Origin of the sequence: Sphaerisporangium sp. NPDC088356, assembly GCF_040685555.1 — a bacterium.
Classification (GTDB): domain Bacteria; phylum Actinomycetota; class Actinomycetes; order Streptosporangiales; family Streptosporangiaceae; genus Sphaerisporangium.
Genome location: NZ_JBFBIK010000022.1, coordinates 1 through 54,530 on the forward strand (window position 1 = coordinate 1; position 54,530 = coordinate 54,530).

58 protein-coding genes and 1 tRNA gene (1 of these 59 running past the window's edge) are annotated in these 54,530 nt (G+C 70.2%); 35 read left to right on the top strand and 24 right to left on the bottom strand.

What is annotated here, in order from left to right:
• Window positions 1-72 precede the first annotated feature (72 nt).
• The 3 genes from AB0O34_RS11205 to AB0O34_RS11215 are packed head-to-tail and all read left to right on the top strand — an operon-like array spanning window position 73 to window position 4,562.
• On the top strand, window positions 73-1,314 hold the full coding sequence (locus AB0O34_RS11205; protein ID WP_363915120.1) for a hypothetical protein: 1,242 nt from the start codon (window positions 73-75) through the stop codon (window positions 1,312-1,314).
• Between the two features lie 11 nt (window positions 1,315-1,325).
• Window positions 1,326-3,419: a tetratricopeptide repeat protein gene (locus AB0O34_RS11210; protein WP_363915122.1), complete on the top strand. Its 2,094-nt coding sequence runs from the start codon at window positions 1,326-1,328 to the stop codon at window positions 3,417-3,419.
• Window positions 3,420-3,476: 57 nt separating this feature from the next.
• Window positions 3,477-4,562, top strand: coding sequence for an alkene reductase (locus AB0O34_RS11215; protein WP_363915124.1), 1,086 nt, complete (start codon window positions 3,477-3,479; stop codon window positions 4,560-4,562).
• Between the two features lie 478 nt (window positions 4,563-5,040).
• On the opposite strand, the gene AB0O34_RS11220 is transcribed toward AB0O34_RS11215, so the two are convergent.
• From AB0O34_RS11220 to AB0O34_RS11230, 3 genes are all read right to left on the bottom strand, one after another.
• On the bottom strand, window positions 5,041-5,286 hold the full coding sequence (locus tag AB0O34_RS11220; RefSeq protein WP_363915126.1) for a hypothetical protein: 246 nt from the start codon (window positions 5,284-5,286) through the stop codon (window positions 5,041-5,043).
• Window positions 5,287-5,619, bottom strand: coding sequence for a DUF6247 family protein (locus tag AB0O34_RS11225; RefSeq protein WP_363915128.1), 333 nt, complete (start codon window positions 5,617-5,619; stop codon window positions 5,287-5,289).
• 208 nt (window positions 5,620-5,827) lie between these two features.
• Window positions 5,828-6,103, bottom strand: coding sequence for a hypothetical protein (locus AB0O34_RS11230; protein WP_363915129.1), 276 nt, complete (start codon window positions 6,101-6,103; stop codon window positions 5,828-5,830).
• 218 nt (window positions 6,104-6,321) lie between these two features.
• Between AB0O34_RS11230 and AB0O34_RS11235 the strand changes: the two genes are divergently transcribed.
• Together AB0O34_RS11235 and AB0O34_RS11240 are read left to right on the top strand one after the other, a co-directional pair.
• On the top strand, window positions 6,322-6,693 hold the full coding sequence (locus tag AB0O34_RS11235; protein WP_363915131.1) for a type II toxin-antitoxin system RelE/ParE family toxin: 372 nt from the start codon (window positions 6,322-6,324) through the stop codon (window positions 6,691-6,693).
• Window positions 6,690-7,046, top strand: a complete 357-nt coding sequence (locus tag AB0O34_RS11240; protein ID WP_363915133.1) for a helix-turn-helix transcriptional regulator — start codon at window positions 6,690-6,692, stop codon at window positions 7,044-7,046. Before AB0O34_RS11235 ends, AB0O34_RS11240 begins: the two co-directional genes overlap by 4 nt.
• A gap of 158 nt (window positions 7,047-7,204) precedes the next feature.
• On the opposite strand, the gene AB0O34_RS11245 is transcribed toward AB0O34_RS11240, so the two are convergent.
• Window positions 7,205-7,278: transfer RNA gene (locus tag AB0O34_RS11245), tRNA-Gly, on the bottom strand.
• A 155-nt stretch (window positions 7,279-7,433) separates the two neighbouring features.
• On the opposite strand from AB0O34_RS11245, the gene dcd reads away from it, so the two are divergent.
• From dcd to AB0O34_RS11260, 3 genes are all read left to right on the top strand, one after another.
• The gene (gene dcd, locus AB0O34_RS11250) at window positions 7,434-8,009 is read left to right on the top strand and encodes a dCTP deaminase (RefSeq protein WP_363915135.1); all 576 of its coding nucleotides are present in this window, start codon (window positions 7,434-7,436) and stop codon (window positions 8,007-8,009) included.
• A 617-nt stretch (window positions 8,010-8,626) separates the two neighbouring features.
• A complete protein-coding gene (locus AB0O34_RS11255) occupies window positions 8,627-9,244 on the top strand; it encodes a DUF47 family protein (protein ID WP_363915137.1) in 618 nt (205 codons plus the stop codon).
• Window positions 9,245-10,243, top strand: coding sequence for an inorganic phosphate transporter (locus tag AB0O34_RS11260; protein ID WP_363915139.1), 999 nt, complete (start codon window positions 9,245-9,247; stop codon window positions 10,241-10,243).
• Between the two features lie 62 nt (window positions 10,244-10,305).
• Here the strand turns inward: AB0O34_RS11260 and AB0O34_RS11265 are convergent, their stop codons facing one another.
• Both AB0O34_RS11265 and mshD read right to left on the bottom strand, forming a co-directional pair.
• Window positions 10,306-14,073, bottom strand: a complete 3,768-nt coding sequence (locus tag AB0O34_RS11265) for a tetratricopeptide repeat protein (protein ID WP_363915141.1) — start codon at window positions 14,071-14,073, stop codon at window positions 10,306-10,308.
• Window positions 14,074-14,191: 118 nt separating this feature from the next.
• Window positions 14,192-15,118 carry a mycothiol synthase gene (gene mshD, locus AB0O34_RS11270; protein WP_363915143.1) on the bottom strand — a complete coding sequence of 309 codons (927 nt, stop codon included), beginning with the start codon at window positions 15,116-15,118 and terminating at the stop codon, window positions 14,192-14,194.
• 100 nt (window positions 15,119-15,218) lie between these two features.
• Here mshD and AB0O34_RS11275 point away from each other — a divergent pair, with 100 nt between their 5' ends.
• Window positions 15,219-16,931 (top strand): bifunctional metallophosphatase/5'-nucleotidase, encoded by a 1,713-nt coding sequence (locus AB0O34_RS11275; RefSeq protein WP_363915145.1) that lies wholly within the window; start codon window positions 15,219-15,221, stop codon window positions 16,929-16,931.
• Between the two features lie 66 nt (window positions 16,932-16,997).
• Here the strand turns inward: AB0O34_RS11275 and AB0O34_RS11280 are convergent, their stop codons facing one another.
• A complete protein-coding gene (locus tag AB0O34_RS11280) occupies window positions 16,998-17,717 on the bottom strand; it encodes a response regulator transcription factor (RefSeq protein ID WP_363915147.1) in 720 nt (239 codons plus the stop codon).
• 293 nt (window positions 17,718-18,010) lie between these two features.
• Between AB0O34_RS11280 and AB0O34_RS11285 the strand changes: the two genes are divergently transcribed.
• From AB0O34_RS11285 to AB0O34_RS11330, 10 genes are all read left to right on the top strand, one after another.
• Window positions 18,011-18,268, top strand: coding sequence for a MoaD/ThiS family protein (locus AB0O34_RS11285; protein ID WP_363915149.1), 258 nt, complete (start codon window positions 18,011-18,013; stop codon window positions 18,266-18,268).
• 117 nt (window positions 18,269-18,385) lie between these two features.
• Window positions 18,386-19,063: a DUF2993 domain-containing protein gene (locus AB0O34_RS11290; RefSeq protein ID WP_363915151.1), complete on the top strand. Its 678-nt coding sequence runs from the start codon at window positions 18,386-18,388 to the stop codon at window positions 19,061-19,063.
• 31 nt (window positions 19,064-19,094) lie between these two features.
• Window positions 19,095-19,607: a sigma-70 family RNA polymerase sigma factor gene (locus tag AB0O34_RS11295; protein ID WP_363915268.1), complete on the top strand. Its 513-nt coding sequence runs from the start codon at window positions 19,095-19,097 to the stop codon at window positions 19,605-19,607.
• Entirely contained in the window at window positions 19,604-20,389 is a 786-nt protein-coding gene (locus AB0O34_RS11300; protein ID WP_363915153.1) for a zf-HC2 domain-containing protein, read from the top strand. Before AB0O34_RS11295 ends, AB0O34_RS11300 begins: the two co-directional genes overlap by 4 nt.
• Before the next feature lie 107 nt (window positions 20,390-20,496).
• Entirely contained in the window at window positions 20,497-20,868 is a 372-nt protein-coding gene (locus AB0O34_RS11305; protein WP_363915270.1) for a thioredoxin family protein, read from the top strand.
• Between the two features lie 32 nt (window positions 20,869-20,900).
• Complete coding sequence (locus AB0O34_RS11310) at window positions 20,901-20,984, top strand: putative leader peptide (RefSeq protein WP_363915272.1); 84 nt, start codon at window positions 20,901-20,903, stop codon at window positions 20,982-20,984.
• Window positions 20,985-21,073: 89 nt separating this feature from the next.
• Window positions 21,074-21,484, top strand: a complete 411-nt coding sequence (locus AB0O34_RS11315; RefSeq protein WP_363915155.1) for a DUF4395 domain-containing protein — start codon at window positions 21,074-21,076, stop codon at window positions 21,482-21,484.
• Between the two features lie 14 nt (window positions 21,485-21,498).
• Complete coding sequence (locus AB0O34_RS11320) at window positions 21,499-22,338, top strand: sulfurtransferase (protein WP_363915157.1); 840 nt, start codon at window positions 21,499-21,501, stop codon at window positions 22,336-22,338.
• Window positions 22,338-22,637: a DUF1416 domain-containing protein gene (locus tag AB0O34_RS11325; protein WP_363915159.1), complete on the top strand. Its 300-nt coding sequence runs from the start codon at window positions 22,338-22,340 to the stop codon at window positions 22,635-22,637. Before AB0O34_RS11320 ends, AB0O34_RS11325 begins: the two co-directional genes overlap by 1 nt.
• Before the next feature lie 262 nt (window positions 22,638-22,899).
• The gene (locus AB0O34_RS11330; protein WP_363915161.1) at window positions 22,900-24,279 is read left to right on the top strand and encodes a hypothetical protein; all 1,380 of its coding nucleotides are present in this window, start codon (window positions 22,900-22,902) and stop codon (window positions 24,277-24,279) included.
• Here the strand turns inward: AB0O34_RS11330 and AB0O34_RS11335 are convergent.
• From AB0O34_RS11335 to AB0O34_RS11345, 3 genes are read right to left on the bottom strand one after another with little or no spacing between them, the layout of a single operon-like run.
• The gene (locus AB0O34_RS11335) at window positions 24,164-24,994 is read right to left on the bottom strand and encodes a hypothetical protein (protein ID WP_363915163.1); all 831 of its coding nucleotides are present in this window, start codon (window positions 24,992-24,994) and stop codon (window positions 24,164-24,166) included. The two genes, AB0O34_RS11330 and AB0O34_RS11335, sit on opposite strands and share 116 nt — an antisense overlap.
• Window positions 24,994-25,653, bottom strand: a complete 660-nt coding sequence (locus AB0O34_RS11340) for a hypothetical protein (protein WP_363915165.1) — start codon at window positions 25,651-25,653, stop codon at window positions 24,994-24,996. Before AB0O34_RS11340 ends, AB0O34_RS11335 begins: the two co-directional genes overlap by 1 nt.
• The gene (locus AB0O34_RS11345) at window positions 25,653-26,333 is read right to left on the bottom strand and encodes a hypothetical protein (RefSeq protein WP_363915167.1); all 681 of its coding nucleotides are present in this window, start codon (window positions 26,331-26,333) and stop codon (window positions 25,653-25,655) included. Before AB0O34_RS11345 ends, AB0O34_RS11340 begins: the two co-directional genes overlap by 1 nt.
• A gap of 191 nt (window positions 26,334-26,524) precedes the next feature.
• Here AB0O34_RS11345 and AB0O34_RS11350 point away from each other — a divergent pair, with 191 nt between their 5' ends.
• On the top strand, window positions 26,525-28,102 hold the full coding sequence (locus tag AB0O34_RS11350) for a hypothetical protein (RefSeq protein WP_363915169.1): 1,578 nt from the start codon (window positions 26,525-26,527) through the stop codon (window positions 28,100-28,102).
• Window positions 28,077-28,565, top strand: coding sequence for a hypothetical protein (locus tag AB0O34_RS11355; RefSeq protein ID WP_363915171.1), 489 nt, complete (start codon window positions 28,077-28,079; stop codon window positions 28,563-28,565). Before AB0O34_RS11350 ends, AB0O34_RS11355 begins: the two co-directional genes overlap by 26 nt.
• Here the strand turns inward: AB0O34_RS11355 and AB0O34_RS11360 are convergent.
• A complete protein-coding gene (locus AB0O34_RS11360) occupies window positions 28,539-29,198 on the bottom strand; it encodes a hypothetical protein (protein ID WP_363915173.1) in 660 nt (219 codons plus the stop codon). The genes AB0O34_RS11355 and AB0O34_RS11360 overlap by 27 nt on opposite strands.
• Window positions 29,195-29,869, bottom strand: a complete 675-nt coding sequence (locus tag AB0O34_RS11365) for a hypothetical protein (protein ID WP_363915175.1) — start codon at window positions 29,867-29,869, stop codon at window positions 29,195-29,197. Before AB0O34_RS11365 ends, AB0O34_RS11360 begins: the two co-directional genes overlap by 4 nt.
• Before the next feature lie 207 nt (window positions 29,870-30,076).
• On the opposite strand from AB0O34_RS11365, the gene AB0O34_RS11370 reads away from it, so the two are divergent.
• The 4 genes from AB0O34_RS11370 (at window position 30,077) to AB0O34_RS11385 (ending at window position 37,173) form a co-directional block, all read left to right on the top strand.
• Complete coding sequence (locus AB0O34_RS11370; protein WP_363915177.1) at window positions 30,077-32,020, top strand: hypothetical protein; 1,944 nt, start codon at window positions 30,077-30,079, stop codon at window positions 32,018-32,020.
• A 62-nt stretch (window positions 32,021-32,082) separates the two neighbouring features.
• Window positions 32,083-35,166: an ATP-binding protein gene (locus AB0O34_RS11375; RefSeq protein WP_363915179.1), complete on the top strand. Its 3,084-nt coding sequence runs from the start codon at window positions 32,083-32,085 to the stop codon at window positions 35,164-35,166.
• Window positions 35,167-35,240: 74 nt separating this feature from the next.
• Complete coding sequence (locus tag AB0O34_RS11380; protein WP_363915181.1) at window positions 35,241-36,470, top strand: MurT ligase domain-containing protein; 1,230 nt, start codon at window positions 35,241-35,243, stop codon at window positions 36,468-36,470.
• Complete coding sequence (locus AB0O34_RS11385) at window positions 36,460-37,173, top strand: glutamine amidotransferase (protein WP_363915183.1); 714 nt, start codon at window positions 36,460-36,462, stop codon at window positions 37,171-37,173. Before AB0O34_RS11380 ends, AB0O34_RS11385 begins: the two co-directional genes overlap by 11 nt.
• A gap of 24 nt (window positions 37,174-37,197) precedes the next feature.
• Here AB0O34_RS11385 and AB0O34_RS11390 read toward each other — a convergent pair whose 3' ends face one another.
• Complete coding sequence (locus AB0O34_RS11390; RefSeq protein ID WP_363915185.1) at window positions 37,198-37,560, bottom strand: DsrE family protein; 363 nt, start codon at window positions 37,558-37,560, stop codon at window positions 37,198-37,200.
• A gap of 99 nt (window positions 37,561-37,659) precedes the next feature.
• On the opposite strand from AB0O34_RS11390, the gene AB0O34_RS11395 reads away from it, so the two are divergent.
• From AB0O34_RS11395 to AB0O34_RS11405, 3 genes are all read left to right on the top strand, one after another.
• The gene (locus tag AB0O34_RS11395) at window positions 37,660-38,148 is read left to right on the top strand and encodes an FABP family protein (RefSeq protein ID WP_363915187.1); all 489 of its coding nucleotides are present in this window, start codon (window positions 37,660-37,662) and stop codon (window positions 38,146-38,148) included.
• A 431-nt stretch (window positions 38,149-38,579) separates the two neighbouring features.
• Entirely contained in the window at window positions 38,580-38,993 is a 414-nt protein-coding gene (locus AB0O34_RS11400) for a Fur family transcriptional regulator (RefSeq protein ID WP_363915189.1), read from the top strand.
• A gap of 38 nt (window positions 38,994-39,031) precedes the next feature.
• Window positions 39,032-40,093, top strand: a complete 1,062-nt coding sequence (locus tag AB0O34_RS11405) for a folate-binding protein (RefSeq protein ID WP_363915191.1) — start codon at window positions 39,032-39,034, stop codon at window positions 40,091-40,093.
• A 19-nt stretch (window positions 40,094-40,112) separates the two neighbouring features.
• On the opposite strand, the gene dtd is transcribed toward AB0O34_RS11405, so the two are convergent.
• The gene (gene dtd / locus AB0O34_RS11410) at window positions 40,113-40,538 is read right to left on the bottom strand and encodes a D-aminoacyl-tRNA deacylase (RefSeq protein ID WP_363915193.1); all 426 of its coding nucleotides are present in this window, start codon (window positions 40,536-40,538) and stop codon (window positions 40,113-40,115) included.
• An 83-nt stretch (window positions 40,539-40,621) separates the two neighbouring features.
• Between dtd and AB0O34_RS11415 the strand changes: the two genes are divergently transcribed.
• Window positions 40,622-41,578 (top strand): asparaginase, encoded by a 957-nt coding sequence (locus AB0O34_RS11415; RefSeq protein WP_363915195.1) that lies wholly within the window; start codon window positions 40,622-40,624, stop codon window positions 41,576-41,578.
• Between the two features lie 48 nt (window positions 41,579-41,626).
• Here AB0O34_RS11415 and AB0O34_RS11420 read toward each other — a convergent pair whose 3' ends face one another.
• From AB0O34_RS11420 to AB0O34_RS11445, 6 genes are all read right to left on the bottom strand, one after another.
• Window positions 41,627-43,249 (bottom strand): DUF2207 domain-containing protein, encoded by a 1,623-nt coding sequence (locus AB0O34_RS11420; RefSeq protein WP_363915197.1) that lies wholly within the window; start codon window positions 43,247-43,249, stop codon window positions 41,627-41,629.
• Between the two features lie 113 nt (window positions 43,250-43,362).
• On the bottom strand, window positions 43,363-43,692 hold the full coding sequence (locus tag AB0O34_RS11425; RefSeq protein ID WP_363915199.1) for a DUF2516 family protein: 330 nt from the start codon (window positions 43,690-43,692) through the stop codon (window positions 43,363-43,365).
• A 203-nt stretch (window positions 43,693-43,895) separates the two neighbouring features.
• The gene (locus AB0O34_RS11430; protein ID WP_363915201.1) at window positions 43,896-44,336 is read right to left on the bottom strand and encodes a hypothetical protein; all 441 of its coding nucleotides are present in this window, start codon (window positions 44,334-44,336) and stop codon (window positions 43,896-43,898) included.
• Between the two features lie 3 nt (window positions 44,337-44,339).
• Window positions 44,340-44,822: a helix-turn-helix transcriptional regulator gene (locus tag AB0O34_RS11435; RefSeq protein ID WP_363915203.1), complete on the bottom strand. Its 483-nt coding sequence runs from the start codon at window positions 44,820-44,822 to the stop codon at window positions 44,340-44,342.
• A 69-nt stretch (window positions 44,823-44,891) separates the two neighbouring features.
• Window positions 44,892-45,812, bottom strand: a complete 921-nt coding sequence (locus AB0O34_RS11440; RefSeq protein ID WP_363915205.1) for a M56 family metallopeptidase — start codon at window positions 45,810-45,812, stop codon at window positions 44,892-44,894.
• A gap of 2 nt (window positions 45,813-45,814) precedes the next feature.
• Window positions 45,815-46,171, bottom strand: coding sequence for a BlaI/MecI/CopY family transcriptional regulator (locus tag AB0O34_RS11445; protein WP_363915207.1), 357 nt, complete (start codon window positions 46,169-46,171; stop codon window positions 45,815-45,817).
• Between the two features lie 118 nt (window positions 46,172-46,289).
• On the opposite strand from AB0O34_RS11445, the gene AB0O34_RS11450 reads away from it, so the two are divergent.
• Complete coding sequence (locus tag AB0O34_RS11450) at window positions 46,290-46,808, top strand: O-acetyl-ADP-ribose deacetylase (RefSeq protein ID WP_363915209.1); 519 nt, start codon at window positions 46,290-46,292, stop codon at window positions 46,806-46,808.
• A 10-nt stretch (window positions 46,809-46,818) separates the two neighbouring features.
• On the opposite strand, the gene AB0O34_RS11455 is transcribed toward AB0O34_RS11450, so the two are convergent.
• Window positions 46,819-47,655, bottom strand: coding sequence for a class I SAM-dependent methyltransferase (locus AB0O34_RS11455; RefSeq protein ID WP_363915211.1), 837 nt, complete (start codon window positions 47,653-47,655; stop codon window positions 46,819-46,821).
• Between the two features lie 36 nt (window positions 47,656-47,691).
• Window positions 47,692-48,432 carry an SDR family NAD(P)-dependent oxidoreductase gene (locus AB0O34_RS11460; RefSeq protein ID WP_363915213.1) on the bottom strand — a complete coding sequence of 247 codons (741 nt, stop codon included), beginning with the start codon at window positions 48,430-48,432 and terminating at the stop codon, window positions 47,692-47,694.
• Between the two features lie 168 nt (window positions 48,433-48,600).
• Between AB0O34_RS11460 and mshA the strand changes: the two genes are divergently transcribed.
• Genes mshA through AB0O34_RS11475 form a run of 3 tightly spaced genes read left to right on the top strand, consistent with a single transcriptional unit; the run spans window position 48,601 to window position 51,213 of the window.
• Entirely contained in the window at window positions 48,601-49,881 is a 1,281-nt protein-coding gene (mshA, locus tag AB0O34_RS11465) for a D-inositol-3-phosphate glycosyltransferase (RefSeq protein WP_363915215.1), read from the top strand.
• A 59-nt stretch (window positions 49,882-49,940) separates the two neighbouring features.
• Window positions 49,941-50,438, top strand: a complete 498-nt coding sequence (locus tag AB0O34_RS11470; protein WP_363915217.1) for a YbjN domain-containing protein — start codon at window positions 49,941-49,943, stop codon at window positions 50,436-50,438.
• 31 nt (window positions 50,439-50,469) lie between these two features.
• Window positions 50,470-51,213: a phosphoglyceromutase gene (locus AB0O34_RS11475; RefSeq protein ID WP_363915219.1), complete on the top strand. Its 744-nt coding sequence runs from the start codon at window positions 50,470-50,472 to the stop codon at window positions 51,211-51,213.
• 160 nt (window positions 51,214-51,373) lie between these two features.
• On the opposite strand, the gene phoU is transcribed toward AB0O34_RS11475, so the two are convergent.
• The gene (gene phoU, locus AB0O34_RS11480; RefSeq protein ID WP_363915274.1) at window positions 51,374-52,033 is read right to left on the bottom strand and encodes a phosphate signaling complex protein PhoU; all 660 of its coding nucleotides are present in this window, start codon (window positions 52,031-52,033) and stop codon (window positions 51,374-51,376) included.
• 106 nt (window positions 52,034-52,139) lie between these two features.
• Between phoU and AB0O34_RS11485 the strand changes: the two genes are divergently transcribed.
• Both AB0O34_RS11485 and AB0O34_RS11490 read left to right on the top strand, forming a co-directional pair.
• Window positions 52,140-53,321 (top strand): ATP-binding protein, encoded by a 1,182-nt coding sequence (locus AB0O34_RS11485; RefSeq protein ID WP_363915276.1) that lies wholly within the window; start codon window positions 52,140-52,142, stop codon window positions 53,319-53,321.
• Window positions 53,318-54,007, top strand: coding sequence for a response regulator transcription factor (locus AB0O34_RS11490; protein WP_358545837.1), 690 nt, complete (start codon window positions 53,318-53,320; stop codon window positions 54,005-54,007). The genes AB0O34_RS11485 and AB0O34_RS11490 overlap by 4 nt, the downstream gene beginning before the upstream one ends.
• A gap of 154 nt (window positions 54,008-54,161) precedes the next feature.
• Here AB0O34_RS11490 and AB0O34_RS11495 read toward each other — a convergent pair whose 3' ends face one another.
• Window positions 54,162-54,530, bottom strand: partial view of a copper chaperone PCu(A)C gene (locus tag AB0O34_RS11495; RefSeq protein WP_363915222.1) — the 3' portion only. 255 nt of this gene lie beyond the right edge of the window; 369 of the gene's 624 nt are visible here — the last part of the coding sequence; its start codon lies beyond the right edge, outside the window; it ends in the stop codon at window positions 54,162-54,164.

The window sequence follows — 54,530 nt, forward strand, 5'->3', positions numbered from 1 at the left end:
CGGGTGCGGCGACGCACCCGGCGCTTCCACCCCGCTTCCACCTCGCGTCCGAGCCGCACGGAGGACTGTACGTTGACTGACGCAGAAGCCGTGGACGCCGCCCCGATGATCCGGTACGACCCCGACCGGCCACTCCCGCTGCACCCGCTGGTCTACCTGGCGGACGGCGAGGAGGTGACGGTGGGCAGGCCGGACACCGACTCCTACGGCGGCTTCCCGCCCGACGGCGCCGAACTGGTGCGAAGGCTGGAGCAGGGGGCCACGCCGCGTGAGGTCGCGGCCTGGTACGAGCAGGAGTACCACGAGAGCGTCGACATGGACGACGTGATCGCGGCCCTCCACGAGCTGGACTTCATCCGCTCCTCTGAGGAGCCCGAATCCGCGGCCGCCCCTCTCCGCTGGCGGCGGCTCAGCCGGGCGGTCTTCTCCGTGCCCGCCTGGATCATCTACGGAGCCCTCGTCGCCTGGGCGATGCTCGCGATGGCGTGGCGGCACGACCTGGTGCCCAATTACCGCCACGTCTTCTTCACCGAGTACTACACGATCATCCAGGCCACCCTGTTCGTCGCGGCCATCCCGCAACTGCTGCTGCACGAGAGCTTCCACGCCCTCGCCGGCCGCAGGCTCGGCCTGCGGTCCCGGCTGAGCATCGGGCGAAGGCTCTACTTCATCGTGCTGGAGACCTCCCTGGACGGCCTGGTCGCCGTGCCACGCCGCAAGCGGTACCTGCCGATCGTCGCCGGGATCCTGGCCGACGTGGTCGTCATGGCCGTACTCACCATCGTGGCCGACCTGACCCGCGAGCCCGGAGGCGCGTTCTCCTCCACCGGGAGGTTCTGCCTCGCGTTCGCCTTCGCCATCCTGCTGCGGATCCTGTGGCAGTTCTCGTTCTACCTCCGCACCGACCTGTACGTGCTGATCGTCACCGCGCTCGGTTGCGTCGACCTGCACACCACCGCCAAGCGCATGCTGAGCAACCGGGTGAACCGCCTTCTCGGACGCCGCCACCGGCTGCACGACGAGGCGGACTGGCACCCCGTCGACCGGCGGGTCGCGCGCTGGTACTCCTGGCTGATCGTCGTGGGCTACACGGTGAGCCTGACCACGTTCGTCGCCGCGGTCGTCCCGGTCGTGTACCAGATGTTCACCGGAGTCCTCAGCCGCTTCACCGGCGGCGGCGCCACCTGGGCCGAGTTGCTGGACTCGATCGTCTTCGCCGGCTTCATCCTCGTACAGCTCGCCGTCCTCGGCTGGATGGCGCTCCGGGACCGCTACCGCCGCCGGGAGCAGCGGCTCTACCACGTCATCGCATGAAAGGACGCACCATGGGTGACCACTACTGGATCCGAGCCGCCCGGCGCCACGACCGCGACCTTGTCAGAAGCCGCCTCGACCTGCCGCCCGTCCTCGCCGTGCTCGACGCGCACCGGCGGCTACGCGGCCCGTACACCGCGGTGGGCACTCTGCTGCGCTCGATCGGGCCGGATGTGCTGGAACGCTGCCCGGAGCTCGGGCCCCGGCACAACATCGAGATCCTGACCAGCACCCCCGAGCTGGCCCACGTGGTGCCGGCCGCCTGGACCTCACTGGAGTGGAGCGCGGGCAAGGGGGAACGGACCCGCTTCTACTCGCGACTGCACACGCTGAACATCGCCAACGGCCTGGCCGAGCTGCTGCGCGACTACCTGCGCGCGCTCGGTGACGGGCCTCGGACGCTGGTCGTGGAGAACCTGCACGAGGCGGACCCGACCGACCAGGAGTTCGTCGCCGTCCTGCTCCGCCGAGGCGACCTCGACGGCCTGACCGTGGTGGCCGGCACCGGCCTGGACCCGGTCGCCGACGCGCCGGGCGAGACGACGATCTCACCAGGACGGATACTCGAAACCCACGCCAGGCGGGTCGACGCCCCGGCGACCGAGCCCGCGGGGGAGGTCGCGCCCGGTGGGCACGCGTACGTCGACAGCGACGGGACCAGCGACGACCCTCGGGTACTGGTGGCCTACGAGAGCCTTCCCCGCGAGGAACGCTCCCGGCTGCACGACGAGCGGGCGGCGGAACTGGCCGGTCGGGGAGAGTTCTCCCTCCTGCTGGGCGCGGTCCCCTTCCACGCCGAACGCGGCGGCGACCCCGAGGGCACGGGTCTCGCCGCCCTGCGCAAGGCGCTGGACCACTGCCGGGGGATCGGCCTCTACCAGGCGGCGGCGGACCTCGGGGTGCGCGGGCTGGCGATCGTCGACCGGGCGACCCAGGACGAGCTCTGGTGGTACTTCAACAACGCGACGAGCACCACGCTCGCCTCCCTCGGCCGGGCATCGGAGGCGGAGGCGATCTACAACGAGGCACGGGCGGCCACCTCGGACCCGGTCGCGCACATGGAGCTGGCCTACGGCACCGCGATGCTGTACGCCCGGCACTATCCCGAGGCGCGTCGGGACTACCAGCAGGCCAGGGCGTGGATGAACCTCGCCATCGCCATCGCCTCCCTGCTTGAGGACCCGAAGAAGCGTGCCTTCCACTCGGTGTTCGGCAACAACGGCCTGGCGCTCGTCGAGGTTCGCCAGAACGGTGCCGACGCGGCGCTGCGGCTGCTGGAGAACGGCATGGCCCGGCTCGACCAGGAGCTGGAGCCCGGGGAGCACGTCCTGCACCGGGCGGTGCTGCGCTACAACCGGGCCCAGGTCCTCGGCATGATGGGCCGGCTGGAGGAGTCGCTCGCCGACTACATGGAGGTCGTCGAGCTTGACCCCGACTTCCCCGAGCACCACTTCAACGTGGGCAACATCCTGCGACGGCTCGGGCGCGAGGAGGAGGCCATCGCCGCGTACGAACGGGCGCTGAGCCTGTCGCCGCCGTTCCCCGAGGCGTACTACAACCTGGGCGACGCCCGGCTGGAGCTCGACGACGTGCAGGGAGCGCTCGCCGACTTCGGCTACACCATCGAGCTGGACCCCGCCCACGTGGACGCGCGGGTCAACCGGGCCGGGGTGCTGTGCGAGCTCGGCGACGCCGACGCCGCGTGGCAGGACGTGACGGCGGGGCTGGAACTCGCTCCTGCCAACGCCCACCTGCTGTGCCTGAAGGGCCGGCTGCTCGCCGAGCGTGGCGACGCCGACGCCGCTCGTGAGGCGCTGTCCGCGGCACTCGGTCAGAACCAGAAGCTGTCGGAGGCGTGGGCGCTGCGGGGAGAGCTGGCGTACGAGGCCGGCGACCTGGCAGGGGCCCTCGGCGACCTGGAGCGGGCGGTCGAGCTGAGCGACGCGCCCGCGATCCGGTACAACCGGGCCGTGGTCTACCAGGCGTCCGGCCGCTACGCCGAGGCCATGGAGGACTACGAGAAGGTCCTGGTCGCGACCGGCGACGAGGACGCCAGGGAACGGCTGGACGCCTGCCGCGAGGCCCTCGGTCACGGCTCCGCCTGACGTACGCCGGGCCCCGGAACCCGACGTACGCCGGCCGTGAACCCGTGGAGGGGTGCGATGCCCGACCTGTTCGATCCCGTGCGGCTGGGGCGTCTGTGGCTCCCCAACCGGCTGGTGATGTCGCCGATGACCCGCAGCCGCGCCGACCGGCACGGCGTTCCGGGGCCGGAGGCGGCCGCCTACTACGCGCAGCGGGCGACGGCGGGACTGATCATCACCGAGGGCGTCCAGCCGAGCGTGGCCGGTCAGGGCTATCCCGGCACTCCTGGCCTGCACGCCGACGAGCAGGCCGAGGGGTGGCGTGCGGTGACCAGGGCCGTACACGAGGCGGGCGGAAGGATCTTCGCGCAGCTCATGCACACGGGCCGGATAGGCCACCCGAGCCTGCACGGACTGCGGCCGGTGGCGCCATCACCGGTCAGGGCCGCCGGGCAGGTCTTCACCGCCGACGGCCGGCAGGACCTGCCCACCCCACGCGGGCTCACCGCCACGGAGATCAGGGCGACCATCGCGGACTTCGCCGGTGCCGCCCGGCGAGCGGTCCACGCCGGGTTCGACGGTGTCGAGCTGCATGGAGGGAACGGTTACCTCGTCCACCAGTTCCTCGCACCCGGGACCAACCGCCGTTCCGACGCCTACGGGCGGGACCGTATCCGATTCGCCGTCGAGCTGGCCCGAGCCACGGCCGGGGCGATCGGCGGGGACCGGGTGGGCCTGCGGATCACGCCAGGCAATCCGCTGAACGACATCACCGAGGATGAGGACGACGTCGAGGAGACCTATCCGGCCCTGGTCGACACGCTGGCCCCTGCCGGGCTGGCCTACCTGCACGTGGCAGGGGTGGCGCCTGGCTCGCCGCTCGCCGGGAAGATCCGCGCGAGCTGGCCGGGCACGCTCGTGGTCGTCCCCGGCTCAGGAGGCGACATGCCCGCCGACGGGGGCAGGGCGGAAGGCGAACGGTGGCTGGAGCACGGCGCCGACCTCGTCGCGTTCGGCCGGGCGTTTCTGGCGAACCCCGACCTGGTCGAACGCCTGCGCACCGGCGTCCCGCTGAACCGGCCCGACCCGGCCACCTACTACGGCGGCGGCACCCGGGGCTACACCGACTACACCCCCGCCCCAGTTGCGAGAACCCGGTTCTGACCTGGTACTAGGGCCTCTGGGCGTACTAGAGGGCATCTGGGCCGCGCCGCCGAAGGCGTGAATCTCGCCTTCGGCCACGAGAACGCGCGGCGCGTGATCGAATCAGTGCAGGAACGGGGAGCGAGTGACGTTCCTCCGTTCACGAAGTTGCGCTACCGGAAGGACCTCAACGGCTGACCGACGGGTGCACACGACACCTGCCCGAATGCCCCGGTGAGCCGGGGAGAGGAACGAACCCCGGATCTTCGATCGCCCCCGACCACGATAGACGTCGGCCACCGGTGGTGATCGTCGTGTCTCTGACCTGGGCCTTCGTGTATGGAGCGGGTGGCGGGAAGCGAACCCGTGCTGTCAGCTTGGGATCGGCTAGTGATCTTGCTGGCCTGAGCTGGGAAAATGGGGTGCAGGTCAGGGCTGGTCGAGTGACCGTGAGTGACTGCGGTTCCCCGCCTGTTCTGGCACGCATCTGGCACGTGGGTCATGGCCACTCGACTCGCATGAGATACACCTCGCGTTGTTCCTCCATGACCACGTAGGTCGCGAGACCGCGCTCGCCGAAGGTGTGGGTGAGCATGTTGGCCTTGGGGTTGGCTGGGTTGTACGGTCGGCCACTCCACGGGGCGGTCTCCAGCAGCGTGAACAGTTCGGCGAGCGGACGTAGCGCCTCTTCGGGAACCGCGGCGATCCGGTCCTCGGCGACCGGGTCGAGTATGAGTTGGTACACCTACAGCTCGACTCCGCGAGCGGTGAGGACCTCATGCCATGGCCTTCCCCGGGGGACCGGCTCGCCGGCAAGGATCTGCTCCGCCCTGAGGTGCATCTGGCGGCGTCCTCCGGGGTCTGTCACCGAGTCGCACGCGGAGATCCACCAGCGGTGAACGAAGTCGTTCAGGGCGCCGAGATCCAGACTTACCCGAACCTCATCGAGGACTGCCTTGAGTCCCGCATCGAACGCTTCGCGGTCCTGCGGTACGACCAGGGCGGCGCGGATGGCCCGCAGGTTCTTCTCCGGCATAGACGGGCTGGGTGGTGCGAAGTCCTGTGGCTGCGCTGTCATGCTGGTGTCCCCTCTCCCGTCACAGAGCCTACAGAGCTCAGCTGACAAGGCTGGGGGCTTTGAGAGTGACGGAAGCCAAGAAACCCATGTGGAGCGGGTGACGGGAATCGGACCCGCGCTGTCAGCTTGGGAAGTACATCGATCACAGCACATAGGGCTGCTGACCTGGGCCTGAGGCCGGTCGCGAGTGACCGTGGTCGACCCCTCGTCACCCTGGCTTATGGCCCGCGAATGGCCCGGCGATCACGCGTTCTGCCAGAGTGGCTCCACGGTCGAAGCCTCCCGTCACCATGTCCACCCGTTTCAGGACGGCAGGTTTCCCGCCGAGCTTGGAGCAGTGGTCAACCGCCGGGTCGCAAGTGGCCAGGTCCCGGCCCGCGTGGTGATTCATGACGACGAGGGCGACTGGCTCGTCGGCGATGGCGAGACGGACGGCGATGCCGACAACTCGATCATCCTGCACATCGGCCACCTGGCGGCTCATGACCCGCATGCTAACCGCACGACGATCAACCCTCGGAGCTGGTCTGGGGCGCACCGCGCGGCACGTCGCCCGTCCCTGATCACCCCGTCTGCCGTCGACCCGCCCGAAGGGGAAGCGGGACAGGGGCAGGGGGCAAGGTGGAGCGCCCCCACCGAAGCCTCAGGCCTGGTGCTCACCCTCGCCGCGAGTTACCATCGAATGCATATACTATCGATGGTATGCGCCAGTGGGAGGTCGACCTAGAGCCGGAGGTGGAGTCTTGGCTGGACGGGCTTTCCTTTCCGCTCTACCAGCGGGTTACGCGGAACGTAGACGACTACCTCGTCACTGGCGGCATCCCTGATAGGGATCACGTGAAGAAGCTGAAGGATGCCGAAGGTGTGCACGAACTGCGTGTTGCTCTCGACCGCACGACCTGGCGGTTGACCTTCTGGAAGCCATCCAACAAGGTGATCGTGATACTGACGGTCTTCCGCAAGACCCAGGACGGGACTCAGACAGCCGACATCGACCGAGCGATCGCTGCGAAGAAGCGGTGCGAGACAGAACACGACCTAACCACCACGCACGTGTTCGAGAGGAGCGCATGATGGGTCACAGCCGTTGGGAAACCTACAAGGCGAAGCGTCTGCGCGAGATGGAAGCGGATGCGCAGTCCCACCCCGAATACGAGCAGGCGGGTCGTGACCTGGAGCTCGGAGACCAGTTGCGTGAGATCCGCAAGCGCCGAGGCCTGTCTCAGAAGGTCGTAGCGGAGCGCTCCGGGATGTCCCAACCCGCCCTGTCTCGCATCGAGGGCGGTGGCGGCATCCCGGATATAGCGACACTGCTGCGCCTCGGTATGGCGATGGGGGTTCGGTTCCGCGTCGAGCTCGTCGTCGACGACGACGCTACTGAAATCGAGCCTCTAACGGTGCATCACCGACAGTTCGTGAACGCATAACTTGCGACGGCCGCTTCGAGTCTCAGCCCGCAGGGCTTCCGCTGCTCCTCCGGCAGTGGCGGTCCTCCGCCGCGACAGGCTTGCTCGGGAGTCATCAGCGCTAGGGGCACGAAGGAAGGCCCAGCTCTAGATCGCATTCTTGAGCTGGGCCGTGGTGTTGGAGCGGGTGACGGGAATCGAACCCGCGCTGTCAGCTTGGGAAGCTGATGTTCTGCCATTGAACTACACCCGCGTCGATCAGTGACTGACGACGCACCTACTCTAGCGGAACTTCGGGCGTGTCACCTCCTCCCGGTGAAGATCACGCGTGATCGATGTGGGGGACGGCTGAGGCCTCTTGGAGCGAGAGGTCCTTCGTCGCGCAGGCTGCGTTGGTAGGTTGCTGAGGTGCTGCTATCCGATCGAGACATCTGTGCCGAGATCGAGCTGAGTAGGGTCAAGATCGACCCGTTCGACATGGAGATGATCCAGCCGTCGAGTGTCGATGTGAGGCTCGATCGGTTCTTCCGGGTATTCGAAAATCACCGGTATCCCCACATCGATCCGTCGATCGAGCAGCCCGAGTTGACCAGACTCGTGGAGCCCGACGGAGATGAACCCTTCATCCTGCACCCGGGGGAGTTCGTCCTGGCCTCCACCTATGAGGTGATCGGTCTCCCGGACGACATCGCCGGCAGGCTGGAAGGCAAGTCGAGCCTTGGGCGGCTCGGGCTGCTCACGCACTCGACGGCCGGCTTCATCGATCCGGGCTTCGAGGGGCATGTCACCCTGGAGCTCTCCAACGTGGCCACGCTGCCGATCAAGCTGTGGCCGGGGATGAAGATCGGGCAGCTGTGCATGTTCCGGCTCAGCTCTCCGGCCGAGCATCCCTACGGGAGCCTCAAGTACGGGTCGCGGTACCAAGGGCAGCGCGGGCCGACCCCGAGCCGGTCCTTCCTCAACTTCCACCGCACGCCGATGTGATCGCTGACGGCCCCGGTACTGCTGGGAGCTGACGGCCCTGAGAGGGAGACCCTGTCGAGGATGGGTCCTGGACGAGGGCGTACGGTGAGCGGTGCCCCTTGACGATGTCCGCCAGGGAAGGCGTAGACCAAGAACGTGTAGACCATGGGTAGCGGCGCCGGTGCTGGCCCGGTCCGCCGACCCCTGACTGCTGTGATTGGGGATATGCCGGGACCGGAGGAGTCAGACCACGCGCCCGGCGACATGAGTCGCCCGGTCGGTAACGCGCATAGTCCGCCGGGCGATGCGCAGTCAGGTGACCAAATCTTATGGTTCGGTGGGCGATCAGTGGTCGGGTGACCAACCTTGTAGTGCACTGGGCGACGTAGTCCGGTGGGCCATGGGTGGTCGGGGTTTGTGTGAAACGTGTGGCTCCGGCGTACGGGTTGGGCCACGCGGCCGTCAGACCGGGAACATACGTCGCGGATTTCGCGATGCCTCGGTGTCAACGTACGAACAGAGGGCAGCGCCTAGGGGAAGAGAGGGTTACAAGCAGGAGTGCATGTCACGAACTTCGCATTTCAGCCCGTACCCCTTACTCTTCTCTGCGGACCGTCCCCGCACATCTGGAGAACGACGTGCGCCTGCGTCTCACGCCTCGTGAGGACAGCTATTACGACTTGTTCGCCGACTCGGCGAACAACCTCGTCACCGCATCCCGTCTACTGGTGGAGATCATCAGTGACGGCTCGGACAGGGAAGCCCTGGCCGAGAAGATGCGTGCCTGCGAGCACGCGGGCGACGAGCGTACTCACGCGATCATGAACCGTCTCAACGAGAGCTTCATCACGCCCTTCGACCGCGAGGACATCTATCGTCTCGCGTCGAATCTCGACGACGTGATGGACTACATGGAGGCCGCCGCCGATCTCATCGGCCTCTACCAGATCGACCACCTCCCGAAGGAGGTCGTTCGCCAGGTAGAGGTGCTGGAGCGGGCCGCGGAGCTGACCGCCGACGCCATGCCCCGGCTCCGGTCGATGAGCAACCTCAACGAGTACTGGATCGAGATCAATCGCCTGGAGAACCAGGCCGACCAGGTCTACCGACGCCTGCTCGCCAAGCTCTTCGGTGGTGAGTACGACGCTCTCACCGTCATGAAGATGAAGGAGGTCATCGACCAGCTGGAGATGGCCGCCGACGCCTTCGAGCACGTGGCGAACACGATCGAGTCGATCGCGGTCAAGGAAAGCTAAGTGGAGCTCGCACTTGTCATCGGCGTCATCGCCATAGCCCTGGTCTTCGACTACACCAACGGCTTCCACGACGCCGCGAACGCGATCGCGACCTCGGTCTCGACCCGCGCTCTCACCCCCCGTGCCGCGCTCTTCATGGCGGCCGCGATGAACTTCGTCGGTGCGCACATCAGCACCGAGGTCGCGAGGACGGTCGGCACGGGCATCATCGAGCCGCCGACCGGCTCGCACGGCCTGGTCATCGTGGGTGCCGGCCTGATCGGCGCGATCACGTGGAATCTCATCACGTGGTACTTCGGACTTCCCTCGTCGAGCAGCCACGGGCTGATCGGCGGCCTGGTGGGGTCCGCTCTCGCCGCCTCCAGCACGATCCACTGGAGCGGAGTGGTGGAGAAGGTCGTCATTCCGATGGTCCTCTCCCCGATCGTCGGCTTCCTGCTGGGAGCCATTATCATGATCGCGATCCTCTGGATCTTCCGGCGGGCGAACCCCCACAAGGCGGGTAAGAACTTCCGGTACGCCCAGACGGTGTCCGCCGCGGCCATGGCGCTCGGCCATGGCCTGCAGGACGCCCAGAAGACGATGGGCGTCATCTTCCTGGCGCTCTACACCGGCGGCTACGTGGGGGCCAAGGACCCGATCCCGCAGTGGGTCATCCTCTCCGCGGCGGCCGCGATCTCGCTGGGCACCTACTCGGGTGGCTGGCGCATCATGCGGACGCTGGGACGGCGGATCATCCACCTGACCCCCGCGCAGGGGTTCGCGGCCGAGACGGCGGCCTCCATCGTCCTCTACACGATGGCCATCGCCGCCAAGGCGCCCATCTCCACCACCCACACGATCACCAGCGCGATCATGGGCGTCGGCGCGACCAAGCGACTGTCGGCGGTCCGGTGGGGTGTCGCGGGGAACATCATCACGGCGTGGGTTCTCACGATCCCCGCGGCGGCTCTCGTGGCCGCGCTGTCCTACTTCATCCTCCACTGGATCGTGGAGTAAGCCCCGGCTCCGAGTGGAGCAAGCCCCCGGCTCCGAGTGGAGCAAGCCTCCGGATCAAGGAGTCAGGAGCCGCCCAGCCAGCGCTCGATGTTGTGGATGCGCTGCTCGCATTCCTGCACCTCGCGGACGTTGCCGATGGCCTCGTGCGACAGGCGCAGCGCGCGCAGCGCCTCCATCTGGCCGCTGTGGTTCCCCGTCTCGCGGTGGAGCCGCAGGTTCTCGTCGAGGTCGCGCAGCGCCCCCGCGTGATCACCCCGGTACTGCGAGATCAACCCCAGCGTGTGCCGGCACGCCGCCTGTTCCCGCAGGTCACCCGCCTCCTTGACGATCTCCAGCGCTTCCCTGGCGTACTTCTCGGCCGCGTCGGGGCGGTCCAGGGCGAGGAAGATCCGCGCCAGGTTGTTGATGGCCGACCCCTCGTACTGCCGGTCGCCCGTCTCGCGAATCGCCCGGATGGCCTGCACGGCCTTGTCCAGAGCCTGCTCCGGCCTCCCCATGCGCAGCATGATGCGCGCCATCGTGTCCAGGCCGACCCCCATGCCGTCCCCGTGCCGCTCCCGGATGGACAGCGACGTCTCGGCGGCACGGAGGGCGTCCTGCTGGAGCCCGAGCCGCGCGTACGTCCGTGCGAGGCCGCCGAGGGTGCGCGCCTCGCCCGTCGGGACGTCCAGCTCCCTCCACAGCTTCAGCGCCTGCAGGCCGTGCTGGAGGGCGTCCTCGTAGCGGGCCAGCCGCCGCATGGTCCTGGAGAGGTTCTCCAGGTCCTGCGCCTCCCCCGCCCGGTCGGCGATCTCCCTGCGGATCTCCAGCGCGAGGTTGAGGTGCTCGCGCGACTCGGCGTACCGCCCGAGCTTGAAGTACACGACGCCGATGGCCGCCCGCGCCTCCGCCTCGCCCCGCTTGTGGCCGATCTCGTGCGCGAGCCGTACGGCGCGCCAGAGGCGGGACAGGGCTTCGGCGTGGGCGCCTTCGTCGCGCAGGAGCTTGCCGAGGATGGTGAGGGTCTCGCCCTCGCCGTGCCGGTCGCCGGTGGCCCGGGAGATGCGCATCGCCTGCTCGGCGTCGCGGCGGGCCAGGTCGCGCAGGCCGAGCTGCCGGTGGATGCGCGCCAGCTCGCGGTACGGGTCGGCGGACTGCGGCTCGTCGCCGAGGTCGAGGCGCATGGCCAGGTCGATACGGAGCGACAGGGCTTGCAGCGCCCGGACGACGGCTTCGCGGGGCGCGCCCCAGAAGTAGTGCAGGCGGGCCAGGTTGAGCAGCGTCTCCGCTTCGCCGGCGCCATCCTTGATCGCCCTCCGGATGCTCAGCGCCCGCAGCGCGTGGTCCTCCGCGCTGACGTACTCGCCGAGCCTGCGCAGGTTCTGCGAGATCGTGTCGAGCGCCTCGGCCTCGCCCGCCTTGTTGTCGGCCAGGCGGTGCAGGCGCAGCGACTCCTCGGAGTGCTCGATGGCCAGGCGGTAGCGCCCGAGCACGCCGCGCACGTCGGCCAGGTTGTCCAGGGCGTTGGCCTCCCCGAGGCTGTCCCCGAGCCGCCGGAACCCCCATCGCGCGTCCTCGCCGTAGCTGAGCGCCTTGACGTTCTGGCCGATGCTGCGGTGGGCGATCGCGAGGTGGTGCAGCATCTGGGCGGTGGCGGGCCACTCGTCCACGGCCTGGGCAGATGCGAGCCCGGCCTTGTGCACGTCGATGACGTCCCTGATGTAGCCGCGGGAGGTCATGAAGTCGTACACCGCGTCCGCGAGGTTGAAGGCATAGGGGTGCAGCCCGTGCCTGGCTGCCTGGTGGGCGGCGGCGACCACGTTCCTGCGCTCGCTCTCGAACCAGGTGAAGTGCCGCTCGCGATCGGCGTCCGAGGTGGCGGGCGGCGAGACGGCGCGGTCGTGCAGGACGCGCCTCGGACGTCCGAGGGCGTCCCCGGCTCGCATGGCGGTGGCGAGATAGTGGGTCAGCAGGCGCCGGACGGCTCCTGTGCGCTCGGCCTCGCTGTCCTCCAGCAGCACGCGCTCCTTGGCGAAGACTCGCAGCAGGTCGTGCACCATGAACCGATCGGCTTCTCCGGTGTCACGCTTGCGGGCGACCAGATGCAGGCGGTCGAGCGCCCGCAGGCGGCGGAGGGTCTCGGGCACCGCCTCGTCCAGCAGCGCCGCGCAGGACTCGGCGCCGACGTCCGGGCCGGTCGTCAGGCCGAGGTAGCGGAAGGTGCGCCGAAGGTCCGGCGGGAGCGCCCGGTAGGACACCTCGAAGGCCGGCCGTACGGCCGCGCGTGGCTCGTCGTCCTGCGCCAGCTTGGACAGCCGGTCCTGGCCGTCCAGGTCGCGTACGGTGTCGGCGATCTGCTCGGCGGGGTTTTCCACCAGCTTGGCGGCGGTGATCCGCAGGGCCAGCGGCAGCATGGCGCACTGCCGTACGAGCCGGGTGGCGTCCGAGGGGTTCTCGCGGACCCGGGAGTCCCCGGGGCCGAGGACGGCGGCCATCAGCTGGACGGCCTCCTCCTCCGCCATGACGTCCAGCGCCAGCGGCTCGACGCCGTCGGCGCGGGTGAGGCCCGGTTGCCCGGCAAGCCTGGCCTGGGTGGTGACCAGCAGCAGGCACCGGTTGGAGGGCGGGATGAGGGGCCGGATCAGCTCGGGGTTCTCGCCCGCGTTCTCCACCACGATCAGCAGCCGCCGGTCGGCGAGCCGGCGCTGGTAGGCGGCCACGAGCTCGTTCTCGTCCACCGGCATCTGGTGCCCGCTGACGCCGAGGCCGCGCAGGAGCTGCCCGACGGCCTCGGCGGTCGTCAGCGGCCGGTTGGGCGCGCCGTGCAGGTCGAGGTAGAGCTGGCCGCCGCTGAAGTGCTCGTCCTTCACCGACTGGCCCCAGTAGGTCGCGAGGGCCGACTTGCCGACCCCGGCCATGCCTTCGACGATGACCGCACGCGGGCGGTTCGCCGCCGTGACCAGGGTGTTCAGGGCGTGGATGGCGGCGCTCCTGCCGGTGAAGCAGGGCACCACCGGGGGGAGCTGCGCAGGGCCGGCACCGGTCACGGGGATCCTGATCGCGGGGACCTGCCGCTTGGCGGCCGTCCTGCCGGGGGTCCCGTTGGACAGGAAGGGGGCCGAGTCCCACTCGGCCGCCCACGGCCCGGCGGCGGCGCGCAGGGCGTCCATGTCCTTCACCCGGATCGTCGATCCGTGCTGCTCGATGAGGTCGGCGTGCGGGTGGGCACAGGTGGCGCGGGAGCCCCTGGGCCGCCACACGTGGAACGCGCGGGCAACGGCGACGCGGTCGACCCCGGCGAAGCTCGCCAGGTCGGTCTGCGTGAGCGGCGGGCCGATCACCACGCCGGTGCCGGACGGGCGTCCGAAGCGCAGGGCCAGCTCGATCAGATGGAGGGCGATCCTGGCGGGCGCGCGTACGCCGGGGCCGGGGGCGCGACGCCGGGCGACGAGCACGCGGCGGTGGCCGAGGCTCTTCATCAGCGCGGCGCCGGCGGACAGCTCCTCGGCCAGGAAGTTCACGAACCTGTCCTTGGGCACCTGCAGTGCCCGCACGGCGGTCAGGGTCTCGATGCGCCCCCGGTGCGGCCAGTCCCAGAGGGCGAGCTCGCCCTCCAGGTGCCCGGGGCCGAAGATCTCGATGAGGGATTCGTCGCCGTCGGCCGAGCCGTACACCTCCTTGGCGTAGCCGTCGAGCAGGACGGTGACGCTGTCGGGCAGGGCGTCGCGGTCGCCGAGGGTCTCGCGGGGGGCGAACTCCCTGACCCAGCCGATGGCGTGCAGGGACTCGCGTTCGATCTGGCCGAGGAGGGACCAGAACGTGCCGGGTCCGCCGGGGTTGAAGTTGGTCACGTCATGCCTCGCTGTGCTTGTCGGCGGCGGGGCGGGCACGCGCCGGGGTACGCGCGCGCTTTCAGCGTGACGGTCCACTCGGAGACCGGGTGTGTCAATTGACACACCCGGGACGGGCTCACTCGTGGCGGTACATGGCGTCCACGTCCCACTGGGTGAAACCGAGGGACTCGTAGAGGCGGATGGCGGAGGGGTTGTCCTCGTCGACGTAGAGCATGACCTGGGCGAGCCCGCGTGACCGCAGGTGCTCCAGGCCTGCCAGGGTCAGCGCCCGGCCGAGGCCGCTGCCCTGCTCCGCGGGGTCGACCCCCACGACGTACACCTCGCCGATCGCCTGGTGCCCGTGGGGGGCACCTGGGTCGTCGTCGCCGTGCACCTTGGTCCAGTGGAAGCCCGCGAGCTTCAGCGGGTCCCCGGAGCGGATGGCCAGGAAGAAGCCGGCCGGGTCGAACCACGGTTCCCGCTCGCGGAGCAGGAGATCGTCCATGGTCCAGGAGCCCTGCTCGGGATGGTGGGCGAAGGCGCGCGCGTTCAGCGCCAGCCACGCCTCCTCGTCGGCACCGGGCTCGAACGCGCGCAGCCGTACCCCCTCGGGCGGTTTCGCGGCGGGAAGCGGTTCGAGCAGCGAGCGGCGCATCCGCCAGAGGGAGCGCACCCGGGCGAAGCCCGTGGAGGCGGCCAGCCGGGCGGCCTCCGGGTGGTCGCCGTGCGCCCACAGGCGCAGCCGCCCGCCGCTCTCGGCGAGCGCCGCCTCGAGGAGCCGCCGGCCGAGGCCGCGCCGGCGGTGGGACGGGTGCACGACCAGCTCGCCGCTCGGACCCTCAACCTCGTCGGCCGGGTCGACGTGCGCGAAGCCCGCCAGCGTGTCATCCTCGTAGAGCAGGATGGCCCTCGCCCGGGGGCCGCCGCCGTGGCGCAGGTGAAGCATCACCTGTTCGTTCAGGGGCCGGATCGAGTCCGCTTCGGTGGCTGCGTCGACCAAGGCGGCCACGGTGGCCACCTCCTGGTCGCCGAGCCGTTCCCGGATGTCCACGCGCACGCTCATGCAGGAACTCTAATCTGGCAGAAAACGCCATCAAGTCGTGGGGCATATCGTTACCTCTGGTTCGTTTTATGCTGCTGTTACCTCTCTAACCTCGATGGTTATGACCTCACGATCGTTCACGCGGGTCGCGGTCGCCGGCATAGTGGCGGCCACCGGCCTCGCCCTCGCCGCCGGCCCCGCGTCCGCGCACCCGAAACCTCCGAAGCCTCCTGTGACGGTGCCGGTGCGGCTCGTCTCCATCAACGACTTCCACGGCAACCTGGAGCCCCCGACCGGTTCGAGTGGCGCGATCGTCAACGAGAGCGGGACGTCCGTGCCCGCCGGCGGCGCCGCCTACCTGGCGACCCACATCAAGTCGCTGGTCAACGAGGACACCGCCGTCGTGGCGGCCGGCGACCTGATCGGCGCCTCGCCGCTGATCTCCGCCGCGTACCACGACGAGCCGACCGTCGAGCTGCTCGGCAAGCTCGGCCTTGACGTCTCCTCCGTGGGCAACCACGAGTTCGACGAGGGCCTCACCGAGCTCAAGCGCATCCAGAACGGCGGCTGCCACCCCGTCGACGGCTGCTCTCCGGCCGGGAAGTGGAAGGGCGCCAAGTACGAGTACCTCGCGGCCAACGTTCTCAAGGAGAACAACGACCGGTACGCGCTCCCGCCGGTCGCCATCAAGAAGGTCAACGGCGTCAAGGTCGGCTTCATCGGCCTGGTCACGCAGACCACGCCCACGATCGTGACCGCCTCCGGCATCGCCGGCCTGAAGTTCGACGAGGAGGTCGCGTCGGGCAACCGGGCGGCCAACCTCCTGCGGCACGCGGGCGTCAAGGCCATCGTGGCCCTCGTCCACGAGGGTGACCAGATCACCCCGAACCAGAGCCCGGACGCCTGCCCGGTCACCCCGGGTGCCGGCACCCGCATCGCCCAGGGCCTCAGCTCGGACGTCGACCTGGTGATCATGGGCCACTCGCACCAGGCCTACATCTGCAAGACCAAGGACCCCTCCGGCCAGGACCGCGTCTACACCCAGGGCTCGTCGTTCGGCCGCGTGCTGACCACGGTCGACTTCCAGGTGGACAAGAAGACGGGCGACGTCGTCCGCTCCTCGGTCGTCGCCGACAACCACGTCGTCACCCGCGACGTCACGCCGGACCCGGCGATCTCGACGTTCGTCCAGACCTGGAAGGACAGGGTCGCGACGGTCGCCAACAAGCCGATCGGCAAGATCACGGCCGACATCGGACGCGCGGCCGGGCCCTCTGGTGAGACCACGCTCGGCGACCTGATCGCCGACGCGCAGCTGGAGAGCACGAAGACCGGCGGCAACGCCGAGATCGCGCTGATGAACCCGGGCGGTGTCCGCGCCGACCTGTCCTACGCCCAGAGCGGCTCCGAGGGCGACGGCGTGGTGACGTACGGCGAGGCCTTCACCGTGCAGCCGTTCAACAACCTCATGCAGGTCGTGACGCTGAGCGGGGCCAAGCTCGACGCACTGCTGGAGCAGCAGTGGCAGAACGGAGGCGCGACCGTGCGCATCCTGCAGCCGTCGGCGTCCCTGACGTACACGATGGACCGGTCGCAGCCGATCGGCTCGCGGGTCTCGGACATCAAGATCAACGGGACCCCGGTCACGGACGCCCAGCAGATCAGGGTCGCCGCCAACAACTTCCTCGTCGGCGGCGGCGACGGCTTCTCCGTCTTCAAGGACGGCACCGACCTGTGGAGCGGGCCGCTGGACATCGACGCGTTCGTCGCCTACCTCGGCGCGCACTCGCCGATCGCGCCGCCGGCCGTCAACCGCATCACCGTCGCCGGCTAGGCGTCACCTGAGAAACGGGGCTCGCTCTTCCGCGCCGGGCGTGGGAGCGGGCCCCTTCTCGCGGTGTCAGTGGTGGGCGGGGGCGGGCTCGCGGTCCTCGACCTGCTCGCCGCCGCGGTCGGGAACGAAGCGGTACCCGACGTTGCGGACGGTGCCGATCAGGGACTCGTACTCGGCGCCGAGCTTGGCGCGCAGCCGGCGCACGTGCACGTCGACGGTGCGGGTGCCGCCGAAGTAGTCGTATCCCCAGACCTCCTGCAGCAGCTGGGCGCGGGTGAAGACCCGTCCCGGGTGCTGCGCGAGGTACTTGAGGAGCTCGAACTCCTTGAAGGTCAGGTCAAGGGCGCGAGTGCGGAGCCGGGCGGTGTAGGTGGCCTCGTCGATCGAGAGATCGCCGCTGCGGATCTCGTCCGGCACCTCCTCGGTCGCGGCGATCGAGAGCCTGCCGACGGCGAGCCTGAGCCGGGCCTCGACCTCCGCCGGACCCGCCGTGTCGAGGAGAACGTCGTCGGCTCCCCACTCGGCGGTCATCGCGGCCAGGCCGCCTTCGGTGACGATCACCATCAGCGGGCAGTCGATGCCGGTGGTGCGAAGGAGGCGGCAGAGGCTCTTGGCGTGCACGAGCTCCCTTCGCGCGTCGACCAGCACGGCGTCGGCGGGTGGTGCGTCGATGAGCGCGGACGCCTCCGCGGGAGCGACCCGAACCGAGTGGAGCAGCAGCCCAAGTGCGGGCAGCACCTCCGCTGAGGGCTCCAGAGCATTGGTGAGCAGGAGCAGGTTACTCACAGCACCTCCTAATCCAGAGGCTGACCGGGGGGTGAGGCGACACAGCTTCGCTCACGCACCGCATCCGCCTCCTCCCCGCATTGTGACGGCGCCAGCCGTACAAACACGTAAAGGACCCGGGGGCTACGTCGCCCAGGTCCCGTCAGTACGTGAGGATAGCCCACAGGAAAGGCGCGTCCATAGTGCGTCAATCAGGTGAACGGTCCATCACGCGGGAAATAACCGTAACCATTCCCTCGCGGTGAGTGATTGACACTTGTGCGCTACTCATGAGTAAACGACAGAGGTGGCTGATGGCAAGGGGTACGGTGCGCTACTGGGCGGCGGCCAAGGATGCGGCCGGAGTCGCCGAGGAACCGTTCGAGGCGGTCACGCTTGGTGATCTCGTGGCAAAAATCACACTAAAATATGAAAATCCGGACCTAGCGCGCGTTCTTGGACTTTCTTCCTTCCTGGTGAACGGGAGCCCGGCGGGCACGCGCGACCCCCACGCGGTCGAGATCCCAGAGGGGGCGACCGTGGAAGTGCTCCCGCCCTTCGCCGGGGGCTGAGCGGGCTGCTGAGCATCGCGGACGAATGCCTGCTTGATACGCGTTTCGGTGGTATTGCCCGGGGGAGTAGGGCGGCGCGGATACTGTCATCACAGGCGTACCCCCTGAAGGAGTCGGATGCGCAAGCTGATCGTGTTCCTCATCTTGCTCGGCGTCCTCCTGGTCGTGGTCGACCGTGTGGCCGTGGCCGGAGTGCAGAGCGAGGTCTCCCGCCAGGTGGCGGCTCAGTACGACCTGGCCACGCCGCCCAAGGTCGAGGTGCACGGCATCCCCTTCCTCACCCAGGCGGTCGCCGGGCGCTACGAGGAGATCACCGTCGCGATGGGGCCGATGACGACCCCCGACGGCGCGAAGATCTCCCGCATCGACGCGGTCCTGCACGGGGTGAACGCCCCGCTCATGGACCTCATCCAGGACTCCGCCAAGGCCGACATCCGCGCCGAGAGGGTCACCGGCACGGTGGTGATCTCGCGGCAGACCCTGGACGCCCGCGCGCCGCGCGGCCTCAAGGTGCAGGGCAACGGCGACGACACCCTGAACGTCACGGGCAAGCTCACGGTGGCCGGCATCTCCATCCCCGTCACGGCGAAGATGAAGATCGAGGTCGTCAAGGGCGGCGTGCGGCTGACCCCCGAGAACGTCAACGGCATCCAGGTGCCGAACGCCAGCCAGGCCCTCAGCTTCACCGTGCCCATCAAGGACCTGCCGCTCAACCTCAAGATCGAGAAGGTGCGCACCACCCCGGAGGGCCTGGCGGTCGAGGGCTCGGCGACGGACGTGCCGTTGCGTGGCTGAACCGGATCCCGCCGCCGTACGTCATGAGAATGTGAGCCCCGCCGGAACCGCCGACGAGCAGTTGATACGAACTCTCTTCGATCAGCACGCGGGGTCACTATACGGTTACGTGTTGCGATTGACGGGCGATCCGGGCAAGGCGGAGGACGTGGTACAGGAGACGCTGTTGCGGGCGTGGAAGCACCCCGACGTGCTGACCGACCGCCCGGTCAGGGCGTGGCTGTTCACCGTCGCCCGCAACCTGGTCGTCGACCATCACCGTGCCCGCAAGTCCCGGCCGCAGGAGACCACGGACGAGGCCCTCGCCGTGATCCCCGCCGACGACGAGCTGGAGCGCGCGGTGGAGTCCTGGGGAGTCGCCGACGCCATCGCGGACCTGCGGCCGGAGCACCGCGAGGTCTTACTGGAGACCTACTACCGGGGCCGGTCGGTGAAGGAGGCCGCGGAGGTGCTGGGCATCCCGGCCGGCACGGTCAAGTCGCGCACTTACTACGCGCTTCGCGCGTTGAAGCTCGCGCTGGAGGAGCGGGGGCTCGCGCCATGAGCGCCTGTGAGGACGTACGGATGTCGCTCGGCGCGTACATGCTGGGCGCGCTGGACGCGGACGAGATGGTCCAGGTCGAGGCCCATCTGGCGACATGTCCGGACTGTCGTGCCGAGCTGGACGAGATCAGCGGGCTCAGCGCGCTCCTCGCCCGGGTCTCCGAGGAGGACATCGAGCAGGCGGCCAGCCCGCCGCACGCCGTCCTCGACCGCCTGATCTCGGCGTCTGCCAGGCGGCACCGGGTGAACAGGGTGGTGTTCGGCCTCGCGGCCTCCCTGGTCGCGGTCGTCCTCGGCGGTTCGGCCTGGCTGGCGTTGGGGCAGCCGCGGGACGCCACCACGACGGCCGCCGGCGCTCCCGCCGCCAGCAGCGCCCACGGGAGCGCCTCCCAGCGCGTCGAGGACGACTCCGCGCGCGGCGAGCTCTTCGCGGCGAGCCCGGAACCATCGATCATGCTCAAGGACGAACCGTCGCCGTCCCCCGTCTCCGCGCGGGGCGGCAACGGCCGCATACACGCCGAGCTGACCCTGACGCCGGGAGACAAGGGCACGACCGTCGAGGTCGTCCTCTCCGGCGTCCCCACCGGTACGTCCTGCCGGGTGACCGCGGTCGGGACCGACGGCACCCAGTCCCCTGCGGGCAGCTGGACGATCGACGCCGCCGACTACCGGAGCGGGCCTGCCACGTTCACCGGGAGCACCGAGCTGACGATCGACCGGATCCGGGGGTTCGACATCCGCGCCTCCTCGGGCAAGCGTCTGGTGTGGGTCAAGGCGCCGTAGTCCCGCGGGTGGGAATGGTGGCCGGGTGACAGATGTTGTCGCTGGCGATGACAGGCCTGCTGGTGCTCTGCGTGACGCTGGCCGCCGGTCTCGTCGCCGGGCTGGCGATGAGGCGGCGGAGCGGAGCCGTGCGCGCCGTGAGGAGCGAGATGGATTTCGTGGCCGCCGACGATCTCGGCGAGGAGCTGGGCGAGCGCGCCACGCTGGTGCAGTTCTCCACGGCCTTCTGCCAGCCCTGCCGGGCGACCCGGCGCATCCTGTCGGAGGTCTCCGGCATGGTGCCCGGCGTGCGGCACGTGGAGATCGACGCGGAGTCCCGGCTCGACCTGGTACGGCGGTTCGACGTGATGCGCACGCCGACGGTCCTGGTGCTGGACGGCGCCGGCCGCGTGATCAAAAAGGCCTCCGGCCAACCCCGCAAGGTGGATGTGATCGCGGCCCTCGGGTTCGCGGCATCTCATGAGTCGGACGCGACGTGACAGATGGCAAGACGGCGAGTACTGTCGTGGACATGACACCCTCGGCAGAGCTGCTGACGAAGCGGCGCGCGGTTGATTTCTGCCGCGTAGCCACCGCGCTCTGTCGTATGGCCTGAGGGCGATCGCGCGGTTTTCACCACCGCACCGCTCTGAATAGTGCCCGATCCATGCGTTTCCGGCACGATCCCTTCAGGAGCTTTCCGCCATGCAGGTCGATCCAAGAAGCACGCGGTTTTCCGCGGCGATAACGACGCTCATCCTGGCGCTGGTTCTGCTCACGGGCAATGCCTGGCTGCTCCTCGCCCAGGGCGTGGTCTTCACCCTGGGGGTCGCCGGAGTCTCACCGTATGGCCTGGTATTCAGACGATTGGTGCGGCCGAGAATCGGTCCGCCGGCGGAGATGGAGGACCCCGCCCCGCCTCGCTTCGCGCAGGGTGTGGGCCTGGTCTTCGCGCTCGTCGGCGTGATCGGGTTCACCGCGCAGATCACGCCCCTCGCGCTCGTCGCGACAGCCGCGGCCCTGCTGGCCGCGTTCCTGAACGCCGCCTTCGGCTTCTGCCTGGGCTGCGAGATGTACCTGATCGTCCGCCGTCTAATGCCCGCCGCAACCCGATAACGGGAGGTTCCCTAATGAGCCGCTCCGCCGTACTGGTGGACGCCGACTGGGTCGAGGCCAACCTCGACTCTCCTGGTGTCGTGCTCGTCGAAGTCGACGAGGACGCCAGCGCCTATGACAAGGGCCACATCCGTGGTGCCGTGAAGATCGACTGGAAGAAGGATCTGCAGGACCCGGTCCGCCGCGACTTCGTGGACCGTGAGGGCTTCCAGGCCCTTCTGTCGGCTCGGGGCATCGGCAACGACGACACCGTGGTCCTCTACGGTGGCAACAACAACTGGTTCGCCGCCTACGCGTACTGGTACTTCAAGCTCTACGGTCACGAGAACGTCCGTCTGCTCGACGGCGGCCGCAAGAAGTGGGAGCTCGACTCGCGCGAGCTGGTCACCGACGCGCCGGCGCGGCCCGAGACGCAGTACGCCGCCAAGGACCAGAACCTGTCGCTCCGTGCCTTCCGTGACGAGGTCGTCACCGCGATCGGCAAGCTCAACCTCGTGGACGTCCGCTCGCCCGACGAGTTCACCGGCAAGCTTCTCGCTCCGGCCCACCTCCCGCAGGAAGCGGCGCAGCGGGGTGGCCACATCCCCACCGCCCGCAACATCCCGTGGTCCAAGGCGGCCAACGACGACGGCACCTTCCGGTCCGACGAGGAGCTCCGCACGCTCTACGCAGGCGCGGGTGTCGACTTCGACAAGGACACGATCGCCTACTGCCGCATCGGCGAGCGTTCCGCCCACACCTGGTTCGTGCTGCACGAGATCCTCGGCCAGGCGAACGTGAAGAACTACGACGGCTCGTGGACCGAGTACGGCTCGCTGATCGGCGTGCCGATCGAGTTGGGGGAGGCCCGCTGATGACCGTTCAGGGTTGCGCCGCACCGGAGCAGACCGTCACGCTTCCGCCCGGGATCGATCTGTCGACCCAGGCCGTCATTCAGGGTGTCGTCACCGGCGCCGGCACGGCATACGCCCGTCTCCTCGACCACTCCGGCGAGTTCACCGGCGAGGTGGTGGTGTCCGACGAGGGCATCTTCCGCTTCTTCGCCGCGCCCGGCTCCTGGACCGTCCGCATCATCGCGGGCGGCGGCGTCACCAAGGACGTCACCGTGGAGGCCCGCCTCGGCGAGGTCTCCCAGCTCCAGGTCGCCGTCTGACGATCGCCCGCTAGCCTCGCCGTCCGGGCGGTACGGCTACAAGGCGTGCATCTCGTCGAGAGGGCCGGCGTTCCCGCCACGGGGACGCCGGCCCTTTCGCGTGTCAGCGACGGGAGAGCCGGCCTTTCGCGTGTCAGTGACGGGAACGCGGGCCCCTTCGCGTGTCCCGACTTTCCCAGACCTTGTTCAGGGATTCCCCAAATGGGATCTCTTCCCCTGATGCTGCTGCGACGCGTGGTGAGCCGTCGATAGGATGCACCGGATGTCCGAATCCACCCGCACCCCCGCCGTATGGTCGCTGCCGTGGCACACCCTGAGCCTGGCCGGGCGATGCCTGCTGCCGCTGGTCATGTGGTACTCGGCGGGGCAGCTGCTGCGCTTCGGCCTGCTCGCCGCCGGCACCGACCTGTCGCACGGCTCCATGCGCGACCTGCGGCTCGTCGTGACGATGCTGCTCTTCATCGTCATGGTCCTGGCGAACATGATCGTCAGCGTGGGGATGTTCTACACGCTTCGCGGGGCGCTGTCGGAGATGCGCGCCAGGCGGGGGGACGGCGAGGAGGACGAGGGCTTCGTCGGCAGCCTCAGCAGGGTCATCGTGCCCTTCGTCGCGCTCTACCTGAGCTGGGGCTGGCATCTCGACGACGTGCGAGCCTTCATCACCACCGACATCACCCGGCAGAGCGGAGAGAAGGGCTATCTCGGCGCCTTCTACGACATCTCCACCGGGCAGGCCCAGGACACGGGCCTCGGGCTCATCGGACTGAACTTCAACGTGACGCTGGCGATCATGATCGCCGCCTTCCTGGGAAGATATTTCCTCACGATCTGGCATGAGAAGCGGGGGAGCCGCTCCACGGCCCTCGCCGTCGCCTTCTGCGAGCTCTCCTTCTTCTACTACGGCGCGCAGGTCGTCGCCTCCCGTGGTGACTGGGTGGGCAGCCGCGCCGCCATGACCTGGTGGAACGACCTCATCGCCGGCCTGGAAGTCAACGTCCCCGGCTGGGAGGCGTTCTGGAGCGCGGTCGGCGCGGTCAAGCCGTACGCCTGGGACGCGCTGGTGCTGCCCGCCGCCTGGCTGACCGTCGCGATCCTCATGTACGGCGCGTACGCCGAGGACGCCGGCACCGTGATCAAGGGCACGAAGCTGGAGACCACGGCCGCGCAGGCCGGACAGGCGATCACCGCGCGCACCCACTCGCTCACCCGCCAGACCCTGACGCGGTTCTTCGGCCGCTGGGCACACTGGGTGGCGCTGGCGAACACCGTGCGCCTGGTGGTGCGGGGCGGCGCGCCGCTGTTCGGGATGTTCGCCCTCTGCTTCGCGGCGATCAAGGTCGGCGAGGGGTACGCGCAGCGCGGTCTGCAGTACCTGGCGGGCAACGACTACCCGGTGCTCTACTGGGACGTCGTCTTCGTGCCGATCAACTTCGCGGTGGACCTCGCGGTCACCGTGCTCACCACCTGCCTGCTGGCGGCGACCTTCGACGTCGCCGCCTCCGCCGAACGGCGGCGCGCCGCGGCGGTCAGCGACCGAACCGCAGCGCCGGCCCCGCCTCCCGCTCTCCCGCGTAGAGACTCGGCCAGAGCATCAGCTCGACCTGGTCGACCAGTTCCTTCGGGACCGCGCTCAGCAGGGTGAAGCGTCCCGGCACGCCGGGCGAGAGCTCGTCGGGAACCTTCCGCGGCTCGGCCGTCCACGTGCGGCCCGCCTTGTCGGCCATGTAGAAGCCGGGCAGGCTGTAGGAGTACCTCGTGCCTTCGGCGTTCAGCGCGGTGGCCTGCACGTCGATCTGGATCATGGTGCGGTCGGGTAGGTCCGGCCGCTGGTCCGGCACGACGGCGATGCCGAGGAGCCGCCACTTCGCGTCCGCCAGCGGCACCTCCTGGCCGGGCGACACCTGCTGGACCCGCGCGGGAGGGACGCTCTTCTCGAACCGGTTCAGCGCGTCGTACCCCCGTATCGCGAGGAACGCGGCGGTCAGCCCGACGGCCCCGGCGAGCTGCACGCCGATCTTCACCGCCTTCGGCATCGGGCGCCGACGCCGCCGCGAGGGCTGCGCGGGCGGGGAAGCCTGCGCGACCGGCGCGCTCGGCGAGGGCCCGGGGTACGGCGCCTCGAAGGGGGCCGGAACCGCCGCCGGGGACGGCGCGGGAGGCGGCCACGGCTGGCGGCGGGGGGCCGGCCCGTCCTGGATCACGGGGATCGGCACCGTGGAGCTGCCTCTGGGCTCCGGCTCGGGCGGAGGCCAGACCCTGGCGTCGGGGCGGGGCAGGCGTTTGGAGGGGGTGAACCAGGACGGCTCGGCGGCGGGAGGGCTCCAGACGCCGGTGTCGTCGGGATTCTGGTCGCTCATCAGCCGCTCACCTCGTAGACGTCCTTCGCGGCATCGGTCAGCTGGCGGGCCTTCGCCTGGTCGAGACCGGGATCGAGCGCGATTTCCGGCATGTAGTCGGTGCCGAACAACGTCGCGGGCTCCGCGACGACGACCCGGGCACCCGCGACCTTGTCCACGGGGAGGTCGAAGAAGTAGAAGCCGGAGCGCCACCAGGCCGGCTGGATCCACTTGTCCCCGAGCGTCGCCCCGGCGTCCACCCGGTCGGTGGGTTCGAAGCGCAGGCCGTCGGCGGTGATCACGTGCGCGGTGATCCGGAGGGGCCGGCGGGGTGAGGTGAGCCCCACCTTGGCGATCAGGAAGACCTGGTCGGCCGTGGCCTCCTCGGTCCCGTACTGCTTCTTGACCCGTACGGACCTGGCGAACTCCACGCGTTCGAGGCGGGCGGAGAAGTGCGAGGTACGCAGCTCCTGGTGCATACCGCCGGACACGGTCAGAGGGGCCCTCCTCTGGTCGACCGTCAGCACGTACGTCTGGACGTAGACCGCGGCGCACACCAGCGCGAGCCCGACGACCGCGCTCACCGTCCTGCGCCAGAGCGGAACGCGGCGGCGCGGCGGCTCGGGACGCGCGGGCGCCGTGGGGGGCGCGTCGGGCACGAGGCTGCGGGAGGCGCCCATCACACCTCCTCCACGCGGACGGGCAGGTCGACCTGGGCGATGATTTTGGGCGTGTAACTGGCGGTGGCGCCCTTCTTGCGGTCCTCCGCCGTCAGCGGCTCCTGCTCCTCCACCCGCTCCCAGTAGTGGGTCCGGTAGGTGAAGCTCTCGTGCCATTCGTAGGTGCCGGCGTCGATCTCGACCCTCTTGGGGGCCTGCTGGCCCGCCTGCAGTTCGAATGCCATGACCACGGTCGCGGGCACCCCGGGATGCAGCTGGCCGTACGTGTGGCCGCCTGAGATCGTCACGACGCGGGGGCCCAGCGTCGTGGCCGATGGGCGGGCCTCCTTGATGGGCTTCCCGTCGGCCCTGACCGCGACCAGCGCCGAGTTCATCATCTCGGCGATGAACGTCGCCTCGGAGGTGTTGGTCACCTTCATGGTGATCTGCAGGTAGCGCTTGTCGGAGATGCCGAGGCCGTCCTTGCCGCCGGGGCGGACGACGGCGTCCTCGAAGAGCGTGGTCATCCGCCCCTGGTCGACCTCCGCGCCCTTACCGAGCTGCTCGGGCTTCTCCTTCGGGGCGTCTTCGAGGCCGCCGAAGGCGGCGCCCACTCCCACGGTCGCGGCCGCCAGAACGGCCAGGACCGGCAGGAGGACCGGTCGCCGTCGTGAACCGCCGCTCGTAGGGGTGGACGTCATGCCACAGGATGGTAGTCGTTGCTTGTTCCCCTTCCGCCTCGTTGGTCCCACCAATGAGCGCTACAAGTCCGCAACTATGCAGGGACCCGGCAAAGGTCCGGGGAAACGGTGTTCCCGGGAGTGGCGAAACCTGACCGCCGGTTGTGGAGATGCCCTGCGGGCTTTGGGACGTGATCGATAACATGCCCACGATGTCCGAAACGCTGGCCTTGGGGGCTGGGTCACCGCAGGCGTCCTCCGCCGTCCGATGGTGGAGGCGGTCGCCGTACGGGCTGCCGCTCTACACGCTGGCCATCTGGGGGCGCCGCCTCGTCCCGCTCGTGCTGTGGTTCACCCTCGGCAAGCTGGGGCGCTTCGGGCTTCTCGTGGCCGGGTCCGAGCTGTCGCACGGCTCCTTCCGGCAGTGGCGGCTCGCGGGCGTCATGCTGATCTTCATCGTCATGGTGATGCTCGGCATGATCGTCACCGTCGGCATGCTGCACTCGCTGCGCGGGGTGCTGACGGAGACGCGTGCCCGGCGGGCCGAGGGCGCCGGGGGCGAGCCGCTGCTCACCGGGCTAGGCCGGGCGATCATCGTCTTCGTCGCCATCTACCTGGCGTGGGGCTGGCAGACCGCCGACGCGCGCGAGTTCGTGGGCGCGGACCTGGAGCGCTACGCCGACCAGTACGACACCTACACCGCCGCACTGCTGAACAACGCCCTGGGTGCGGGACAGGGGACGCCGGCCGAGCCCGTGCGCCCCGACGCCGGGACCAACCTCCTGCTCGACCTGAAGGTGGCGATCGTCTTCACGGCCGTCGCCATGGTCGCCCGGTACGTGCTGTCGGCACTCCACGAGCGCAGGGGCGGGGCGAGACTGGCCTTCGGCGTCGCCTTCTGTGAGCTGGCGTACACCTTCTATGGCGCCGTCCTGGTGTTCACGGTGGCCGAGAACCGCTCGGGGTGGCTCGGGCGGCGGGTCGCCACGGCATGGTGGAACGACCACTGGGCCGCGCTCGAAGCGGCGGTGCCGGGCTGGCGCACCGCGATGGAGTGGCTGGGCGACATGCGTCCCCACATCGTCGAGGGACTGGTGGTGCCGCTCACCTGGCTCACTCTGGCCATCCTGGTCTACGGGGCGTACTCCGAGGACGGGCGCGCCCTGATCAGGGGCACCTCGCTGGAGCGGGCCGTCGGCGCGGTCGAGCGACGCACCCACCGGCTGACCCGGCGTGGCACGCGCATGCTGTACGTGCGTGCGGGCCTCGACAGGTGGCCCCCGGTGCTCAACGCCCTGCGGCTGACCCTGCGGGGCGGTGCTCCGCTGTTCACGGTGATGTGCCTGTGCTACATGCTGCTCCACGTGGGCGCGGACTACGCAGAGCGAGGGGTGTACTACCTGATCGGCACCGCCCACCGCCAGCTCGAATGGGAGGTCTACCAGATCCCCGTCCAACTTCGGCCGGGACCTGCTGTTCACCACGCTGACGCTCTGCCTGCTCGCGGCCACCTTCGACGTCGCGGCGACGCGTCAGCGTGCGAAGCGCAGCGTCTCGCGGGGCGAGTAGCTCAGCACCAGCTCGGCGGTGTCCCCGAGCGCCTTGGGCACGGCCGTGACCACCGTGAACCGCGACGTCTGCCCCACCTTCAGGTCCAAGAACGTCGGCGACCCGGCCGGCAGGGCCTCCCACTCACCGCCGGCCCTGTCGCGCGTCTGGAAGTCCGGGGTGCGGTAGGCGGTTATGTCCCGGGCCGAGAGCGGGGTGACCTGGACGGTCGCGACCAGTGAGGTGGCGGCGGGGTCGCCGCCGGGCGACCGGGGGCCCGGCGCCAGACTGACCTGCCAGCGCATGCCGTGCAGGGCGACGCTCTGCCCGGGCGGGACGTCCTTGACCACCTCGGCGGGATACCTGTCGGCGACCCACGCGGAGCGATCCCGCCACTGCACGCCGATCGTGACCGCGACCAGCGCGACGGCCGTGAGGAAGAGAAGGACGCCGCGCAGCGCACGCGGAAGCCGCCGCCGCGAAGGCGTCCGGGGAGCCGTCTCCGAACCCGTCGGCGGAGTCGTGGCGGCCGTCCAGACGGCGGGCCATGAGCCTGTGGAGGCGGGTGAGACGGCGGGCAGGGAGCCCGTGGAGGTCGCATCGCGGTTGACCGGCTTGAAGGCGTCCCACGACGAGTCCTCCGGCCCTGGGGTGGTCCTCTGCGTCTCGCTCAAGCGCTCACTCCTCGGCCACCAGCTGCCATGAGGTCTTCACGTCGTCGATGTCGTCGGCCGAGAGGGCCAGCGCGGCCTCCGGGAGCAGCTGGTTGTAGCGGTTGGGGTAGATCTGGTCGTAGATGCCGTTCGAGGAGGGCGCGGACACGACGATCGAGGCCCCGCGCACCGCCTCCGGCGGGACCTCGAACACGAAGACCACGTCGACCCACCAGCCCTTCTGCACCGGCCGCTGGGCGAGCGTGAAGGCGGGGTCGACGCGGTCGGTGGCCGTGTAGTCGATGCCGTCCGCGGTCCGGAGCCACGCGTTCTCCAGCCGTGTCGGCTCCCCCGGAGAGGTCGCGCTGACCGAGGCGACGACGAAGACGTCTCGGGTGCCCACGCGCGTCGACTTCCTGATCTTCACGTGACCGCTGTCCGGGTCGGTGCCGGTGGTGAGCAGTGTCAGGGACGAGGCGGCCACGACCTTGCCGAGCCTGGCGCTGAACCTGCCGGTCGAGGCGACCCCTCCGGCCGCCGCGCGGGAGGTCAGCGGGGCGTCCAGATCTTCCTTGTCCATGGTGAACGTGTGGGCGTAGACGGCCGCGGCGCCGATGGCGAGCGCGACGGCCCCGTTGCCCAGGCGCCGAAGCAACCGCCGCCCGTGAGAGCCCCCGCTGGTCACGCCGCCCTCCGTACGGGCAGGGTGACCTGCGCGACGATCTCGGGCTTGTCGTCGTCGCCCCTCACCAGCTGGGCGGTGCGGTGTCCGGTCAGGTGATCCTCGTGGTTCTCGTACCTGCCGACGTCGATGTCCAGGAGGTCCGGGTACTGGTCGGCGCCGGGCTCGGTCTCCGACGAGCTCTGCTTGCGCAGCCGGAGCACCACGGACGAGGTCCGCTTCGGCGGCAGGAGCCTGCTGGGGGCGCCGTCGCCCGGCACCGTCGTGTCGTACAGCCAGGTGTCCCCGGCGCCGGGCATGCTCCCAGGGACCATCAGCTTCTCCCCGTCGCGCGACACGACCCGCAGCAGGGAGTTCTCCAGGTACGCCAGAGGCACGCTCACCTCCGCGTTGTTGTAGATCTTCAGGCTCAGGTCGAGGACGGTGTGCTTGGGCGCCGAGGGATCGTCGGCGTCGAAGGCCACGTCGTGCACGACCGCGTCCTCGATCTTCGTGCGGAACACGTCCTGGTCGATCTCCTGGCCTGCCGCCCGCCGCGGGGGCTTCTCGGGAGGGGCCTCCCTCAGCCCGCCCAGCGCGGCCACGGCGCCGAGGCTCGCGGCGGCGAGCAGGACGACCGCCGGGACCAGGATCGGCCGCCGGCGACGGCTGCCGCGGGGGACGGAGGACGTCATGCCACACGATCGTAATCGTGAACGGTTTCCCATCTGACTCGTTCGTCCCGTTAGACGGGCGGGATGCCAGGAATCTGGTCCGAATGGCGAGAACCCTGCCCCTATAGGGGGTCTAACTCATACGCTGTCACAGTCGGAGAGCTAGTTCACGGGCATGGGGCCGGCAAGCTCCCCAGCGAAGCGCGACCATTGACAGGTGGAGGTCCGGTGGCGGACGTGCACCCAGAGCATGCGCAGCTGCAGGCTGACCGGATCTATCTGGGCTGGCAGTACGCGATGCTGTACCCCGATCCTGGCCCGCCGCCAAGGCGCCCCTCGCCCGGAGAGATCTCCGAGGAGCCCGCCCCGGTCGACCCGGCCTGGGTCCGCAGGGAGCGCCTCCAGGAGGACCTGCTCAACCGCCCCGTGAAGATCGTCGGGATCTTCATGGGCATCCTCGCGATCCTCATCCTCGGCCTCGGCGTCAGCGAGATGATCGGCTGGCCGTTCGTCGTCATCGGGCTGGTCGCCACGGGAGGCGTGGCCACGATCTGCGGGTACGCCGTCCACCAGGGCGAGCGGGCGCTCCGCTCCCGCATCAGGGAGCAGGAGTCGCGGGCCGACCAGCGCCGCGAGCGCCGCGAGCGCGAGCTGTTCGACGCCCAGGAGGAGCACGCCGAGCGCTACCGCGAGTGGGCCGCCAGGAAGGAGCAGTACGACAGGCAGCTCACCTGGTACGCCGTGGCCGTGCCCGACGAGATCGACCGCATCGACGTGGCGGGCGGCACGCTGCCCGGCTGGTCCGCGCTGATCACCCTGCTCGGCGCCACCCGGCTGTACAGCGGCGGCCACCTCACCGTGCTCGACCTCTCCGAGGGGGCGATCGCCAAGGACCTCATCGAGCTGGCCAGGCGCGGTGGCGACGACCCCCTGGTGTGGGTCCTGCCGGTCGACCTGCCGAGGCTCGACCTCGGCGCGACGCTGCCGCCCGAGGCGTTCGCCGACGTGCTGGCCCACGTCGTCAGCGTCAGCGAGGAGCACCGCACCACCCGCGACCTGAGCTTCGACAACGCGATCCTCGAACGGGTGCTGGAGGTGCTCGGCGAGAACGCCACGATCAACCAGGTCACGGCCGCGCTGCGTGCCCTGGCCCAGGTGGGCGACCCGCGCGACGACCTGCGGTACGGCCTGCTCACCGCCACCCAGCTCGAACGCATCGGCACCCTGTTCGGCAGGGGCGTGACCGACCGCGTGGTGATCGAGCGCGCCTGGGCGCTCGAATCCCAGCTCCGCAAGCTGGAGACCCTCGGCTCCGAGGCGGTGAAGCTGCCGCCCGCGCGGCTGCGCGTGGTCTCCATGGACCGCCAGGCCGGCGTCTTCGGCAACCGCGTGCTCGGCACGTACGTCGCGACCGCGCTGACGCACATCCTGCGGCAGTCACCGGCCTCCGAGCGGCCCTGGTACCACACGATCATCGTCGCGGGCGCGGACAAGCTCAGGGGCGACGTGCTCGACCGGCTGATGGACGCCTGCGAGACCTCGCAGACGGGCCTGGTCCTGACCTACCGCTCCCTCACCCCCACCGTCAGGGAGCGCCTCGGCCGGGGCCACGCGGCCGTCGCGTTCATGCGCCTCGGCAACGCCGAGGACGCCAGGGTGGCCAGCGAGCACATGGGCACCGAGCACCGCCTGGAGCTGGCACAGCTCACCGAGACCATCAGCCCGGCCGTCGACGGCGTGAACGGCTCCTACACCTCCACGGTCGGCGACGGCGCCGGTCGCACCGGTCCTGAGGAAGAGGAGAAGGGCGAGGGTGGTCTGAAGGAGGGCATCACCGAGTCCACCGAGTGGGGGCGCAGCGCGAGCAAGGCCATGGGGGAGGAGCGAGTGCTCCACCGCAGCAGGGAGTTCCTGGTCGAGCCGCACCAGCTCCAGCAACTCCCCACGACCTCGGTGATCGTCACTCATGCGACGGCCGAGGGGCGGCAGGTGCGGCTCGCCGACGCCAACCCGGCCATCCTCACCTTCCCCAAGACCACTTTGGGGGAGTTCGAGGAGGTTCGCCGGGTCATGCTGACCCCGCCGGAGCCCGAGCCCGTGCCCGAGGAGGACCCGTTCCCGCCCAATCTGGGCCCGCCGCCCGAGCGCCTCGACTGGCGGACAAGGCATTGAACAGGTAATCCCCTGGCAAACGTCAATGGCATTAGGGATTTGAGCTTGATATGCAGGCAAGCGTGTCCTCCGCAGCGCCCAGCGCGCCGTTCCCGCTGAGTGGTCCGTGGTATCGCATACAGGCGATCACGGCCCCTTCGCGTAGCTCGTCGGCAGAGTGGGATTTCGTCACCGTCCTGCCCGCCGTGCTCTCCGCCGCACAGCGCAACCGGCCCTTCGTCATCGGGTGGCTCTCCCGCGGATCCGGCGCGCCCCTGGAGCTGATCACGAACGCCGGCCCGCTCACGCCGCCGCGCCCCCCTCGGCGCGCCTCCAGCGCCACCGTCGAGGAGCCGCCACAGGGGCCGCAGCCGCTGCTGTTCCCCGGCGGCGCGCGCGGCGTGGAGATCGGCGACGACTGGCTCGCCGACCTCGCCGACCTGGCGTGGACACCCTGCCCCGGCCGTCAGGCCCCGCCGCTCAACGGCCGCAGGGAGCCGAGCCCCGACGAGCTGCTGCGCCCCACACTGTTCGAGTCCACTCTGGTCACGCTGATGTCGCGCCCGTTCGCCTGGCTCGTCGTGGCCGAGCCCACCGACCTGCTGGACGCCGAGGTGGCCCACCTGCGCACCCAGCTCAACGTGCTGCGGCAGTACGGCGACGCCTCCGAGCGCAGCCGGTTCGACGCCGAGCGGGCCGAGCGGCGGATGCAGGAGCTCGACGCCTTCCGCGAGGCGGGGCTGTGGAACGTCCGGGTGCTGGCCGGCGCGGCGGGCCCCGGCGAGCTGCGGCAGATCGCGCCCGTCCTCGTCGGCTCGGTCGAGATGAGCCACCACCCCTACCGGCTGCGCAGCGCGCTGTCGCTCCCCATCCTCGCCGGGTTCGGCCGGGCCACCGCCATTGAGCCCGTGTACGGCTTCGCCGAGGCGCTGGGCGTGACCCTCCAGGATTCCGCCGACGGCGCGGCATCGCCCTTCGCGGCCACCGCAGGGGCGCTCGCCGCCCTCGCCGGGCTGCCCCGCCGGGAGGTCCCCGGCGTGCGGGTGCTCGACGCGGGGTTCTTCGACGTGACCAGCGAGGCCGACGTACGCAACACCGGGGAGCCCGTGCTCGACCTGGGCGCGATCATCGACGGGCAGGACCGCGCGGTCGGGTCGTTCCGGGTGCCGCTGGCGACGCTCAACCGGCACGCCTTCATCACCGGGGCGACCGGGTCGGGCAAGTCCCAGACCGTGCGCCACCTGCTGGAGCAGCTCAGCGAGGCCGGCATTCCGTGGCTCGCGATCGAGCCCGCCAAGTCCGAGTACGCCGCGATGGCCGGGCGCCTGGAGCACCTGGCGCCGCTGACCGTGATCAACCCCTCGGCGCCGGACAACGTCCCGTTCAGTGTCAACCCCCTCGCTCCCGAGCCGGGCTACCCGGTGCAGGCGCACATCGACATGGTCAGGGCGCTGTTCATGGCGGCCTTCGACGCCGAGGAGCCGTTCCCGCAGATCATGTCCCTCGCGCTGCAGCGGGTGTACGAGGCCAACGGGTGGGACGTCGTCACCGGTGGCGGCATCCCGGGCGCCGCGGTGCAGCCGGCCGTGCCCACGCTGGAGCAGTTGCAGACGCACGCCCTTGAGGTCATCCAGGAGATCGGGTACGGCAGGGAGGTCCAGGCCGACGTCGAGGGCTTCATCAGCCTCAGGCTCCGCAGCCTGAGGGTCGGCTCGGCGGGGCGGTTCTTCGAGGGCGGCCACCCCGCGGACATCGGCGGACTCTTACAGCGCAACGTCGTGTTCGCGATCGAGGACGTCGCGAACGACGAGGACAAGGCGTTCCTGATGGGCACGCTGATCATCCGCATCGTCGAGCACCTGCGGATGCGCGCCCGGCAGGAGAAGGCCCGCGGACTTCAGCACGTCATCGTGATCGAGGAGGCCCACCGGCTGCTGCGCGACAGGGGATCCCAGCGGGCCAGCACCCACGCGGTCGAGCTGCTGGCGGGGATGCTGGCCGAGATCCGCGCGTACGGCGAGGGCATCGTCGTGGCCGAGCAGATCCCGACCAAGCTCATCGCCGACGTGGTGAAGAACACCGCGCTGAAGGTCGTGCACCGGCTCCCGGCCGAGGACGACCGCAGGCTCGTCGGCGCGGCGATGAACCTCAGCGAGGAGCAGTCCCGCCAGGTCGTCTCCCTCCAGCCGGGCATCGCCGCCGTCTTCGCCGACGGCATGGACCGCCCGCTGCGCATCCAGGTGCCGCTCGGCGAGGACCGCGAGCACACCCTCCTCGGCCCGATCCCGCCCATCCGCGGACGCCGGTCCGCCGCCTGCGGGCACGAGTGCACGACGGGCAAGGCGTGCACTCTGTTCGAGCTGCGCGAGGCCGACCTGCTCGCCGACGCCCCCGAGTGGGCGTGGCTGCGCATCTGGACCGACACCGTGGTGCTGGCCTTCTGTACCAACCGGTCGCTGCCGGGCGTGCCGCGCGTGCTCGCCGACATCTGGGCCGAGCTTCCCTCAAGGCGCCGCGAGTGCCTGCTCGCCACGCTCGTGGAGCGCGCGGTGGCCAGGCGGGCGTGGTCGCTGCGCACGTCCTACGACCCGGGCCTGCTCACGGTGAAGGCCGCCGAGGTGGCGGCGGCGCTGCTCGACCCCTCCGGGGAGGCCAGGCCGACTCCCGGCGAGCGTCCGGGCGCCGCGTGGGTGATCCCGCAGGTCCGCTGGGTCCACGAGGTCGACCGGCTCTTCCCGTACGGCCACCAGGCGCCGAACCTCCGCAGTCCGGCGCCCGCGATGGAGTACGCCCTGTTCGGCACCGACCCCTCCGGCCGGCCGTACCCGCACCTCGGGGTCAACGGATCGGGGCCGGTGGACACCGGGGCACGCACCGAGCTGCTCGGGCACCGCGCCAAGGCCCTGCGCCACCACCCGCTGTCGATGGAGATGGACCGCAACCGGGCGCTCGCCTGGCGGGTCCTGCTCGGCGACGACGAGCACGAGGGCATCCAGAAGGACTTCATGACCGTCGCCATCGGCATCGAGCCGCGTGACCGGGTCCGTCACATCGCCCAGACGATGGGCGCGGGGTGGCTGGAGACCGTCCTGGCCTGGCCTCGGCGGTTCGTGCTGCCGTTCGAGGGGGGCGCGGAGAACCAGGCGGAGCTGTCCTTCCTCGACTAGCGCCGCGCTCGCGTGGCCGGGCTTCGCGGCCTCCGTGCGGAACTCTTCGGCCGAGCCGCACTAGGATCACGGGCATGACCCAGCTACCGCTGCGTGCTCAGCTAGCGAGTGCCCTCGGGCGTACTGCCGCCACCCTGTCCCGGGTCACCGGGCGTGGCGACGGATCGGTGATCGGCGGACGCGTCGGGCTGATCCTGGAGCCCGACCTGCTGCGCAAGCTGGCCGCCGACCGCAAGCTCGTGCTGGTCAGCGCCACGAACGGCAAGACGACCACCACCCGGCTGATCACTTCAGAGCTTCAGGAGCTCGGCGAGGTCGCCACCAACGCCTTCGGCGCGAACATGCCCGCGGGTCACGTGTCGGCGCTGTCGCAGGCCAAGCAGGCGCCCTTCGCCGTCCTGGAGGTCGACGAGAAGTACCTCCCCGAGGTGCTCGACACGACCGGCGCGACCATCGTCTGCCTGATGAACCTCAGCCGCGACCAGATGGACCGCGCGGCCGAGATCTGGCTGCTGGCCCAGAAGTGGCAGCGCGCCCTGGCGGGCAAGGACACCCACGTGATCGCCAACTGCGACGATCCGCTGGTCACCTGGGGCGCGTCGACCGCCTCCCGGGTCACCTGGGTGTCCTGCGGGCAGCCCTGGAAGGAGGACTCGTGGTGCTGTCCCCAGTGCGGCGGTCCGCTCGACCGCAAGGGCAACGACTGGGCCTGCCGCGAGTGCACGTTCCGGCGCCCCGAGCCCACCTGGGTGCTCGACGACGACGCGGTGATCGACCCCCTGCGCCGGCGCTGGGTGCTCGACCTCCAGCTTCCCGGCCGGGCGAACCGCGCCAACGCCGCCATCGCGCTGGCGACGGCCGAGCTGTTCGGCCTGCCGGTCGACCGCGCGCTGCCGAGGCTCCGTGAGGTCAGGTCGGTCGCCGGGCGCTACACGACGGTCGAGCGCGATGGGCGCTCGCTGCGGCTGCTGCTCGCCAAGAACCCCGCCGGCTGGCTTGAGGCATTCGAGGTCTCCGACCCGTCCCTGCCGATCGTCCTGTCGGTGAACGCCCAGGGGCCCGACGGCCGCGACACCTCCTGGCTCTGGGACGTCGACTACCGCATCCTGAGCGGCCGTCCCGTATTCGTCACGGGGGAGCGGCGGCTCGACCTGGCACTGCGGCTCGACGTCGCCGGGGTGCCCTTCGAGCTCTGCGACACCTTCGACCAGGCCGTCGCCCGCCAGACGCCCGGCCGCGTCGACGTGATCGCCAACTACACAGCCTTCCAGCAGATTCGAGCGGAGTTCGGCCGTGCCGTCTGACAGCGCCCTGCGCATCGTATGGATCTACCCGGACCTGTTGAGCACATACGGCGACCAGGGCAACGTCCTGATCCTGGAGCAGCGGGCCCGCAAGCGGGGCATCCCCGTCGAGACCGTCTACGTCCGGTCGGCCGACCCGGTGCCCGACTCGGGCGACATCTACCTCATCGGCGGGGGAGAGGACCGGCCGCAGATCCTCGCGGCCGAACGGCTCCGGCGCGACGGGGGCCTGTGGCGGGCGATCGACCGCGGGGCGTCGCTCCTGGCGGTCTGCGCGGGTTACCAGATCATGGGGTCGGTGTTCGGCGGCGAGGAGGGCCAGCCGGTGGCGGGCATCGGCCTGCTCGACATCGAGAGCGCCCGAGGCCCCGCCCGCGCGGTGGGCGAGCTGGCCGCCGAGGTCGACACGGGGCTCGGCGGGCACATGCTCACCGGCTTCGAGAACCACATGGGCATCACCCGCCTCGGCCCCGGGGTACGGCCGCTGTCGCGCACCGTGGTGGGCACGGGCAACGGCGACGGCACCGAGGGGTGCCACGCGGGCAAGATCGTGGGTACGTACCTCCACGGCCCGGCGCTGGCACGCAACCCATGGCTCGCCGACGTGTTCCTGGGCTGGGCCACGGGTCCGCTGACCCCGATCGACGACAGCTGGTACGACAGGCTGCGCGAGGAGCGGCTCAGGGCCGTCCTGCCCCACTGAGCCGCCCGCGGCAGGGGTCCGGGCTCAGTAGACGAGCGCCTGGACCCCCTCGCCCAGCGCTTCCTCCACGAAGGTCGGGGCGCCGGCGATGCGCACGCCGTCGATCAGGTCCTCCACGCCGATCTTCCTGCGTGCCGCGCACTGCGTGCACACGGTCACCTTGCCGGCGGCCAGCACGATGTCGAGCAGGTCCTCAAGCGGAGTCGCCTCGGCGAGGGTGAACTCCTTGGCCCGGCCGGGCAGGCCGAACCACGCCGACTCCCCGGTCAGCCACAGGGACACCGGGACACCACTGGCCACGGCGGCGGCTGCGACGGTAAAGGCTTGATTGCACCTCTCGGGGGCGTCTGAACCTGCCGTCACCTTTATCACCATTGATCGTGCCATGGTCTGAGCCTATGCGGGGAGGACGGGGATCCACCAGGCGAATGTCCCGTTCGGTGTCGCGGTGCGAGCCGTACAGGCGGGCATTTAGGCTCATGTGCCATGGACTCCCAGTCAATGCATCCTGCCCTCGAGCCGATCGCCTTCCTGCTGGGCAGGTGGGAGGGCGCCGGAGTGGGCGGTTACCCGACGATCGAGAGCTTCCGGTTCGGCCAGGAGATCACCTTCGAGCACAACGGCAAGCCGTTCCTGAGCTACCAGAGCAGGACGTGGCTGCTCGACGACGAAGGCAACATGGTCAGGCCCCTCGCCACCGAGTCCGGGTACTGGCGGGCGCTGCCCGAGCGGCAGCTCGAGATCGTCCTGGCCCACCCGACCGGAATCGTGGAGATCTACCTCGGCGAGGTCGTGTTCAACAAGATCGAGATGCGGACCGACGTCGTCGCCCGCACCTCCACCGCGAAGGAGTACACCGCGGGGCACCGGCTCTACGGCCTGGTCGAGGGCAACCTCATGTACGCGTACGACATGGCCGCCGAGGGTCAGCCGCTGACCTCGCACCTGTCCGCCGAGCTGAAGAAGGTCGGCTGAGACCAGGTCCGGAACACGAAAAGAACCCCGGGCGTGCTCCGTCTCCTGATGAGACGGGCCGGCTGGACCATGGGAGGAGGGATCTCCCCCCGCCGGCTGCCCGGGGTTCCGGTGTCTGTCGTGGATTCGCCTGGACGCCACCAGTGCCCGGGAGGGCACGACGTCTGGACGGAAGGTCCTGACTTGGCGTTGCCCTAGCGGACAGCCACCTCGCTAGCCCAATAATGACTAACCATTGTTCGGACCACCTCCCTTCTGCGTGCTTCGTACGCTATGCGAGCACCTGCGGGGCGGGCAAGCGAATATTTCCGGCCGGCCCCAACCTGTGGAAACGGCGTCTCGCGAGATCCGGGAGCCGCCGTGCGGGTCAGTGTCCACCCGGCTCCGCGTACCGCCCCCTCGCCCCCCGCGCGGGCTCGTAGACTCGGTGCATGACCGGGACATGGCACGAGGAGCTGCGCGCGCGTGGATACCGAGTAACTCCCCAACGGCAGCTGGTGCTGGAGGCGGTCACCCGGCTGGGCCACGCGACCCCCGAGGACATCTGCGGCCAGGTGCAGGAGACGGCCAGGGGCGTCAACATCTCCACCGTCTACCGCACGCTGGAGCTCCTCGAAGAGCTGGGCATGGTCACCCACACCCACCTCGGGCACGGCGCCCCCACCTACCACCTGGCGAGCAAGGCCGATCACGTCCACCTGGTGTGCCGGGGCTGCGACCAGATCACCGAGGTGCGGCCCGAGCTGGTCGCCGGCATGGTGTCCAAGCTTGAGAGCGAGCTGGGCTTCGAGACCGACGTCCATCACCTGACCGTGTTCGGCCGCTGCCGCGACTGCCGCCCCTGAGTGCGCGGAAACCCGGCGGAGCGCAATAGCCTGGAGACATGCGAAGCCCTCTGCTCGACACGCCAGGAGCCGTAGCCGCCGAGACCCCCGATGACACCGTCGCCGCGCACTACGGCCGGCTGTACGCCGAGCAACACGCGCTCGCGGCAGGAGAGGCCCTGGTCGACCGGAGCAACCGCGAGGTCGTCCAGATCTCCGGCCCCGACCGGCTCAGCTGGCTCAACGACCTCAGCTCGCAGAAGCTCGACACGCTGGCCCCCGGCACGCCCACGCAGACGCTGCTCCTCGACGCGCAGGGCAGGCTGGAGCACCACCTGACGCTCGTCGACGACGGCCAGTCCGTCTGGGCGCACGTCGAGCCCGGCACCTCCGCCGCGCTGGTCGCCTTCCTGGAGAAGATGCGGTTCATGCTCCGCGTCGAGGTCGCCGACGTGACCGCCGCCTACGCCGTGGTGACCGTCCTCGCCCCCGGCGCCGGCGACGGAGCCGCACGGCCCGCGCCCGAGGGGGTCATCGCGATCGGCGGCGACCTCCTCGTCCCGCGCGAGCGGCTGGGCGGGTTCGCCGAGGAGCTGGGCCTGAGCCTCGCGGGCCTGTGGGCGTACGAGGCCCTGCGCATCGAGGCTCACATGCCCCGGGCCGGGTTCGAGACCGACCACAAGACGATCCCCCACGAGGTGGGCTGGATCGGCTCCGCCGTCCACCTCGCCAAGGGGTGCTACCGAGGCCAGGAGACCGTCGCCCGGGTGCACAACCTCGGCCACCCGCCGCGCCGCCTGGTGTTCCTGCACCTGGACGGCAGCGTCGACACCCTTCCGCACCACGGCGCGCCGGTGACCCTCGGTGTCGGATCGCCCAGGGAGGGCGACCCCGAGGCCGCGGTCGAGGGCAGCGCCGAGCCGGGCCAGGTGGGCTTCGTCGGCTCGTCGGCCCGCCACCACGAGCTCGGGCCCATCGCCCTCGCCGTGGTGAAGCGCACGGTGCCCGTGGACATCTCGCTGCTGGCCGGGGGCGTCGCCGCCGGCCAGGAGGTCATCGTGCCGCCGGACGCCGGGCGCAACGTCACCATCGACCCGAGCCTGCGCCGCCGCATCCGCTGACCCGGGCGGCCTGGGGGCCTCAGATCTCGATGATCAGCGTGATCGGGCCGTCGTTGACGAGCTCGACCTTCATGTCGGCCCCGAACACGCCGGTCTCGACGCGGGCGCCCGCGGAGCGCAGCTCGGCCACCACGGCGTCGACCAGGGGCTCGGCCACCGGGCCGGGCGCCGCCGCCTGCCAGGTGGGGCGGCGGCCCTTCCTGGCGTCGCCGTAGAGCGTGAACTGGCTGACCACCAGCAGGGGCGCGCCGATGTCGGAGCACGACTTCTCTCCCGACAGGATGCGCAGGCCCCAGAGCTTGGCGGCGAGCTTCGCGGCCTCCGCCGGGCCGTCGGTGTGGGTCACGCCGACCAGCACGAGCAGGCCCGGTTCGTCGATCGCCCCCACGGTCTGCCCGTCGACGACCACGGAGGCGGAGGTCACCCGCTGAACAACGGCACGCATGGTCCCCGATTCTTCCACCGCCGGCCACCGCTCTGAACGGCACCCGCGGGCCGTCCGTAAACTCTGGTGCGAAAGGAGATTAAGTGTCCGCTGCGCCATTGATTGTGGAAGTCGTCCGTTCCGGGTTCGTGGAGTCCGTCCACCGTGCCCGGGTCTTCGCCATGGATGCCGAGGGGGTGCCGGTGGCCGTGCACGGCGACGTCGCCGCGGCGGCCTCGCCGCGCTCGTCGATGAAGCCGTTACAGGCGCTCGGCATGCTCCGCGCGGGGCTCGATCTCGACGGTGAGCTTCTCGCGCTCGCCTGCGCGAGCCACTCCGGTGAGGACTTCCACGTCGAGGGCGCCTCCAAGATCCTCGCGAGCGCGGGGCTCGACGCGACCGCCCTCCTTTGTCCCGAGGACCTTCCCGGGGACACCGCGACGGCGCACCGCGTGCTGCGTGGCGGGGGTGGACCGGCCCGCATCACCATGAACTGCTCGGGCAAACACTCGGCGATGCTCGCGACCTGCGTGGTCAACGGCTGGCCGACCGCCGACTACCTGCATCCTGGCCATCCTCTGCAGAGGGCGATCCGCGCCACCGCCGAGGATCTGACCGGCGAGCGGGTCGCGGCCACCGGCGTCGACGGCTGCGGCGCGCCGCTGTTCTTCGCCTCCATGGCCGGGGTCGCGAGGGCATTCCAGGCGATCATGCTGGCCGGGCCCGGCACGTACGAGCGGCGGATCGCCGACGCGATGCGCGCGCACCCTGAGTGGACGTCGGGCACGTCCCGCCCCGAGGCCGCGCTGATGCGCGCGGTGCCGGGGCTCATGCTCAAGGCGGGGGCCGAGGCGTTCGACGCGTTCGCCTACGAGGACGGCCGCGCCGCCACGGTCAAGATCGAGGATGGCGGCCAGCGAGCGAGGGTGCCGGTGACGGTGGCCGTCCTGCGCGCGCTCGGGCTCGGGCTGGACGCCCCTGAGCTGGACGCGCTCGCCAACCCGCCGCAGTTCGGCGGAGGCAGGCCCGTGGGCGAGGTCCGGGTACGCGGCCAGGTGTGACCTCGCCGCCGCCGTACGGAGCCGGGCGTTCGGGCGGCTTCGTACGGCTCAGAGTGAGCGGCGGAACTGGCGGGACGCGGAGATCGCGCCCGAGGTGGTCAGGGTGAAGGTGCGCATGGAGTCGGCGAACTTCGACAGGTCCCACTCGGCGGGCCCGTTGTACCAGTAAAGGTGATCGGTCTGCCCGCCGTTGCCGTTCAGCGAGGCCACCACGCGCGCCCAGCGGTCCACGTTGTCGAACACCACGGCGTACGGCAGGTAGCGGGAGAACAGCTCGATCCGCTGGGCCTGCGGCGCCTCGCCGATCTCGCCCGAGGCGAGGTAGTCGCGGAATCCGAGCGTGTGGGCGAGGGCCGAGGCGCCCCTTGAGGTCTTGGCCGGCATGTACTGCCCGCCCACGGCCAGGGCGGCCCCCGCGATGATCAGCGCCAGGCCGATCAGGCCGTACGTCGTGAACCAGGCGAGCAGCACGGTGGCGAGCACGCCGAGGCCGGTGAGGATCACCCCGATCGTGGTCCAGCGGGTGCGCACCGAGTCGGGGCGCCGGGCGAACCAGCCCTGGGCGACGACGTCACGGTAGAGCGCGTCGCGCACCTTGCCGAGCCCGGCCGCGAACGAGCCGTGGAGCTGGGACAGCAGCACCGAGTCGCGCCCGTCGAAGATCGCCAGATGCAGCGCGCGCTCGTAGTCGAGCAGGCTCTCCACGGGCGCCTTGGCCACCTTCACCAGCAGCCAGTCGGGGGCGTCGTAGGTGCCGCGGGGCTGCTCCTCGATGTGGATGAAGCCGCGGACCGCGAGGTCGACGATGGTCGCCGTGACGTCGATCACGTCGGCCTGCTCGTCGATCAGTGTGCCGATCTGCCCCGGGCGCACGCCGTCGGGCGGCGAGAACCGGCCGTCGCGCACCGTGGTGACCGTGCCGCCCGCTTCGCTGTCGAGGATCCGGGCGTCCCTGCCCCGGGTCCAGTAGAGCAGGGCGATGCCGCCGAGCATCAGTACCAGCAGGGCGACGAGCGCGCCCCCGGTGAGCGGGCTGAGCGTGAAGGCGTTGGCCAGCTCGAACCGCCGCTCGAGGATCGGCCTGCCGCCGCTGGCGCCCGTGGGGAAGCCGGCGACGACGGTCAGCGCCTGGGCGGGGCCGAGTCCCTGCTGCTCGAACTCCGCCCGCGTGCCGCTCTCGTCCATGGAGGCCGCGGTGCAGCCGGTGGCGGAGGTCAGGTCTCCGGCGAAGCACGACAGGTTCTGGATGGGGGCCGGGCCGCTCAGCCTGACGACGGCGTCCTTGACGGGGGCCGACCAGCCGTTGACGGCGTACCAGCGCAGCTCCTCGCCGCCGCCGACCGGTGTGACGGCGCCCGCCACGTCGTACTCGATCGTCGCGGCGCCCTTGCCGCTCAGCGTGACGGTGTCGCCGGCGAGGGTGCCGTCACCCTTGAAGCCCGTGACGCGGTAGACGCGGTCGCTGGCGTCGTCGTACCGGGTCCTCGTGAGCAGCGTGCGCCGGACCTGTCCGGTGTAGGAGATCTGCTCCTTGACGTGGAGCACGCCGCCGGGGCGCAGCTCCACGGTGACGTCCGTCTTGTTCACACCGTCGGCCGCCGCGTGGGCCGGGGGCGCGAGGAGGACGGTCAGCGCGAGCGCGAGCGTGAGCCGCCGGGCGAGATTGACCATGAGCCGTCAGCCTAGTGGTCGGCGCGGGACAGCGGTACGAGACCCTCATAACTGATCATCTACCGACAAAAGGGGACGGGCACGCGACGGGATCGCGCCGTCCCCGGGCAGCTCTACCAGGGCCCGTACGGGCCGCTGTTCCCTCCGCCCCTGCCGATCTCGCCCACGGCGGGCTTCACATCGGCGAGGTAGATGCCCGACCCGATCACCGACGCGATGGTGAAGATGCTGAGCACCGAGAGGTACTGCACGGCGGCGGCGAACGAGAACAGGGTCGCGAGGCCGAGGATCAGCAGCCAGAGACGCTTGTTGAGCTTGCCCGCCATGGCGAAGGCCCGTGCAGGGGTTCTCACCGCGTGGACCAGAGCCCAGACACACAGGAGAAAGGCGCCGACGGCGAGCACCCAGAAAATGAGATCCAGGAAGCCGTGAATCTCCAACATCGCCTCTCCAAGGGGTCATGTGATTGGCCGGGTTCAGCCTAGCCCGGACGGAGACCTCCCGGGGGTCCGCGACGGTCGTCACGGCCTGGCCTGAACGTGCTGGACGGCCCGTGCCCGCACAACGCACACGGGCCGTACACCGACAACGGACGCGGCCCGCCCCGGGTTCCGGGACGGGCCGTGCTCATGCGGTGTTGTCGCGTTCAGGCCTTGGGGCCGGTGCCGCGGGTGCTCCTGCCCGTCTGCGCGGGGCGGGTGGCCGTCGCCGGTTCGGCGCTGCTGGAGACCTCTTCGAGCTCCAGCGCGGCCTCGCCCGTCACCTTGCTGACGACCTTGCGGCCACGGTTCGCGAACTCGTCGTACAGCATCGCGGCCCTGGAGGTGATGGTGTCGGCGTACTCCTTGGCCTTCTCGGGCAGGTCCTTGGCGACGGCCTCGGCCTTGACCTGCACGGTGCTGGCGTACTTCCTCGCGATGGTCGGCAGGTCACGGGCCGTGGCGCCCGACTCCACCCGGCGGGACTGCAGGCGCTGGATCTGCTCGGGCAGCTCGCGCAGCTTCTCGACCGCGAAGTCGCCCGCGCCGGCGACGGCGTAGAACGGCTTGGACTCGGCGAGCTTCTTGACCTCGGCGTTGAGAGGCATGGGTTAACCTTCCTTGGGTTCGGTTTTGATGCGGCCGTTCGACGAGGAGGTCACACCCTCCTCCGCGAGAACCGCGTCGACCTCTGAGGTCTCCGACTCGGGCCGGGCGTTCTGGGAGGTCCGCCCGGCCTCGGCCTGCGCCTCGGCTCGGTTCTCCTTGCGAAACGACTCGTAGATATCGATGAGCACCTGACGTTGCCGTTCGGTGAGAGTGCCGTCGGCCCGCACTGCGGCCAGCACGTCGCTGTCCGGCTCGCGGTCCTCGATGAGGCCCGCCTGCACGTAGAGCGCCTGCGACGAGATCCGCAGACCTTTGGCGATCTGGTTCAGGATCTCCGCGCTCGGCTTGCGCAGCCCGCGCTCAATCTGGCTCAGGTAGGGGTTCGACACCCCGGCCTGAGTGGCGAGCTGGCGCAGGGAGATCTTCGCCTGCTTCCGCTGATCGCGGATGTACTCGCCGATTGAGCCGACCTTCGGTAGTTCCATGCCTTAAGTCTGCATCACGGTGCTTGCAAATGCAAACAGGCTGGCAAACTCCAGCAAGCACTAGGGATGTCAGCCGGGATAGATCCACAGAAGCGGGGCGGAAGCCGACAGAAGCACAGAGAACGTGACGAGGCTGTACCGGAACCGCCTCGGCAGCGCGACGCCGGGCTTGATCAGGCGGTTCACCCGGGCCATGACCTGCTCACCGGCCGCGCCCAGCGCTCCGTTCGGAGCGGGCACCGCCCCGGCCGTGCCGAACCGGAGCAGCGCGGTCGCCAGGCGGCGCGGCGAGCAGTAGCGGCGGGCATGGTCGTCGGCGGCCATCTCGACCAGCAGCGCGACCGAGGAATAGGCGTTGCGCACCACACTCAGCCAGGGCAGCACCCAGTTGAGCGCGGTGAACGGCAGCAGGACCAGATCGTGACGCTCGCGGACGTGCGCGGCCTCGTGGGCGAGCACGGCGGCGAGCTCGTCGGCGTCGAGAAGCGACAGCGTGCCGGCGCTGACCACCACCTCCGACCTGAGGCCGGGCAGGCAGTACGCCGCCGCGCCCGGATGGTCGACAACCCGCACGCCGGGCACGCCCGGGTCGTCGCGGGCGATGAGGGAGAGCAGCACGCGGTGCCTGCGCCGGGCGCGCAGGGTCTGCGCCCCCGCGGCGAGCAGCACCACGACCAGCACGGCGAGAAGCGCCAGGCCCGCGACGAGGGCCAGGACGCGGGGCAGGTCGTACGGCTTCAACAGGCCGTACCCCATGCCGAAGGAGATGGCCGACTCGATGAACGAGCGCAGCCCGTACAGCACGCCCCCGCCGTAGGGCTCCAGCGCGTACGCGAGCATCGCGCCGACGGTGGCGAGGCCCCAGGTCACGCCGAGGGACTGCCAGAGCAGGATGGCCGCCCGGGGCGCGCGCCACGGCCAGCGGGCGAACGCCAGCCGCCACGCACCCACCGCGCACGCCGTGGCGAGCGCGGCAAGGACAGCGGCCATGGTCACTCCTCTTCCAGCTCCGTGAGTGCTTGGCGCAGGATTTCGGCCTCGGAGCCCGAGACCGTCTGGGCGAAGCGCGTGAGCGCCGCCGAACGGTCACCGGTCATGTCGAGCGCTTCCAGCATAAGCTCAGCGACGTATGCGTCGCGGCTCGCGCCGGGCTCGTAACGCCACGCGCGCCCGTCACGGGTGCGGTTGAGGAAACCTTTACGGGTCAGCCGGTCGAGAACGGTCATGACCGTGGTGGGGGCGAGGTCGCGATCGGCGATCAGTCGGCCGACCTCCCTGGCGGTCAAGGGGGCCCCGTGGGCCCACAGGATGTCCATGATGCTGCGTTCAAGCTCGCCGAGACCCTTCACACAAGTAAGCCTACCTTGGGTAGTACTACGTCGTGTAGAGGGATGTGGTGGCCTACCTCGCGCCGGTCTGGACAGACTGGGTGGAAAGGGTCGGCTGTCATGAAGGGGCGCAGCTTCTATGGACATAACGCTGGTGCAGGGGGACATCACCGAGCAGCGGGTGGACGCCGTGGTGAACGCGGCGAACTCCTCCCTGCTGGGAGGCGGAGGGGTGGACGGCGCGATCCACCGGCGCGGGGGTCCCGAGATCCTCGCGGAGTGCCGCGCCCTGCGGGCGTCTCAGTACGGGAAGGGGCTTCCCACCGGGCAGGCCGTCGCCACCACGGCGGGACGGCTGCCGGCGCGGTGGGTCATCCACACGGTCGGTCCCGTGTACGCCAGGTCCGAGGACCGCTCCCACCTGCTCGCCTCGTGTTACGCCGAGTCCCTGAAGGTGGCCGACACGCTGGGGGCCGAGGTCGTCGCCTTTCCTGCGGTGTCGGCGGGGATCTACGGCTGGCCGATGGACGACGCCGCCCGCATCGCCCTGGAGACGGTGAGCCAGGCGTCCACCAAGGTGACGGAGGCCCGTTTCGTGCTGTTCGGCGCGGACGCGTACGCGGCGTTCGAGGAAGTGCTCAACCGGCTGAACCGGTGAGCCGGAGGCCTCAGGTGGACGGGCGCTCGTCCGGGGCCAGGGAGGACCACGGGAGGGTGACCTCGCCGAGACGCCAGCGGCGCCTGCCGCCGAGCGGAGGAGCGGTGGCGACCGGCCAGGTGCCGGCCAGCCGTTCCACCGCGGCCATCCAGCGCGGCCGGACGCCGTAGGCGCCGTACGGCGCGGACAGCGCCCAGGCGTGGTCGAAGTCCCGGAGGAAGTCGTGCACGCGCTCACCCGGCACGTTGCGGTGGATGAGGGTCTTGGGCAACCGCTCGGCGAGGTCCGACGGGCGCTCGAATCCGGCCAGCCGGGCGGAGAGGGTGAGGGTGCGCGGCCCGCGCGCGTCCAGGGTCACCCATGCCGCCCGGTGGCCGATCTCCGAGCAGGTGCCCTCGACGATCACCCCGTTCACCGCCACGCGGGATCGCAGCAGGTCCCACGCCTCCCACGCCTGGGCCTCGCCGTACTGCCTGAGCACGTTGAACGCGCGGATGATCAGCGGGCGCCCGCCCACCGGCAGCTCGAAGCCGCCGCGCACGAACGACAGCCCCGGCCTCTCGTACGGCTTCGCCGCGGCGACGCGGATCGGATCGATCTCGACGCCGACCACCTCGACGTCGGGGCGGACGCGGCGCAGCCGTACGAAAAGCTCGGATGTAGTGACATGTGAGGCCCCGTACCCGAGATCGGCCACCAGGGGCCGGTCGGCGGAGACCAGCAGCGGGCCGTACACCGCGGCGGTCCACCGGTCGGAGCGGCGCAGGCGGTTGTGCCCCGTCGTCCCCCGGGTGATCTCGCCGACCGGCCTGCCCCCACCCGCCCCTGTTCTGCGCCCGGCGGTCACCGGGAAAGGCCCGTGCTCATCGTGACGCGCTCATGGTCAGGAGATCCGGTGGACCTTGTGCTGCGCGGCCTGGGCGCGCGGGCGGATGACGAGCCGGTCGACGTTCACGTGCGCGGGCCGGGTGACGCACCAGGCGATCGCGTCGGCGACGTCGTCGGCCGTCAACGGGTTCGGGACGCCCTCGTACACCTTCTCGGCGCGCTCGGCGTCGCCGCGGAAGCGGGTGAGCGAGAACTCCTCGGTGTAGACCATGCCGGGAGCCACCTCGATGATCCGCACCGGCTCCCCGCACAGCTCCAGGCGGAGCGTCTCGGTCATGGAGGTCTGGGCGTGCTTGGCGGCGCAGTAGCCCCCGCCGCCCTCGTACGAGACCAGCCCGGCCACCGACGTCAGCATGAGCAGGACGCCGTCCCCCGACTCGATCAGCTTGGGCATCAGCGCCCGCGTCATCCGCAGCGAGCCGAGCACGTTGACCTCGTACATGCGCTGCCAGTCGTCCACCAGGCCCTCGGCGACCGATTCCAGGCCCACGGCCCCACCCGCGTTGTTGATCAGCACGTCACACCGGTCGAGCGAGGCGGCAAGCTCGGCCACCGACTCCTCGGAGGTCACGTCGAGCGTGGCGGGCCGGATCGCGGGGACCTCGGCCGCCAGCTTGTCGAGCCGGTCGCGACGCCTGGCCGCCGCCACGACGTCGAAGCCCTCCGCGGCGAGCCGGCGCGCCGTGGCCTCGCCGATGCCGCTGCTCGCGCCGGTCACCACCGCTGTCTTGGTCATGTCTCGTCCCTCGGTCGCCTCTGGTGCGCAGCCGCCCTGCTCACGCCCGGTGGTCATCCTGCCAGTGCGGCCGGCTAGGGGGTGCGCCGGGCTGTGCAACCCCTATCGGGAATCTCAGGAAGTATCCGACAGTTATAACCCGTCTGGAGGTGGTGTCGGGTGCCGCGAGTGCCTGTCGCACCCCGGATCAACCGGGTGGCGACTATCAGCATGCACACATCCCCGCTGGACCAGCCGGGTACCGGCGACGCGGGCGGCATGAACGTCTACATCGTCGAGGTCGCCAAGCGCCTCGCCGGGCTCGGCGTGGAGGTGGAGATCTTCACCAGGCGTACCGTCCGCGACCTCCCTCCCACCGTCGAGATCGAGCCCGGCGTGACCGTACGGCACGTCACCGCCGGCCCGTACGAGGAACTCGACAAGGGCGACCTCCCCGGCCAGCTCTGCGCGTTCCTGTCGGGCGTGCTGCGCACCGAGGCGATGTACGAGCCCGGGCACTACGACGTGATCCACTCGCACTACTGGCTGTCCGGCCAGGTCGGCTGGCTGGCCAAGGAGCGCTGGGGCGTGCCGCTGGTGCACACCATGCACACCATGGCCAAGGTCAAGAACCTCCTGCTCGCCCACGGCGACAAGCCGGAGCCGGTGGCGCGCGTGCTGGGCGAGGAGCAGGTCGTCGAGATCGCCGACCGTCTCGTGGCCAACACCGCCGCCGAGGCGCGGGAGCTGATCGACCTCTACCGCGCCCCCTCCGACCGTGTGGCGGTGGTGAACCCCGGGGTCAACCTCCAGGTGTTCCAGCCGGGGTCCAAGGGCGCGGCGCGGCACAGGCTCGACCTGCCGCAGGACGCCCACATCATGCTCTTCGTCGGCCGCATCCAACCGCTCAAGGCCCCGGACGTCCTGCTCAAAGCGGCGGCGCGCATGGTCGCCGACGATCCGTCGCTGCGGTCCAGGCTGGTCGTCGCGTGCGTGGGAGGCCCGAGCGGCAACGGGCTCGCCCGCCCCTCCCACCTCACCGACCTGGCGGCCGCCCTCGGCATCCCCGAGATCCTGCGGCTCGCGCCACCGGCCCCCCAGAACGAGCTGGCCGACTGGTACCGCGCCGCGGACGTCACGGTCGTCCCGTCCCACAACGAGTCCTTCGGCCTTGTGGCGCTGGAGTCACAGGCCTGCGGCACCCCCGTCGTGGCGGCCTCGGTGGGCGGGCTCCGCACGGCCGTGAAGGACGGCGTCTCTGGCCTGCTCGTCGACGGGCACGAGCCGCACGTGTGGGCGAAGGCGCTGCGGGAGTCCGTCGACCGCCCGGTCTGGCGGGACTCGATGCCGACCGCGGCGCGGGACCACGCCGCGGCCTTCGGCTGGTCGGCCACGGCCGCGCGCCTCATGGACGTCTACGCCGGGGCCATGACCCGCCTCCACCGCGTACCTCTGGCCGCCAACCTGTAGCGCCGCGGGTCCTGATACACAGGGTTTAGCCGGACAGGAATGCGGGAGTGTGCACTGGTATGGATCACGAGGCAGTTGTCGAGTCCGCGCTCAAGGCGGCGGAGATCACCTACGAGCGACCGCGTCCGGGTTCCTTCCTGGTGAAGCTGCCGGGCGGGCACAAGCTCGCCACCATGACCTGGCTGACCCTCTCCGACCAGGCGCTGCACGTCGAGGCGTTCTTCTGCCGCCAGCCGGACGAGAACCACGTGGCGTTCTACCGCTGGCTGCTGTCCAAGAACGGCTCCATGTACGGGGTCCACTTCGCCCTCGACTCCGTGGGCGACGTCCATCTCGTCGGGCACCTGCCGCTGGACGCGGTCTCGGAGGAGGAGATCGACCGGCTGCTCGGCTGCGTGCTCACCTACGCCGACGAATGGTTCGACCGGGCGCTGGAGCTGGGATTCTCCTCGTCCATCCGCCGCGAGTGGGACTGGCGGGTCAAGCGAGGGGAGTCGCTCGCCAACCTCCGCGCGTTCGAAGGCATCGTCGAACGCAGCAGGCACAAGGCTGAGTGACCGCGCCGGGCGCACCCTTAAGCTTGGGCGCATGGCTACTTTGGTGCTATTGCGGCATGGCGAGAGTGAGTGGAACGCGAAGGGCCTGTTCACCGGATGGGTCGACGTCACGCTCTCGTCCGCGGGTGAGAATGAGGCGCGGCGCGGTGGCAGCCTGCTGCTCGACGCGGGGGTGCGGCCCGATGTGGTGCACACCTCGGTCCTGAGCCGGGCGATCCAGACCGCGAACCTCGCGCTCGGCGCGGCCGACCTGCTGTGGCTGCCGGTCACGAGGTCCTGGAGGCTCAACGAGCGCCACTACGGCGCCCTGCAGGGCAAGAACAAGGCGCAGACCCGCGAGGAGTTCGGCGACGAGCAGTTCGCCCTGTGGCGGCGCTCGTACGACACCCCGCCGCCGCCCCTCGCCGACGACGATGAGTTCTCGCAGGTGGGAGACGCGCGGTATGCCACGCTGCCGCCCGAGCTGATGCCCCGCACCGAGTGCCTCAAGGACGTCGTCCACCGCATGCTGCCCTACTGGTACGACAGCATCGTCCCCGACCTCGCGGCCGGGCGCACCACGTTGGTCGTGGCCCACGGCAACTCCCTGCGGGCGCTCGTCAAGCACCTGGACGGCATCGGCGACGAGGAGATCGCCAAGCTGAACATCCCGACCGGCATCCCTCTCCGGTACGAGCTGGACGCCGACTTCAAGCCTCTCAAGGCCGGCGGCGAGTACCTCGACCCCGAGGCCGCCAAGGCCGCCATCGAAGCCGTGGCGAACCAGGGCAAGTAGCCACACCCCCACCCATATACCGGAAGAAGCCCCGGACCGCGGCGGTCCGGGGCTCTCTCTGCGCCTGGGCGCCGTGGTGGTCAGGACGTCGTGTCCCCGTCGGGAGGCGTCGTCTTCCCGTCGAGAGGCTTCGTGCTCCGTAGGGAGGCTTCGTGCTCCGTCAGGAGGAGGAGTCGGCGTTGTCGCGGCTGCCGGTGACGAGGTAGACGACGTCACGGGCGACGCGTACGGCGTGGTCGGCGTACCGCTCGTAGTAGCGGCCGGTGAGGGTGATGTCGATCGCCGGCTCGATGCCGTACGCCCAGTCCTTCGACAGCAGCACGCGGAAGAGCCTGCGGTGGAGCCTGTCCATCGCGTCGTCGTCGTCGTCCAGCTCCTTGGCCAGCTCGACGTCGTGCGTGGCGATGCAGCTGCCGGTCTTGGTGATCAGCCGCTCGGCGATCTGGCCCATCTCCAGGATCGTGTCGCGCACCTCCGCCGGGATCGCCGACTCGGGGTGGCGCATCCGCGCGATCTTCGCCACGTGCTCGGCAAGGTCGCCCATGCGCTCCAGGTCGCCGCCCATCCTCAGGGCGGTGATGGCGATGCGCAGGTCCACGGCGACGGGCTGCTGCGTGGCCAGCAGCTCGAAAATGGAGGCCTCGATGTCCGCGTAGAGCCGGTTGACCTCCTCGTCCTGGGAGATCACACTCTCGGCGAGCTGGAGGTCGGCGTCCAGCAGTGCGGTGGTGGCCCTCGATATGGCCGAGCGGACCAGGCTGGTCATCTCCACCAGCCGATCGGTGAGAGCGTTGAGTTCTTCGTGGAAGGCGTCGCGCATGCGGCTCACGCTACGCGCGCGTTCGTGAACGAACTTCGTCCAGTAGATGAACTCTCCAGGAAAGGGGCCTCATTGAGGTCCTGGCCAGCGAAGAAGGCCGCCTACCATCGAAGGCGTGAGTGAGATCCTGACGAGCCTGGCCGCTCTGGCGGGGTTTGTCGTCGGGGCGATCGCGACGGTGGCGGTGCGCCCGAGGGACAAACGCCGCACCGAAATCGTGGAGAACTCCGACACCGTCCTGCCTCAGGGGGTGGCGTCGGTGCTGGCCGTGCTGCCTTCCTCCGCCGTCGTCCTCGGCCGCGACGACAAGGTGCTGCGGGCCAGCTCGGCCGCCCGCGCCTTCGGCCTGGTCAAGGGCGATCATCTGATGGCCGCCGAGCTCCTCGCCCTCGCCCGTCAGGTCCGCAGGAACGGTGAGATCCGTGAGAGCGAGTTCGAGGTGGCGGGCCACAAGTTCGGCCTTGAGACCACCACGTTCGCCGTGCGGGTCGCGCCTCTCGGCACCCACGGTCAGGTGCTCGTCCTCGCCGAGGACCAGACCGAGCGCCGGCGCGTGGAGGCCGTGCGCCGCGACTTCGTGGCCAACGTGAGCCATGAGCTGAAGACCCCCGTCGGGGCGCTGAGCCTGCTGGCCGAGACGATCCAGGACGCCGCGGAGGACCCCGTGGCCGTCACCCGCTTCGCCGGGCGCATGCAGCACGAGGCCGCCCGCCTGACCTACCTCGTCCAAGATCTGATCACGCTGTCCCGCATCCAGGGCGGCGAGCCCATCCCCACGCCCGGCTGCGTGCCGGTCGACGAGGTTCTCCACGAGGCCATCGACCGGTGCAACACCAAGGCCGTGGCCAAGGACATCGCCCTGGTCGCGGGGGGCACCGAGGGCCTGCGCGTGTGGGGAGACGACGAGCTCCTCGTCACCGCGCTGCGCAATCTGATCGACAACGCCGTCGCCTACAGCCCCGAGAGCACGCGCGTCGTGGTGAGCGCGAGGCCGGCCGGCGAGGTCGTCGAGGTGAGCGTCAGCGATCAGGGCATCGGCATCCCCGAGAGCTCCCAGGAGCGCATCTTCGAACGGTTCTTCCGCGTCGACGCCGCCCGGTCGCGGGCCACCGGCGGCACGGGTCTCGGCCTCGCCATCGTCAAGCACGTCGCCGTGGCGCACGGCGGAGAGGTGACGGTCTGGAGCAAGGAAGGCTCGGGCTCCACCTTCACCCTTCGTCTGCCGGCCTTCGGCGGCACGGCGATAGCCGTACCAAGCACATCGAACTCTCTGGAGGCCGCGAAGTGACCCGCGTGCTCGTCGTCGAGGACGAGGAGTCGTTCTCCGACGCCCTGTCCTACATGCTTCGCAAAGAGGGGTTCGAGGTCGCGGTCGCGGCCACCGGCCCCGAGGCCCTCGACACCTTCGACCGAAGCGGCGCCGACCTGGTGCTTCTCGACCTGATGCTTCCCGGCCTCCCGGGTACGGAGGTCTGCCGCTCGCTGCGGCAGCGTTCCAAGGTTCCCGTGATCATGCTGACCGCCAAGGACAGCGAGATCGACAAGGTGGTCGGCCTGGAGCTCGGCGCCGACGACTACGTCACCAAGCCGTTCTCCTCGCGCGAGCTGGTCGCGCGCATCCGCGCCGTTCTGCGCAGGCACGGCGACGCGGAGGAGATCGAGCAGGCCGTCCTCGCCGCGGGCCCCGTCCGCATGGACGTCGACCGTCACATCGTGGCCGTACGGGGGCGTCAGGTGCAGCTCCCGCTCAAGGAGTTCGAGCTGCTCGAAGTGCTGCTCCGCAACGCGGGCAGGGTGCTCACGCGCGGCCAGCTGATCGACCGGGTGTGGGGTGCCGACTACGTCGGCGACACCAAGACCCTGGACGTGCACGTCAAGCGCCTGAGGGCCAAGGTCGAGGCCGATCCGTCCAACCCGCGCTGCATCCTCACCGTGCGCGGCCTGGGCTACAAGTTCGACCCCGCCGAGGGGTGACCTCGGTCCTGCCTGCGAGCGGCTCTTACAGGGGCTGAGCCGCAGCGAGAAGGCCCGGTTCGCGCGAACCGGGCCTTTCTGGCTTTGAAGGGCTTTCCGTCCCTTTGAGGCGTCTTTCGAGGGCTTTCAGCCCTTCTGTGGCGCCTTTGGGGGCTCAGCCGCTCGCCGAGGGGGTCGCGCTCGGGGAGGTGCTCGGGGAGGTCGTCGCCGACGGGGTGGCGGACGGGACCGCGCTGGGGGCGGGCGACAGGCTGCTGAACTCGCGGCTGCGCGTGATCACGGGGATCGTCATGTTGATGTCGCCGGCGTTGGCGAACTTCAGGGTCACGGCGATGCTCTCACCGCCCAGCAGCGGCTTCTGCGTGCCCTCCAGGATCACCGTGGAGGTGGGCCTGCCGGTGTTGACCAGCTTGCCGGGGGGCAGCGCGATGGCGCCCCCTGTCTTGACCGAGGCGGCGCTCTGGTCGGCCACCGCCACCCCCTCAAGGGAGTCGGCCGTGGTGCCGTAGTTCACCATGGACAG

Bases quoted from the DNA above. Each gene is read 5' to 3' on its own strand.
- AB0O34_RS11425 (WP_363915199.1), bottom strand. From the start codon at position 43,692: ATGTTGGAGATTCACGGCTTCCTGGATCTCATTTTCTGGGTGCTCGCC.
- AB0O34_RS11235 (WP_363915131.1), top strand. From the start codon at position 6,322: ATGCGCCAGTGGGAGGTCGACCTAGAGCCGGAGGTGGAGTCTTGGCTG.
- AB0O34_RS11395 (WP_363915187.1), top strand. From the start codon at position 37,660: ATGGACTCCCAGTCAATGCATCCTGCCCTCGAGCCGATCGCCTTCCTG.
- AB0O34_RS11290 (WP_363915151.1), top strand. From the start codon at position 18,386: ATGCGCAAGCTGATCGTGTTCCTCATCTTGCTCGGCGTCCTCCTGGTC.
- AB0O34_RS11430 (WP_363915201.1), bottom strand. From the start codon at position 44,336: ATGCCTCTCAACGCCGAGGTCAAGAAGCTCGCCGAGTCCAAGCCGTTC.
- AB0O34_RS11365 (WP_363915175.1), bottom strand. From the start codon at position 29,869: ATGACGTCCTCCGTCCCCCGCGGCAGCCGTCGCCGGCGGCCGATCCTG.
- AB0O34_RS11420 (WP_363915197.1), bottom strand. From the start codon at position 43,249: ATGGTCAATCTCGCCCGGCGGCTCACGCTCGCGCTCGCGCTGACCGTC.
- AB0O34_RS11230 (WP_363915129.1), bottom strand. From the start codon at position 6,103: ATGAGCCGCCAGGTGGCCGATGTGCAGGATGATCGAGTTGTCGGCATC.
- AB0O34_RS11305 (WP_363915270.1), top strand. From the start codon at position 20,497: ATGAGGCGGCGGAGCGGAGCCGTGCGCGCCGTGAGGAGCGAGATGGAT.
- AB0O34_RS11460 (WP_363915213.1), bottom strand. From the start codon at position 48,432: ATGACCAAGACAGCGGTGGTGACCGGCGCGAGCAGCGGCATCGGCGAG.
- AB0O34_RS11315 (WP_363915155.1), top strand. From the start codon at position 21,074: ATGCAGGTCGATCCAAGAAGCACGCGGTTTTCCGCGGCGATAACGACG.
- AB0O34_RS11300 (WP_363915153.1), top strand. From the start codon at position 19,604: ATGAGCGCCTGTGAGGACGTACGGATGTCGCTCGGCGCGTACATGCTG.
- AB0O34_RS11225 (WP_363915128.1), bottom strand. From the start codon at position 5,619: ATGACAGCGCAGCCACAGGACTTCGCACCACCCAGCCCGTCTATGCCG.
- phoU (WP_363915274.1), bottom strand. From the start codon at position 52,033: ATGCGCGACGCCTTCCACGAAGAACTCAACGCTCTCACCGATCGGCTG.
- AB0O34_RS11380 (WP_363915181.1), top strand. From the start codon at position 35,241: ATGACCCAGCTACCGCTGCGTGCTCAGCTAGCGAGTGCCCTCGGGCGT.
- AB0O34_RS11475 (WP_363915219.1), top strand. From the start codon at position 50,470: ATGGCTACTTTGGTGCTATTGCGGCATGGCGAGAGTGAGTGGAACGCG.
- AB0O34_RS11400 (WP_363915189.1), top strand. From the start codon at position 38,580: ATGACCGGGACATGGCACGAGGAGCTGCGCGCGCGTGGATACCGAGTA.
- AB0O34_RS11210 (WP_363915122.1), top strand. From the start codon at position 1,326: ATGGGTGACCACTACTGGATCCGAGCCGCCCGGCGCCACGACCGCGAC.
- dtd (WP_363915193.1), bottom strand. From the start codon at position 40,538: ATGCGTGCCGTTGTTCAGCGGGTGACCTCCGCCTCCGTGGTCGTCGAC.
- AB0O34_RS11215 (WP_363915124.1), top strand. From the start codon at position 3,477: ATGCCCGACCTGTTCGATCCCGTGCGGCTGGGGCGTCTGTGGCTCCCC.
- AB0O34_RS11275 (WP_363915145.1), top strand. From the start codon at position 15,219: ATGACCTCACGATCGTTCACGCGGGTCGCGGTCGCCGGCATAGTGGCG.
- AB0O34_RS11440 (WP_363915205.1), bottom strand. From the start codon at position 45,812: ATGGCCGCTGTCCTTGCCGCGCTCGCCACGGCGTGCGCGGTGGGTGCG.
- AB0O34_RS11335 (WP_363915163.1), bottom strand. From the start codon at position 24,994: ATGAGCGACCAGAATCCCGACGACACCGGCGTCTGGAGCCCTCCCGCC.
- AB0O34_RS11435 (WP_363915203.1), bottom strand. From the start codon at position 44,822: ATGGAACTACCGAAGGTCGGCTCAATCGGCGAGTACATCCGCGATCAG.
- AB0O34_RS11450 (WP_363915209.1), top strand. From the start codon at position 46,290: ATGGACATAACGCTGGTGCAGGGGGACATCACCGAGCAGCGGGTGGAC.
- AB0O34_RS11340 (WP_363915165.1), bottom strand. From the start codon at position 25,653: ATGGGCGCCTCCCGCAGCCTCGTGCCCGACGCGCCCCCCACGGCGCCC.
- AB0O34_RS11325 (WP_363915159.1), top strand. From the start codon at position 22,338: ATGACCGTTCAGGGTTGCGCCGCACCGGAGCAGACCGTCACGCTTCCG.
- AB0O34_RS11405 (WP_363915191.1), top strand. From the start codon at position 39,032: ATGCGAAGCCCTCTGCTCGACACGCCAGGAGCCGTAGCCGCCGAGACC.
- AB0O34_RS11310 (WP_363915272.1), top strand. From the start codon at position 20,901: ATGACACCCTCGGCAGAGCTGCTGACGAAGCGGCGCGCGGTTGATTTC.
- AB0O34_RS11285 (WP_363915149.1), top strand. From the start codon at position 18,011: ATGGCAAGGGGTACGGTGCGCTACTGGGCGGCGGCCAAGGATGCGGCC.
- AB0O34_RS11390 (WP_363915185.1), bottom strand. From the start codon at position 37,560: ATGGCACGATCAATGGTGATAAAGGTGACGGCAGGTTCAGACGCCCCC.
- AB0O34_RS11470 (WP_363915217.1), top strand. From the start codon at position 49,941: ATGGATCACGAGGCAGTTGTCGAGTCCGCGCTCAAGGCGGCGGAGATC.
- AB0O34_RS11320 (WP_363915157.1), top strand. From the start codon at position 21,499: ATGAGCCGCTCCGCCGTACTGGTGGACGCCGACTGGGTCGAGGCCAAC.
- AB0O34_RS11240 (WP_363915133.1), top strand. From the start codon at position 6,690: ATGATGGGTCACAGCCGTTGGGAAACCTACAAGGCGAAGCGTCTGCGC.
- AB0O34_RS11350 (WP_363915169.1), top strand. From the start codon at position 26,525: ATGTCCGAAACGCTGGCCTTGGGGGCTGGGTCACCGCAGGCGTCCTCC.
- mshD (WP_363915143.1), bottom strand. From the start codon at position 15,118: ATGAGCGTGCGCGTGGACATCCGGGAACGGCTCGGCGACCAGGAGGTG.
- AB0O34_RS11330 (WP_363915161.1), top strand. From the start codon at position 22,900: ATGTCCGAATCCACCCGCACCCCCGCCGTATGGTCGCTGCCGTGGCAC.
- AB0O34_RS11345 (WP_363915167.1), bottom strand. From the start codon at position 26,333: ATGACGTCCACCCCTACGAGCGGCGGTTCACGACGGCGACCGGTCCTC.